Source organism: Streptomyces atratus, assembly GCF_040655115.1.
GTDB classification, from domain to species: Bacteria; Actinomycetota; Actinomycetes; order Streptomycetales; family Streptomycetaceae; genus Streptomyces; species Streptomyces atratus_D.
The window spans coordinates 1-56872 of the sequence record NZ_JBFAJH010000038.1 but is presented as its reverse complement, the minus strand read 5'-3'; the positions used below and the strand labels follow the sequence as shown (position 1 = coordinate 56872).

At 69.8% G+C, this 56872-nt stretch carries 51 protein-coding genes, 2 tRNA genes and 5 pseudogenes; 27 read left to right on the top strand and 31 right to left on the bottom strand.

From position 1 onward, the window contains the following. Positions 1-153 precede the first annotated feature (153 nt). Complete coding sequence (locus AB0I23_RS30160) at positions 154-507, top strand: SsgA family sporulation/cell division regulator (protein WP_359113994.1); 354 nt, start codon at positions 154-156, stop codon at positions 505-507. Positions 508-647: 140 nt separating this feature from the next. Here the strand turns inward: AB0I23_RS30160 and AB0I23_RS30155 are convergent, their stop codons facing one another. Further along, positions 648-2876 (bottom strand): MMPL family transporter, encoded by a 2229-nt coding sequence (locus AB0I23_RS30155; RefSeq protein WP_359113993.1) that lies wholly within the window; start codon positions 2874-2876, stop codon positions 648-650. A 114-nt stretch (positions 2877-2990) separates the two neighbouring features. Continuing rightward, the gene (locus tag AB0I23_RS30150) at positions 2991-3563 is read right to left on the bottom strand and encodes a TetR/AcrR family transcriptional regulator (protein ID WP_359113991.1); all 573 of its coding nucleotides are present in this window, start codon (positions 3561-3563) and stop codon (positions 2991-2993) included. A 176-nt stretch (positions 3564-3739) separates the two neighbouring features. On the opposite strand from AB0I23_RS30150, the gene AB0I23_RS30145 reads away from it, so the two are divergent. Beyond that, positions 3740-7039 (top strand): S41 family peptidase, encoded by a 3300-nt coding sequence (locus AB0I23_RS30145; protein ID WP_359113989.1) that lies wholly within the window; start codon positions 3740-3742, stop codon positions 7037-7039. A 188-nt stretch (positions 7040-7227) separates the two neighbouring features. Here AB0I23_RS30145 and AB0I23_RS30140 read toward each other — a convergent pair whose 3' ends face one another. The 4 genes from AB0I23_RS30140 to AB0I23_RS30125 all read right to left on the bottom strand — a co-directional run bounded on the left by AB0I23_RS30140 (position 7228) and on the right by AB0I23_RS30125 (position 10909). Continuing rightward, positions 7228-7407 carry a hypothetical protein gene (locus AB0I23_RS30140; RefSeq protein WP_359113987.1) on the bottom strand — a complete coding sequence of 60 codons (180 nt, stop codon included), beginning with the start codon at positions 7405-7407 and terminating at the stop codon, positions 7228-7230. A 96-nt stretch (positions 7408-7503) separates the two neighbouring features. Continuing rightward, positions 7504-8397: an SDR family oxidoreductase gene (locus tag AB0I23_RS30135; RefSeq protein WP_359113985.1), complete on the bottom strand. Its 894-nt coding sequence runs from the start codon at positions 8395-8397 to the stop codon at positions 7504-7506. Continuing rightward, positions 8394-9347, bottom strand: a complete 954-nt coding sequence (locus AB0I23_RS30130) for an alpha/beta fold hydrolase (RefSeq protein WP_359113984.1) — start codon at positions 9345-9347, stop codon at positions 8394-8396. The genes AB0I23_RS30135 and AB0I23_RS30130 overlap by 4 nt, the downstream gene beginning before the upstream one ends. After that, complete coding sequence (locus AB0I23_RS30125; RefSeq protein WP_359113982.1) at positions 9344-10909, bottom strand: flavin-containing monooxygenase; 1566 nt, start codon at positions 10907-10909, stop codon at positions 9344-9346. The genes AB0I23_RS30130 and AB0I23_RS30125 overlap by 4 nt, the downstream gene beginning before the upstream one ends. Positions 10910-11077: 168 nt before the next feature. On the opposite strand from AB0I23_RS30125, the gene AB0I23_RS30120 reads away from it, so the two are divergent. Both AB0I23_RS30120 and AB0I23_RS30115 read left to right on the top strand, forming a co-directional pair. Beyond that, complete coding sequence (locus AB0I23_RS30120; RefSeq protein ID WP_359114028.1) at positions 11078-11740, top strand: MerR family transcriptional regulator; 663 nt, start codon at positions 11078-11080, stop codon at positions 11738-11740. A gap of 77 nt (positions 11741-11817) precedes the next feature. Next, positions 11818-12093, top strand: a complete 276-nt coding sequence (locus AB0I23_RS30115) for a DUF2087 domain-containing protein (RefSeq protein WP_359113980.1) — start codon at positions 11818-11820, stop codon at positions 12091-12093. 6 nt (positions 12094-12099) lie between these two features. Here AB0I23_RS30115 and AB0I23_RS30110 read toward each other — a convergent pair whose 3' ends face one another. Next, positions 12100-12915, bottom strand: a complete 816-nt coding sequence (locus AB0I23_RS30110) for an exodeoxyribonuclease III (protein WP_359113979.1) — start codon at positions 12913-12915, stop codon at positions 12100-12102. Between the two features lie 50 nt (positions 12916-12965). Between AB0I23_RS30110 and AB0I23_RS30105 the strand changes: the two genes are divergently transcribed. Beyond that, entirely contained in the window at positions 12966-13451 is a 486-nt protein-coding gene (locus tag AB0I23_RS30105; RefSeq protein ID WP_359113977.1) for a GNAT family N-acetyltransferase, read from the top strand. Positions 13452-13835: 384 nt separating this feature from the next. On the opposite strand, the pseudogene AB0I23_RS30100 reads toward AB0I23_RS30105, so the two are convergent. Continuing rightward, positions 13836-14294 (bottom strand): annotated as a pseudogene (locus AB0I23_RS30100) (SAM-dependent methyltransferase); the annotation flags it as partial. Between the two features lie 134 nt (positions 14295-14428). On the opposite strand from AB0I23_RS30100, the gene AB0I23_RS30095 reads away from it, so the two are divergent. From AB0I23_RS30095 to AB0I23_RS30080, 4 genes are all read left to right on the top strand, one after another. Then, entirely contained in the window at positions 14429-15397 is a 969-nt protein-coding gene (locus AB0I23_RS30095; RefSeq protein WP_359113975.1) for a helix-turn-helix domain-containing protein, read from the top strand. A 265-nt stretch (positions 15398-15662) separates the two neighbouring features. Next, positions 15663-16178, top strand: coding sequence for a peptidoglycan-binding domain-containing protein (locus AB0I23_RS30090; RefSeq protein WP_359113973.1), 516 nt, complete (start codon positions 15663-15665; stop codon positions 16176-16178). 171 nt (positions 16179-16349) lie between these two features. Continuing rightward, a complete protein-coding gene (locus AB0I23_RS30085) occupies positions 16350-16475 on the top strand; it encodes a hypothetical protein (RefSeq protein WP_359113971.1) in 126 nt (41 codons plus the stop codon). 351 nt (positions 16476-16826) lie between these two features. Then, positions 16827-17207: a hypothetical protein gene (locus AB0I23_RS30080; protein WP_359113969.1), complete on the top strand. Its 381-nt coding sequence runs from the start codon at positions 16827-16829 to the stop codon at positions 17205-17207. 582 nt (positions 17208-17789) lie between these two features. Here the strand turns inward: AB0I23_RS30080 and AB0I23_RS30075 are convergent. Next, positions 17790-18083 carry a hypothetical protein gene (locus AB0I23_RS30075; protein ID WP_359113967.1) on the bottom strand — a complete coding sequence of 98 codons (294 nt, stop codon included), beginning with the start codon at positions 18081-18083 and terminating at the stop codon, positions 17790-17792. A gap of 231 nt (positions 18084-18314) precedes the next feature. On the opposite strand from AB0I23_RS30075, the gene AB0I23_RS30070 reads away from it, so the two are divergent. After that, the gene (locus AB0I23_RS30070) at positions 18315-18962 is read left to right on the top strand and encodes an NERD domain-containing protein (protein ID WP_359114026.1); all 648 of its coding nucleotides are present in this window, start codon (positions 18315-18317) and stop codon (positions 18960-18962) included. Positions 18963-19035: 73 nt separating this feature from the next. On the opposite strand, the gene AB0I23_RS30065 is transcribed toward AB0I23_RS30070, so the two are convergent. The 7 genes from AB0I23_RS30065 to galU all read right to left on the bottom strand — a co-directional run bounded on the left by AB0I23_RS30065 (position 19036) and on the right by galU (position 24467). Next, positions 19036-19109 (bottom strand) — tRNA-Ala (locus AB0I23_RS30065). Positions 19110-19197: 88 nt separating this feature from the next. Further along, positions 19198-20316 (bottom strand): divisome protein SepX/GlpR, encoded by a 1119-nt coding sequence (sepX, locus tag AB0I23_RS30060; RefSeq protein ID WP_359113966.1) that lies wholly within the window; start codon positions 20314-20316, stop codon positions 19198-19200. A gap of 158 nt (positions 20317-20474) precedes the next feature. Next, positions 20475-21086, bottom strand: a complete 612-nt coding sequence (locus AB0I23_RS30055; RefSeq protein WP_359113964.1) for a GNAT family N-acetyltransferase — start codon at positions 21084-21086, stop codon at positions 20475-20477. A gap of 17 nt (positions 21087-21103) precedes the next feature. Further along, entirely contained in the window at positions 21104-21628 is a 525-nt protein-coding gene (locus AB0I23_RS30050) for a MogA/MoaB family molybdenum cofactor biosynthesis protein (RefSeq protein ID WP_359113962.1), read from the bottom strand. Continuing rightward, a complete protein-coding gene (gene moaC / locus AB0I23_RS30045; protein WP_359113960.1) occupies positions 21625-22125 on the bottom strand; it encodes a cyclic pyranopterin monophosphate synthase MoaC in 501 nt (166 codons plus the stop codon). The genes AB0I23_RS30050 and moaC overlap by 4 nt, the downstream gene beginning before the upstream one ends. Positions 22126-22249: 124 nt before the next feature. Continuing rightward, positions 22250-23560: a molybdotransferase-like divisome protein Glp gene (glp, locus tag AB0I23_RS30040; RefSeq protein WP_359113958.1), complete on the bottom strand. Its 1311-nt coding sequence runs from the start codon at positions 23558-23560 to the stop codon at positions 22250-22252. Positions 23561-23564: 4 nt separating this feature from the next. Beyond that, on the bottom strand, positions 23565-24467 hold the full coding sequence (gene galU / locus AB0I23_RS30035; protein WP_359113956.1) for a UTP--glucose-1-phosphate uridylyltransferase GalU: 903 nt from the start codon (positions 24465-24467) through the stop codon (positions 23565-23567). A gap of 94 nt (positions 24468-24561) precedes the next feature. Here galU and AB0I23_RS30030 point away from each other — a divergent pair, with 94 nt between their 5' ends. Then, on the top strand, positions 24562-25155 hold the full coding sequence (locus AB0I23_RS30030) for a 5-formyltetrahydrofolate cyclo-ligase (RefSeq protein ID WP_436847019.1): 594 nt from the start codon (positions 24562-24564) through the stop codon (positions 25153-25155). Positions 25156-25214: 59 nt separating this feature from the next. Here the strand turns inward: AB0I23_RS30030 and AB0I23_RS30025 are convergent, their stop codons facing one another. Beyond that, positions 25215-27965, bottom strand: coding sequence for a penicillin acylase family protein (locus tag AB0I23_RS30025; protein ID WP_359113952.1), 2751 nt, complete (start codon positions 27963-27965; stop codon positions 25215-25217). A 178-nt stretch (positions 27966-28143) separates the two neighbouring features. Between AB0I23_RS30025 and AB0I23_RS30020 the strand changes: the two genes are divergently transcribed. The 5 genes from AB0I23_RS30020 to AB0I23_RS30000 all read left to right on the top strand — a co-directional run bounded on the left by AB0I23_RS30020 (position 28144) and on the right by AB0I23_RS30000 (position 33519). Beyond that, positions 28144-29712, top strand: a complete 1569-nt coding sequence (locus AB0I23_RS30020; RefSeq protein WP_359113951.1) for a potassium/proton antiporter — start codon at positions 28144-28146, stop codon at positions 29710-29712. A gap of 303 nt (positions 29713-30015) precedes the next feature. Beyond that, positions 30016-31302: an MFS transporter gene (locus AB0I23_RS30015; protein WP_359113949.1), complete on the top strand. Its 1287-nt coding sequence runs from the start codon at positions 30016-30018 to the stop codon at positions 31300-31302. 220 nt (positions 31303-31522) lie between these two features. Beyond that, positions 31523-31861 carry an FmdB family zinc ribbon protein gene (locus AB0I23_RS30010; RefSeq protein WP_359113947.1) on the top strand — a complete coding sequence of 113 codons (339 nt, stop codon included), beginning with the start codon at positions 31523-31525 and terminating at the stop codon, positions 31859-31861. Between the two features lie 87 nt (positions 31862-31948). Beyond that, entirely contained in the window at positions 31949-32782 is an 834-nt protein-coding gene (locus tag AB0I23_RS30005; protein WP_359113945.1) for an S-methyl-5'-thioadenosine phosphorylase, read from the top strand. A gap of 149 nt (positions 32783-32931) precedes the next feature. Continuing rightward, positions 32932-33519, top strand: coding sequence for an RcpC/CpaB family pilus assembly protein (locus AB0I23_RS30000; protein ID WP_359113944.1), 588 nt, complete (start codon positions 32932-32934; stop codon positions 33517-33519). Between the two features lie 155 nt (positions 33520-33674). Here AB0I23_RS30000 and AB0I23_RS29995 read toward each other — a convergent pair whose 3' ends face one another. Then, positions 33675-33902: a hypothetical protein gene (locus AB0I23_RS29995; protein WP_037699338.1), complete on the bottom strand. Its 228-nt coding sequence runs from the start codon at positions 33900-33902 to the stop codon at positions 33675-33677. Between the two features lie 382 nt (positions 33903-34284). Between AB0I23_RS29995 and AB0I23_RS29990 the strand changes: the two are divergent. The 3 genes and pseudogenes from AB0I23_RS29990 to AB0I23_RS29980 all read left to right on the top strand — a co-directional run. After that, positions 34285-34736, top strand: a pseudogene (locus AB0I23_RS29990) (low temperature requirement protein A); the annotation flags it as partial. A gap of 10 nt (positions 34737-34746) precedes the next feature. Continuing rightward, complete coding sequence (locus AB0I23_RS29985) at positions 34747-35826, top strand: P1 family peptidase (protein WP_359113942.1); 1080 nt, start codon at positions 34747-34749, stop codon at positions 35824-35826. A 182-nt stretch (positions 35827-36008) separates the two neighbouring features. Beyond that, positions 36009-36779: a DUF6227 family protein gene (locus AB0I23_RS29980; protein ID WP_359113940.1), complete on the top strand. Its 771-nt coding sequence runs from the start codon at positions 36009-36011 to the stop codon at positions 36777-36779. 136 nt (positions 36780-36915) lie between these two features. On the opposite strand, the gene AB0I23_RS29975 is transcribed toward AB0I23_RS29980, so the two are convergent. Beyond that, complete coding sequence (locus AB0I23_RS29975) at positions 36916-38469, bottom strand: MFS transporter (RefSeq protein ID WP_359113938.1); 1554 nt, start codon at positions 38467-38469, stop codon at positions 36916-36918. Between the two features lie 61 nt (positions 38470-38530). Here AB0I23_RS29975 and AB0I23_RS29970 point away from each other — a divergent pair, with 61 nt between their 5' ends. Continuing rightward, a complete protein-coding gene (locus AB0I23_RS29970) occupies positions 38531-39577 on the top strand; it encodes a helix-turn-helix transcriptional regulator (RefSeq protein ID WP_359113936.1) in 1047 nt (348 codons plus the stop codon). A gap of 88 nt (positions 39578-39665) precedes the next feature. Here the strand turns inward: AB0I23_RS29970 and AB0I23_RS29965 are convergent, their stop codons facing one another. Continuing rightward, positions 39666-40664, bottom strand: a complete 999-nt coding sequence (locus AB0I23_RS29965; protein WP_037699315.1) for a sigma-70 family RNA polymerase sigma factor — start codon at positions 40662-40664, stop codon at positions 39666-39668. 148 nt (positions 40665-40812) lie between these two features. On the opposite strand from AB0I23_RS29965, the gene AB0I23_RS29960 reads away from it, so the two are divergent. Continuing rightward, positions 40813-41352, top strand: coding sequence for a GNAT family N-acetyltransferase (locus AB0I23_RS29960; protein ID WP_359113934.1), 540 nt, complete (start codon positions 40813-40815; stop codon positions 41350-41352). A 72-nt stretch (positions 41353-41424) separates the two neighbouring features. Beyond that, positions 41425-42504: a questin oxidase family protein gene (locus AB0I23_RS29955; RefSeq protein ID WP_436847018.1), complete on the top strand. Its 1080-nt coding sequence runs from the start codon at positions 41425-41427 to the stop codon at positions 42502-42504. 4 nt (positions 42505-42508) lie between these two features. On the opposite strand, the gene AB0I23_RS29950 is transcribed toward AB0I23_RS29955, so the two are convergent. Further along, complete coding sequence (locus AB0I23_RS29950; protein ID WP_359113931.1) at positions 42509-43291, bottom strand: dioxygenase family protein; 783 nt, start codon at positions 43289-43291, stop codon at positions 42509-42511. Between the two features lie 130 nt (positions 43292-43421). Between AB0I23_RS29950 and AB0I23_RS29945 the strand changes: the two genes are divergently transcribed. Further along, complete coding sequence (locus tag AB0I23_RS29945; RefSeq protein ID WP_436847017.1) at positions 43422-43934, top strand: MarR family winged helix-turn-helix transcriptional regulator; 513 nt, start codon at positions 43422-43424, stop codon at positions 43932-43934. 95 nt (positions 43935-44029) lie between these two features. Here the strand turns inward: AB0I23_RS29945 and AB0I23_RS29940 are convergent, their stop codons facing one another. Both AB0I23_RS29940 and AB0I23_RS29935 read right to left on the bottom strand, forming a co-directional pair. Next, the gene (locus tag AB0I23_RS29940; RefSeq protein ID WP_359113928.1) at positions 44030-45562 is read right to left on the bottom strand and encodes an MFS transporter; all 1533 of its coding nucleotides are present in this window, start codon (positions 45560-45562) and stop codon (positions 44030-44032) included. Positions 45563-45746: 184 nt separating this feature from the next. Then, entirely contained in the window at positions 45747-46409 is a 663-nt protein-coding gene (locus tag AB0I23_RS29935) for a TetR/AcrR family transcriptional regulator (RefSeq protein WP_359113927.1), read from the bottom strand. 299 nt (positions 46410-46708) lie between these two features. Between AB0I23_RS29935 and AB0I23_RS29930 the strand changes: the two genes are divergently transcribed. Then, positions 46709-47986 (top strand): M6 family metalloprotease domain-containing protein, encoded by a 1278-nt coding sequence (locus tag AB0I23_RS29930; protein ID WP_359113925.1) that lies wholly within the window; start codon positions 46709-46711, stop codon positions 47984-47986. Between the two features lie 16 nt (positions 47987-48002). Here the strand turns inward: AB0I23_RS29930 and AB0I23_RS29925 are convergent, their stop codons facing one another. The 4 genes and pseudogenes from AB0I23_RS29925 to AB0I23_RS29910 form a co-directional block, all read right to left on the bottom strand. Beyond that, on the bottom strand, positions 48003-49781 hold the full coding sequence (locus AB0I23_RS29925; protein WP_359113923.1) for a class I adenylate-forming enzyme family protein: 1779 nt from the start codon (positions 49779-49781) through the stop codon (positions 48003-48005). Between the two features lie 114 nt (positions 49782-49895). Continuing rightward, complete coding sequence (locus AB0I23_RS29920) at positions 49896-50030, bottom strand: hypothetical protein (RefSeq protein ID WP_359113922.1); 135 nt, start codon at positions 50028-50030, stop codon at positions 49896-49898. A 24-nt stretch (positions 50031-50054) separates the two neighbouring features. Then, positions 50055-50231 (bottom strand): hypothetical protein, encoded by a 177-nt coding sequence (locus AB0I23_RS29915; RefSeq protein ID WP_359113921.1) that lies wholly within the window; start codon positions 50229-50231, stop codon positions 50055-50057. Next, a pseudogene (locus AB0I23_RS29910) lies at positions 50228-50855 on the bottom strand (RNA polymerase sigma factor). The gene AB0I23_RS29915 and the pseudogene AB0I23_RS29910 overlap by 4 nt, the downstream one beginning before the upstream one ends. A gap of 202 nt (positions 50856-51057) precedes the next feature. Between AB0I23_RS29910 and AB0I23_RS29905 the strand changes: the two are divergent. Next, a tRNA-Arg gene (locus tag AB0I23_RS29905) sits at positions 51058-51130 on the top strand. 1467 nt (positions 51131-52597) lie between these two features. Here the strand turns inward: AB0I23_RS29905 and AB0I23_RS29900 are convergent. The 3 genes from AB0I23_RS29900 to AB0I23_RS29890 all read right to left on the bottom strand — a co-directional run bounded on the left by AB0I23_RS29900 (position 52598) and on the right by AB0I23_RS29890 (position 54596). Then, complete coding sequence (locus tag AB0I23_RS29900; protein ID WP_359113919.1) at positions 52598-52786, bottom strand: hypothetical protein; 189 nt, start codon at positions 52784-52786, stop codon at positions 52598-52600. A 320-nt stretch (positions 52787-53106) separates the two neighbouring features. Next, entirely contained in the window at positions 53107-54051 is a 945-nt protein-coding gene (locus AB0I23_RS29895) for a hypothetical protein (RefSeq protein ID WP_359113917.1), read from the bottom strand. After that, positions 54048-54596 (bottom strand): SigE family RNA polymerase sigma factor, encoded by a 549-nt coding sequence (locus tag AB0I23_RS29890; protein ID WP_359113915.1) that lies wholly within the window; start codon positions 54594-54596, stop codon positions 54048-54050. Before AB0I23_RS29890 ends, AB0I23_RS29895 begins: the two co-directional genes overlap by 4 nt. Positions 54597-54974: 378 nt before the next feature. Between AB0I23_RS29890 and AB0I23_RS29885 the strand changes: the two are divergent. Both AB0I23_RS29885 and AB0I23_RS29880 read left to right on the top strand, forming a co-directional pair. Next, positions 54975-55118, top strand: a pseudogene (locus AB0I23_RS29885) (hypothetical protein); the annotation flags it as partial. Between the two features lie 49 nt (positions 55119-55167). Continuing rightward, a pseudogene (locus AB0I23_RS29880) lies at positions 55168-55344 on the top strand (IS30 family transposase); the annotation flags it as partial. Here the strand turns inward: AB0I23_RS29880 and AB0I23_RS29875 are convergent. After that, positions 55314-56261 carry an IS3 family transposase gene (locus AB0I23_RS29875; protein WP_359113914.1) on the bottom strand — a complete coding sequence of 316 codons (948 nt, stop codon included), beginning with the start codon at positions 56259-56261 and terminating at the stop codon, positions 55314-55316. The pseudogene AB0I23_RS29880 and the gene AB0I23_RS29875 overlap by 31 nt on opposite strands. Positions 56262-56872 lie beyond the last annotated feature (611 nt).

Below are 56872 nucleotides of genomic sequence, written 5' to 3'. Positions count from 1 at the left end.
CTGCGCGGGGTCATGAACCTCTCAATGATAGGGCCTTGTTGCGAATAGCTCGCAAGAGCGCATTCGCAACAACTACCCGACTTCCCCATCGTGCTCTTCGACCGAAATATGGGACATTAGATATCAAAGATTCACACATAGGAGGATTCGGCCATGCCCCCTGTGATCGAAGAACAAGCCGAAGCCCGGCTCGTCACCGAGGCGACCGACACCTTCTCCGTCCCCGTCGACCTGCGGTACGACGCGGCCGTCGACCCGCGTACGGTGCATGTCACCTTCCCCGGTGGAACCGACTGGGCCTTCGGCCGCGACCTGCTGGAGGGCGGGCTGCACTCGCCGACCGGGCGCGGCGCGATACGGATATGGCCGTGCGGACGGGCGCAGCTGGTCGTGGAGCGGCACTCGCCGGACGGCGTCGAGGTGGTGCAGTTCGACAACGCGCCGCTGATCCGCTTCCTGGCCCGCACCCACGGCGAGAGCAGGACGTCCGAGGCCGCACCGGCGTGACCCCGGCCGCGAGACGGCATGGATGAGCCCCCGCGCCGCTCGCACGGGGGCTCATGCCGCTCCGGCCCCCGTCCCCACAGGTAACCGGCGCGTTCCGGGGCCGCGCTCCGCTCGGACGCGGACCCCGGGGCTCGTACGGATCAGACGCGCGTCAGTTCGCGCTCGCCCCGGGCGTCGCCGTGCCCGTCCCCGCCGGACGTCTCGCCGAGCTGCTTGCGCAGCCCCTCGCCCTCCACGTCGACATTGGGCAGCAGCCGGTCCAGCCAGCGCGGCAGCCACCAGGCGCGCTTGCCGAGCAGGGCGAGGACCGCGGGCACGATCGCCATCCGGACGACGAACGCGTCGAAGAAGACGGCGATGGCGAGCGAGAAGCCGATCATCTTGATCATCGACTCGCTGGAGCCGATGAACCCGGCGAAGACCGCCATCATGATCACGGCCGCGGCGGTGACGACGCGGGCGCCGTGCTTGAAGCCGGTGACGATCGCCTGCGGGGGCTTCTCCCCGTGGACGTACGCCTCGCGCATCCGGGTGACGAGGAAGACCTCGTAGTCCATGGCGAGACCGAAGACCACACCCACCATGAAGATCGGCATCATGGACATGATCGGACCGGTCTGTTCGACACCGAAGAGCGAGCCCAGCCAGCCCCACTGGAAGACCGCGACGACCGCGCCCAGGGCCGCGACGACCGAGAGCAGGAAGCCGAGGGCCGCCTTCAGCGGCACCAGCACCGAGCGGAAGACCACCATCAGCAACAGGAACGCCAGGCCGACGACAAGCGCCAGATACGGCAGCAGCGCGTCGTTCATCTTCTGTGAGAAGTCGATGTTCATCGCCGTGGATCCGGTGACCAGGACCTCGGCGCCGGTGTCGGACTTGATGTCCGTGCCCGCGTCACGGATGGCGTGAACCACGTTCTCCGTCTCGGTGGAGCTCGGCCGGTCCTGCGGGATCACGGTGATCATGGCGGTGTCGCCGGCCTTGTTGAAGTGGGCCGGAGTGACCGCGACGACGTGCGGGATGCCGGAGATCTCGTCGGAGACCTGCTTGACCGCGGTCTTGCCGTCCGAGCTGTTCGCCGTGTCCACGACGACCATCAGCGGCCCGTTGAAGCCGGGGCCGAAGCCGTCGGAGAGCAGGTCGTAGGCGCGGCGCTGGGTGGTGCTGGTGGGCTGGGAGCCGTCGTCGGGCAGGCCCATCTCCAGCGAGGCGGCCGGTACGGCGACGCCCCCGAGGCCGAGGACTCCGACCAGCAGCACCCAGACCGGCTTGCGCAGGACGAACCGCGCCCACCGGCTACCCATGTTCGGCTTCGCCGCGGGCCGGCTCGAAGCCTCGGCGGCCTTGCGCGCCTTGCCTCCCATGACCCGCTTGCCCGCGAAACCCATCATCGCCGGGACGAGGGTGAGCGCGATCAGGACCGCGATCGCGACCGTACCGGCCGCGGCGAAGCCCATCTTCGACAGCATCGGGATGTTGACGACGGCCAGGCCGGCCAGGGCGATGACGACGGTGAGGCCGGCGAAGACGACCGCGGAACCCGCCGTGCCGACCGCCCGCCCCGCCGCTTCCTCGCGCTCGCGGCCCTCGGCCAGCTCGGCGCGGTAGCGGGAGACGATGAAGAGCGCGTAGTCGATGCCGACCGCGAGGCCGATCATCATCGCGAGGGTGGAGGTGGTGGAGCCCAGGTCGAGCACGTTGGCCAGGGCCGTGATCGTCGAGACGCCGATGCCGACGCCGATGAGCGCGGTGAGCAGCGGCAGACCCGCCGCGACGAGCGAGCCGAAGGTGATGACCAGCACCACCGCGGCGATCGCCACACCGATGATCTCGGTGGCCCCGGTCTCCGGCATCACCTGGAGCGCGTCACCACCGATCTCCACCGTCATCCCGCTCTTCCGGGCCGCGTGGCCCGCGTCCTCCAGGGCGCTCCGGGTCGCATCGGTCAGCTCCATCGAGTTGACCTTGTAGGACACGGAGACGTATGCCGTGGAGCCGTCCTTGCTGACGGCGTTGCCGGTGTACGGGTCGGTGACCGAGGCGATCTGGTCCGAACCGGACTTCAGCTCGTCAGCGATCTTGTTGACCTCGGCCTTGTTGGCCGGGTCAGTCATCTTCTGGCCGTCATCGGCCTTGAAGACGACCCGCGCGGTCGCGCCGTCGGCGCTGGACGCGGGGAAACGCTGTTCCAGCAGGTCGAAGGCCTTCTGCGCCTCCGTGCCCGGAATGGAGAAGGAGCTGGAGGTGGGGGTGGACGCGGAGGCGGCGCCGAATCCGGCGAGCGCCAGCAGTGCCACCCAGACAAGGGCGACATAGCGGCGGCGCCGGAAGACGAGCCGTCCGAGCTTGTAGAGGAATGTGGCCACGGAGACGTACTCCCGGTCAGGTCGTGAGTGGAAAAGGGCGTGAGGAACCAGCCCGACGACGAGAGCGGCGTGTCAGGTGGGGCTTGGGGAGAGGGTCGTACGGAAGGGACGGGGTCAGACGCCGAGAGCGGGGAGGATCACGGAGTCGACGTAGTCGGTGAGAAACGCCTGGTCGACGGGGCGGCCCTCGACCAGTTGCCGAGCGGTGAAAGCACCGACCAGCATGTGCGGTACATATGGCAGCGCCGGGTTGTCCGGACGCAGTTCACCCCGGCCCACGGCTCGGCGGAGCAGCGAGTCGAGGCCGGTTATCTCCGGCTCGATGAGCAGTTCGCGCAGTGCCCGGTACAGATCGGGATTGTCGTGGACGGCTTGCATCAGGCCCCGCATCAGCGCGGAGTTCTTCTGCATCTGACAGTCGTCGCTCCGGCCCAGCGCGGCATGGAAATCTCCGCGCAGCGAACCGGTGTCGATCTCGGCAAGGTTGCCCGGCTTGTCGTGGCGCAGCGCCTTGACGACCAGCTCCGGCTTGCTCCCCCACTGGCGGTAGAGGGTGGCCTTGCTGGAACGGGTACGGGCGGCGACGGCGTCCATGGTCAGGGCGTCGTAGCCGACCTCGCGCAGCAGGTCGAGCACCGCGGCGTAGAGCTCGCTCTCGCGCTCGGGGGTGAGGCGGGTGCGTGCCATGGGTCGACCTCCTGCTTCCCTCACTCGTACGTCAAGTCGGACGAACGAAACTGTTTCGTACACCTCGACATTACTTCCCAACTGAACGAAACTGCATCGTTTCGCTTGTGTGGTGCACCACAACTTCTTCCGCACCACGAGTTGCCGCGTCCCGCTCACGCGGAAAGCATTGGGGGGTGAGTGACGACGTCGCGTATCTCCGTTTCCCGCACCTCCACAAGGACCTGCTCTGCTTCGCCGCCGAGGACGACCTCTGGGTCGCTCCTCTCGCCCCCGCGGGACAGCAGCCCGGCCGGGCGTGGCGGGCGACCGTCGACCGGACGCGGGTCAGCCACCCGCGCTTCTCGCCCGACGGGACCCGTATCGCGTACACGACCTGGCGCACTCTGGATCCCGAGATCCATCTCGTCCCGGTCGACGGCGGACCGGCCCGCCGACTCACCTACTGGGGGTCGACGGACGCCCGGGTCTGCGGCTGGACCCCCGATCCGGGCGAAACGTCGCACATCCTCGCCGTGTCCTCGCACGCGCAGCCGTTCTCGCACGCGGCCTGGGCCTACAGCCTTCCCACGGACGGCTCCCCCGGCGGCAAGCTCCCCTGGGGTCCGGTCTCCGACATCGCGGTCGCGGACTTCGACGGCGATCGGCGCACGCTGCTGCTCACCGGCAAGCCGCCGCACGAACCGGCCGCCTGGAAGCGGTACCGGGGCGGGGCGACGGGCCGGCTGTGGCTGCACGGCGAACGGTTGCTGCCCGATATCGGCGGCCATCTGGACGCGCCGATGTTTGTCGGCGGCAGGATCGCGTTCCTCTCCGACCACGAGGGCGTCGGCAATCTGTACTCCTGCCTGCCCGACGGCTCCGACCTGCGCCGCCACACCGACCACGACGCCTTCTACGCACGGCACGCGTCCAGCGACGGACGCCGGGTGGTCTACCAGTGCGCGGGCGAGGTATGGCTGGTCGACGACCTGGAATCACCGGACGCGGTGCCGCGGAAGCTGCGGGTGCGGCTCGGCGGGCCGCGCGCCGGACGGCGTACGTACCAGGTGCCCGCCGCCAGCAACGTCGACGCGCTGTCCGTCGACGAGACGGGACGGGCGAGCGCCGTCTCGGTCCGGGGCAGCCTGTACTGGCTCACGCACCGCGACGGGCCCGCTCGCACGATCGCCGACACCCCCGGGGTCCGGGTCCGGCTGCCCGAGATGCTCGGCAGCACCGGCCAGGTGGCGTACGTCACCGACGCCGACGGGGACGACGCGATCGAGATCGCGTACCTGCCGCGCGCAACCGGCGACCGGCCGCCGCGCCGACTGGCCTCCGGGCAGGTCGGCCGGGTCCACGAACTGATCGCCGACCCGGAGGGCGAACGGCTCGCGATCGCCACGCACGACGGCCGGCTGCTCCTCCTCGACACGGCCGAGGAGTCCACCGCCGAACCGACCGAACTGATCCGCTCCATCAACGGACCCGTCCGCGACCTGGCGTTCTCACCGGACGGCGCCTGGTTGACCTGGTCGCATCCCAAGATCGGCCGTTCGCTGCGGCAGATCAAACTGGCCCGGATCATGGGACCCGGCGCCCCGGTGATCGTCGATGTCACCAACGGCCGCTTCGAGGACGAGAACCCGGTGTTCACCGGCGACGGCCGGTATCTCGCTTTCCTCTCCTGGCGCGGCTTCGACCCGGTGTACGACGTCCACACCGGCGACCTCTCCTTCCCGCTCGGCTGCCGCCCTTACCTGGTCCCGCTCTCCTCCGCCACCCCGTCCCCGTTCGCCCTCTCACCGGAGGGGCGCCCGGCGGCGGGTGGTCTCGACCCGGTCGACACATCGGAAACGGCTCCGGCCGAAGGGGCCACGGTCACGGTCGAGTTCGAGGGGCTGGAGAACCGGGTGACGCCGTTCCCGGTCACCGCGTCGAAGTACTCGGCGCTGTGCCCGGTCAGCGGCGGCGGGCTCGTCTGGCTGCGCTGGCCGATCTCGGGCGCGCTCGGCGAGACGTTCGCCAACCCCGCCGACATGTCGGGCCGCCCCACGCTCGAACACTTCAACATCACCAAGGCCAGGAAGACCGAACTCGTCGGCCATCTCGACTGGTTCGCGGTCAGCGGCGACGCGACCCGGCTGGTCGTCATGGACGACGGTGAACTGCGCGCCGTACCGTCCACCGAGGCCGGCGACAGCGACTCGACGGTCTACCTCGACCTGCGGCGGATCCTGCACGATGTCGACCCGGCGGCGGAATGGCGGCAGGCATACGGGGAAGCGGGCCGCATCATCCGCTCCTACTTCTGGGAACCCGACATGTGCGGCATCGACTGGGAGGGCGTGCTCGACCAGTACCGTCCACTGGTCGAACGGGTCGCGACCCCCGACGAGTTCGCGGACCTGCTGCGGGAGGTCCTCGGCGAACTGGGTACCTCGCACGCGTACGTGGCACCCGCCCGCCGCAACGAGGGCCCGCCGCACTACCAGCGGGCGATCGGCCTGCTCGGCGTGAATCTGGTGTGCCGGGACGGGGAGTGGGTGGTCAGGCGGATCCTGCCCGGCGACTCCTCGGACTCCAAGGCGCGTTCACCGCTGGCGGGTACGGGCATCAGGGAGGGCGCGATCCTCACCCATGTGGACGGCCGCCCGGTGGACCCGGTCGCGGGCCCCTACCCCCTCCTCTCCCAGGCGGGTGGTACCACCGTCGAACTCACCTTCTGCCCGCCCGAGAGCGAAGGCCGCTCGCGCCGCGTCGCCATCGTCCCCCTGATCGACGAACGCCCGCTCCGCTACCAGGACTGGGTCGCCAAACGCCGCGAGGTCGTACGGGAGCTGAGCGGCGGCAAGTGCGGCTACCTGCACATCCCCGACATGGGCGGCTCCGGCTGGGCCCAGTTCAACCGGGACCTGCGGATGGAGGTCTCCCGTCCGGCCCTGATCGTCGATGTACGCGGCAACGCGGGCGGCCACATCAGCGAGCTGGTCGTCGAGAAGCTGACCCGCAAGATCCTCGGCTGGGACCTGACCCGCCACGCACAGCCGGTCTCGTACGCCTCCAACGCACCGCGCGGCCCGGTGGTGGCCCTCGCCGACGAGGCGACCTCCTCCGACGGCGACATGATCACCGCCGTGTTCCGCCTGCTGGAGCTGGGCCCGGTGGTGGGCCAGCGGACCTGGGGCGGGGTCGTCGGCATGACCGGCCGGCACCGCTTGGGCGACGGCACGGTGATCACGGTGCCGATGAACGCGGCGTGGTTCACCGCCTACGGGTGGTCGGTGGAGAACCACGGTGTGGAACCGGACCTGGAGGCGCTGCGCACGCCGCTGGACTGGGCGGAGGGCCGGTACGCGGTTCTGGACGACGCGGTGCGGGTGGCGCTGGACCTCCTGAAGTCCCACCCGGCGGCGACCCCGCCGACCTACGAGGACGCCCCGAACCGCACACGGCCACCGCTGCCGCCGCGACAGACGCCAGGCAGGCCATAAGCCCGCCCGCCGGGCCCGTCGAGCCCGAACAACAGGACCCAGCAAGCCCGTCCCGCGATCGAGGACAGATGAAAGGGGCCGGGGGCGTGCCCCCGGTTTCGGGAAGGGGCGGGGTTGGGTGGGGGAACAAGCCCCGCGCACGCGAAAGGCGCGTCCGGTCTCCCGAACACGCCCCTCGCACCGGCGAGTCAGGACTCGTCGTCGTACCGGTCGCGCGCCCCCTGCGCCGCGTCCCGGGCCTTGCCCCGCGCCCGTTCCGACGCATCGGACGTACGCTCGCGCGGCTCGCCCTTCTTCTCGCCCACGTTCTTCTTCGCCTGGTCGGCGAGCTCCTGCGCCTTGTCCTTGAACTGGTCTGCGATACCCATGCTGTTCACTCCTAGTGGGGTGCTCGGGATGCGTTGGGGGTGACCCCGTTGGGGCCTCGACCAGACTTACACGACCGGACATCCCACGCATTTCGATCACTTACGCTGCGTACTCGTGCCCCGCGCTTCCTCGTCCGCCGCACCCCCGGCACCCACAAGTCCCTTGCTCACGCCTTCGAGCCGCGACCCGAACCGCTTCATCTCACGCTGCCCGACCACCCCGATGACGGTCGGCAGGTATCCCCGCACCGACTGCATGCCGCGCAGCCACCACTGCGCGTACACGTGCGCGGAACGCCGCTCGATACCGGTCACGATCCGGTCGACCGCCGGGCCCAGCGGATATGTACGGTTCGCGGGCCACGGCAGCCGCTGTCGCAGCTCCCGCATGACGTCGTCCTCGTCGGCTCCCCGGACCATGTCGGTGTCCGTCCAGGACAGGTAGCCCACACCGACCTTCACGCCCCGGTGCCCGACCTCCGCCCGAAGGCTGTGCGCGAATGCCTCCACGCCCGACTTCGACGCGCAGTACGCGCTCATCATCGGCGCCGGTGTGATCGCGGCGAGCGACGCCACCTGCAGGAAGTAGCCGCGGCTCTCCATCAGTACGGGCAGGAACGCCCGCCCCGTCACCGCGCCGCCGATCAGATTGACCTCGATGACCCGCCGCCACGCCTCCGGGTCGGAGTCGACGAACGGCCCGCCCGAGGCGACCCCCGCATTGGCGACGACCACGTCGACCTTGCCGAAGCGCTCCTTCACCTCCTGGGCGACCCGCGCCATCGCCACATGGTCGGTGACATCCGCGTACCAGTGGTCGCTCTCCGCGTGCAGCCGCTCGGAGACCTTCTTCAACTCGTCCGGCTCCAGGCCGACCAGCGCCAGCGTCGCGCCGCGCGCCGAGAGCTTGCGGGCCAGCAGCTCGCCCACGCCGCGCGCCGCGCCGGTGACGACCACGACCTGCCCTTCGAGACCGCGCCTGCCGCTCATACGACCTCCTCCTCAACAGTGCCGGTCACCGTGCCGTTCACGGTGCCGCCGACACGGGTGACATACCCGGCGAGTTCCCGGATCTTCGCGGTGACCGCCTCCGGCGCCTCCACCGGTGTCATATGACCCATACCCACCAGCTCGGTGAGCCCCAGGCATTCGGGCAGTGACGCCGCGAGGGCGCGCGCGTGGACGAGCGGCGTCAACCGGTCCTCCGTGCCCGCGATCACGGCGGTGGGCACCCGCAACTCCCGTACGCCCGCGTCGAGGTCGAGCTCCGCGAGCGCATGCCCCCAGGCGACCCGGGCCGCCCGCGGACAGGCGTGCACGATCCGGGCACAGGACTCGACCCGGTCCGGGGCCGAACCGGGGCCCATCGTCGCGTACTTGAGGATCCACTTGGAGACGGGTGTGACCGGCCCGAGCGGGGCGCGCGCCCCGAGGATCGCGCGGGTCATCCGGGTACGGACCGCACCGGCCCGCATCGGCACGACGAGCGACTCGTCGATCAGCCGGGAACTGCCGGTGCTGCACAGCATTACGGCTGCCGCGTGCTCGCGCAGCCCGGCCCGCCGCGAGGCGGCCATCAGCGTCATGCCGCCCATGGAGTGCCCGGCGAGCACCGCCTGCTCGCCGGGGTCCAGCGCGGCGGCGAGCACCGCTTCGAGGTCGTCGGCGAGCGCCTCGGTGCTGTACCCCTCGGGGCGCACGGCGGGCGTGCGGCCATGGCCGCGCTGGTCGTAGACGACGACCCGGTGGTCGACCGCCAGGTCCCGGATCTGCGCGGCCCAGAAATGGGTGTCGCAGGTCCAGCCGTGCGCGAGCACGACCGCGGGGGCGCCGTCCGGCCCGTGCAGCTCGACGTGGATGCGGGAGCCGTCGGCGGAGACTGCGGTCAGTTCACGCGCGGGCACCGGCGGGGCGCCCTCGCGCCGCAGCAGCCGGCTCATCGCGCGACCTCCTCGGCGGCGGCCGTCCCGGCGACGACGGTCTCGGCGGCATCGGTCTTCCGGGGCCGGATGACCTCGTACTCCGCGAGGTCGACCGTCCGTGTCGCCCGGCGGAACTCACTTGTCGTTCCCGGCCAGGCCGTGGTGTTGCGCCCGCCTGCGTCCAGATACCAGCTGGTGCAGCCACCGGTATTCCACACGGTCCGCTTCATCCGCTCCTGGACCCGCCGGTTCCACGCCCCGACCGCCGACGTCCGCGCGCCGAGCGCGGCCCGTCCGCCCAGGACGTTCAGCTGGCGCAGATAGTCCGCCATGTAGTTCAGCTGGGACTCGATCATCAGGATCATCGAGGAGTTCCCGAGCCCCGTGTTGGGGCCGATGACCGTCATCCAGTTGGGGAAGCCCGCCGCGGTCGCGCCCCGCAGCGACTGCATGCCGTCCTTCCACGACTCGGCGAGCGTGATGCCTTCCGCGCCGACGACCCGGTCGGCGATCGGCATGTCCGTCACATGGAAGCCGGTGCCGAAGATGATCGCGTCGACCTCGGTCTCCGTACCTCCCCCGGAGACTCCGTCCTGGGAGGTGCCCCCTCCGGCGACGAGGGTGGAACCGCGCACCTCGGTCAGTCCGGAGGCGACCACATCCACATTGGGCTCGGCGAGCGCCGGGTAGTAGGTGCTGGAGAGCAGGATCCGCTTGCAGCCGATGCGGTACGAGGGCGTCAGCTTGGCCCGCAGCGCCGGATCCTTGACGCCCCGGGCGATGTTGGACTTGGCCATCCTCTCGACGAGGCTGAGCTCGTCGGGGTGCTTGGTGAAGGCACTGACCTGCAACTCCCGTATGCCCCACAGAAGTCCGCGGCGCGCGGCGACGGTGAACGGCAGTGCGCGGTGCAGCCACCGCTCGGCGCCGCTGATGTTCCGGTCCATGCGCGGCATGACCCACGGCGGGGTGCGCTGGAACAGGGTCAGCCTGCCGGCCTTCGGCTGGATCGCCGGCACGATCTGGATGGCGGAGGCGCCGGTGCCGACCACGGCGACGCGCTTGCCGGTCAGGTCGTAGTCGTGGTCCCAGCGGGCCGAGTGGAAGACCTTGCCGGGGAAGTCGGCGAGACCGGGGATGTCCGGCATCTTCGGGTCGGAGAGCGGGCCGGTCGCGGAGACGACGACATCGGCGACGATCGTGGTCCCGTTCGCGGACTCGATCACCCAGTTCAGCTCGTCGTTGTCCCACCGCATCATCGTCACTTCGTGGCCCAGCCTGATGTGCGGACGCAGCCCGAAGGTGTCGGCGACGCGCTCCAGGTAGGCGCGGATGTGCTCCTGCCCGGAGAAGGTGCGCGGCCAGTCCGGGTTGGGGGCGAACGAGAACGAGTAGAGGTGGGACGGTACGTCACAGGCGCAGCCGGGGTAACTGTTGTCGCGCCAGGCGCCACCGACGGAGTCGGCCCGTTCCAGGACGACGAAGTCGGTGATGCCTTCGCGGCGCAGCCGGACCGCGGCCCCCAGGCCCCCGAATCCGGATCCGATCACCGCCACTCGTACATGCTCGTGCTGGGCCATGCTGCCGCCTCCCGCGGTACGTCACACGACTCTGCCAGCAATCACTGGCATTGCGGGGAGGGTAGAGCAGCTCCGTACTGATGGGTAGGGGTCCGGCAAGGGAAAGTTACCGACGGTACAACATAGGGTGCGGTGGTGGCCGAAGGACGCGAGCACCGCGAATACCGCATGGAGGAGCTGGCCAAGGAGGCCGGCATCCCCGTACGGACCCTGCGCTTCTACCGGGAGCGCGGGCTGATCGCACCACCGCGCCGCGAAGGGCGCATCGCCTGGTACGACAACCACCACCTGGCCCGGCTGCGGACCATCGCCGGGCTGCTGGAGCGGGGCCACACCCTCACCGGCATCGCCGACCTCGCCCGCACCTTCGAGAGCGGCCGCGACGTCGCCGAGGTGCTGGGCCTGGGCGAGCCGACCGAGGAGACCCCGGTCCGCCTCACGCCCGAACAGCTCGCGGACCACTTCGAGGGCGAGGTCACCCCGGAGAACCTCGCCACCGCCCTGGACCTGGGCTATCTCGCCACCGACGGCGACGAGATCGTGCACATCAGCCGCCGCCTCCTGGAGGTGTCGGCGGAGCTGGTACGGGGAGGCGTACCGCTCTCCACCGTGCTCTCGGCGGGCCGCCGGGTCCGGGAACACGCGGACGCCCTCGCCGACCTCTTCGTACAGGTACTACAGGCCCACACCACGGAGACCGAGCCACCCCGACTCCGCCCGCTCGCCCGCGCGGTGGTGGACGCGGAGCTCTCCATGGCACTGGACAGGCGGCTGCGCCGCGGCGACGGCACCCGGCCGAAGCCCTCGGAGCCGAAGACGTCGGAGCCGTAGCCCCCGGGGCCGTAGTACTCGCAGCCGCAGCCGAAATCGCGTTGCCCGCACCCCGCCCGTAGGCAAGGCTTCCACCCATGTCCGACAATCATCCGAGCAGTTCACACGGGGTCGACGCGCTGTTCTCCCGCGGTCGGCTGACCGCGATTCCCCGCAGGCCGGCCCGCCGCGAGCAGTTGCTCGTCCACCTCACGCAGACGCTGTTCGAGCCGAACCGCACGTACAGTGAACGCGAGGTCAACGAGGCTCTGCTGACGGTGCACGACGACTACTCGGCACTGCGCCGCTACCTGGTGGTGGCGGGCCTGCTGACCCGCCCCAAGGACGGCAGCAGCTACCGGCGAGCCGGGTAGCAGTCCCTACAGTTCGAAGACGGCCGTCACCGGCGCGTGGTCGCTCCACCGCTCGCCGTGCGTGGCGGCCCGCTCCACCCATGCCTTGGTCGCACGCCCGGCGAGACCGGGGGTCGCCACCTGGTAGTCGATGCGCCAGCCCGCGTCGTTGTCGAAGGCCCGCCCCCGGTAGGACCACCAGGAGTACGGCCCTTCCTCTTCGGGGTGCAGCGCCCGCACCACGTCGACGTACGCAGCCTCGTCGAAGACCCGGGTCAGCCATTCCCGCTCCTCCAGCAGGAAGCCGGAATTCTTCTTGTTGCTCCTCCAGTTCTTCAGGTCGGCCTCCTGGTGGGCGATGTTCCAGTCCCCGCACACCAGCACCTCACGGCCGCCGGCCGCGGCCCGCCCACTGAGCCCCTTCAGATACGGCAGGAACGCGGCCATGAAGCGCTCCTTCTCGTCCTGCCGCTCCGTACCGACCTCACCGGACGGCAGATACAGGCTCGCCACCGTGACTCCCGGCAGGTCGACCTCGACGTACCGGCCGCTGTCGTCGAACTCCTCGCTCCCGGCGTCCCCGAACCCGCCGAACCCGATCTGTACCCTCTCCGGCGCCCGGCGCGTGTAGAGCGAGACCCCGGCCCGCCCCTTGGCGGCGGCCGGTGCGTGCACGGTGTGCCATCCGTCGGGCTGACGCACCTCGGCGGTGAGCTGCTGCGGCTCGGCGCGCACTTCCTGCAGGCAGATCACATCGGCGTCGGTCTGCGCCAGCCACTCGGTGAAGCCCTTTTTCGCGGCGGCGCGGAGCCCGTTCACATTTACGGTGGTCACGGTGAGCATCCCGGCACAGTACCGACAACCGCAGGCCGCATACATGTACCATATTCCGCATGGATATCCGGCCTCGGTCGTTCGACCACCCTGACGCCGTCAAACTCAACGACGAGGTGCAGCTCGAGTATGCCGAGCGCTACGGGGACGAGGGCGATGTCACACCGCTCGACCCGTCGATGTTCCGGCCGCCGAACGGTCTGTATCTGCTCGCCTACGACGAGTCGGGCGCGCCGGTCGCCACCGGCGGCTGGCGTGCGCAGGACCGGAACGAGGAGGGCTACTCGGACGGCGACGCCGAGCTCAAGCGGATGTTCGTGGTACGGGAGGGCCGCGGACGGGGTCTGGCCCGCCGCATCCTCGCCGCCCTCGAAGCGGACGCACGGGCGGCGGGCCGCGTCCGGATGGTGCTGGAGACCGGCAACCAGCAGCCGGAGGCCATCGCGCTGTACACCTCCAGCGGCTACACCCTCTGCGAGAAGTTCGGCCACTACCGCACGTACGAGAGCAGCCTCTGCTTCGCCAAACCGCTCCAGGAGTCGTGATCCAGGTCCTGTCCTGGTCCAGGACGTTGCGAGGAACCCGAGCAGCGCGGGTTTGAACTGCTCCGGATTCGGCATGTGCGCGGCGCGGTCGACGACGACGTGCGCGGAGTGCGGGACCAGCCGGTGCATGGCCTCTGCGTCCGCGACCGGTGTGTACGTGTCGTCCGCGCCCACGACGATCAGCACCGGTACCTCGGCCCCGGCGAGCGACTCCCCGTAGTGTCCGGTCGAACGGATGACTGTGGATCAGGACGACCGCCGGACCGCCGGACGGCCCCCTGTCGTCGTACGCAAGGGTCGCACCGCTCTTCGTACGGAACTCCATGCCGATTCCCCCTGCGGCGGACGCCGACCCGGCCGCGGACGACGTCGTGCCCCGTTCCCTCACCGTACGCGGGCAACACCCACGTAGAACCATCTGCGTTCGTACTCCGGCGCCGGCTCCTCCCGGTACCACTCCGCGGCCGGTACGAGCCCCGGCTCGACGAGGTCCAGACCGGCGAAGAACGGCGCCACCTCACTGTGACTGCGCATCCTCAGCGTGATGGCGCCCTTCTCGTAGGCGGATTCGTTCTCGGCCCCGAGCTCCGGATGCTGGTCGGCCGCGCCGTGCGACAGCACCGGACAGCTCCCCGCCGGCAGTGCGTCGACCAGGGTGCGGGTCATGCCGTACGGGTCCTGGTCGTCGGGCAGGAAGTGCATCAGCGCGATCAGCGACAGCGCAACGGGCCTGCGGAAGTCCAGCAGCCGACGGGCGTGATCGAGGATCAGCTCCGGCTTCCGCACATCCGCGTGGATGTAGTCGGTGGCCCCTTCCGGACTGCTGACCAACAGCGCTTCCGCGCCAGGACCGCTTGTCGTTCCGTCCGTACGACGGTTGGATGAGGCTCGCCGACGGGGCTGCTGCACCGGCTGACGCCTGAGGCCGAGCGGGCGGGGCAGGGCGAGTGGGGCATCGCCCCTGCGAGGGGGATCTCATGGTGCTGGTGACGGACTTCCGGACGCAGGATCTGCCCGTGGGCGAGCGGTTCGCGTCCTGGTACGACATGACGGCCGGCGCACTGATCCCCAACGTGATCCGCAGTGACCACGAAGCGGACTTCCGGGCGAGCGCACGGGTGCTGGAGCTGGGCAGGGTACAAGTGTCCTCGCTCACCTACCCGTCGCTGGAGACACGTCGGCCGGCGAGCATGGTCCGAGGGTCCGATCCCGAGTCCTTGCAGCTGATGGTCACCCTGCGTGGGAGCCATCGGATCCTCCAGGGCGGCCGGGACACCACGAGCGGGCCCGGTGAGGTACTGCTCTACGACACCTCGCGTCCCTGGCACGGCTGGGCGAACGCCGGCCCCGACACGGTGGAAGGGGTGATGGTGCAGTTCCCCCGGGCGCTGCTGCCGCTCCCTGCCGACAAGGTCCGCCAACTCACCGGCGTGCACCTGTCCGGGAAGGAGGGGATGGGCGCCCTGCTGTCCGGCTACCTCACGCAGCTCACCGCGGGCGCCACCGCATACACCGCGGCGGACGGCGCCCGGCTGGCCACCGTCACCCTCGACCTGCTGACCGCTTTTCTCGCCCGACACCTCGAGGTGAGCGCCCGGGTGCCGCCCCACACCCACTGGAATGCCCAACTGCTGGAGATCCGCGCCTTCATCCACCGGCACCTGGGGGACCCCGCACTGTCCCCGGGGGTGATCGCGGCCGCCCACAACCTCTCCGTGCGCTCCCTGCACCGGCTCTTCCGGGACCAGGGCGTCACCGTCGCCGGATGGATCCGCGCCCGGCGACTGGAGCGCTGCCGCCGCGACCTGGCCGACCCTCTCCTGCACGTGCGCCCGGTCCGCGCCATCGCCGCCCGTTGGGGGTTCACCGACCCCGCGCACTTCAGCCGTGCCTTCCGCACGGCCTACGGACACAGCCCCCAGGAATACCGCCGGCTGCACCAGTAGCCCCGTCCGGCTCGTTGGCGTGCGTCGTCAACGAGTTGGCACCCATCTCCAACGACATGCCGCTCAGCACACACGACACTCAGGGAAGTGCGCACAGCGGCCGGGAGGCACAACGTCTGGCTCGTGTCGCGCCGGTCTTGCTCCGGGAGCGATGACCCGGCTCGTCATTCCGCCACGCCGACCGATCGTGCCGCCACGCCCGGAACCATGAGATGCGACCTCGACGGCTCGGCGACGACCGGGCCGTCACAGGAAGGGACACGAATTGAGAAACTCCAAGCGCATCACCACCGCTCTCATCACCGCGGCCATCGCCTGCGGCGGATTCCTGATGGCGCCGACGGCCGGCGCGTCGGTCTCCAGCGGCTCCATCAGCGGCGCCGACTGGGGCAACGCGGGGGTGAGGAACGACTGGGGTGACGAGGGGCCCTTGGACTACAACTCCCATGACTACAGCAGGGCCGTGGCGCTGTGGCAGTTGGTCCTGCGAGCCGAGGGCTTCTACACCGGAGCCATCGACTGCGACTTCGGCCCCGCCACCACCGAGGCCACCAAGGCGTACCAGAGGTGGTACGGGCTCACGGCCGACGGCAGCGCGGGCCCCCTCACCCTGAGCGTGGCGGACAACTCCCTGGTCGATCTGGGCAATAAGCAGGACATCAGGTACGTCGCTTGGGAGGGCATGGGGAAGGTGGAGTTCCGGCGGATCAACGGGATCTACCACTTCTACCTCAACGGCGCCTGGAGAAGCGCTTCCTACACCTCGGCCGCCGGCTGCTGACCCGGTACGCCGGTCACGGCAGGCACATCACGGGTGTGCGGCTTCCGGGAAGCCGCTGCCATGCCGGCATCGCAGGGAGCATCGGTGGATCGTCCATCCGTCGGGCCACGTGGCAAGAGACGTCGGCCCCGTGGTCGTGTCGCCCAAACCCTCCTGTCCGCCATCACCGTCATGGTCCACAACATCAAGGAACTTGGGCAGTACCTGGCAGCCGGCAAGCAGAGCGCGATCACCGGCCTCGGCCTCGAGCCGACCGATGTCCTTCTGCCCGGTGACCGTCTGACCGGGATCTCGTGAACCATTCCGGGATGAACCCGTGAACGGCCCTGCGGTGGACCTGTGGGGATTTGAACCCCGGACCCCCTCGCTGCGAACTATCGGCACGGTGGTCGCTGAGGTCTGCTGACTGGTCAGTCGGCCGCTGGGGGTCGGTGTGGGCCGAAGACAGTTGCCGTGGTTGCTGTACTTCGCTGCTGTACAGCACGACGCGTTCCCGCTTGCCCGCCCTACGGTCGTACTCGTGCACAACACGGCCCTGTGCCCAAGTTGTTCAGGGGCCCGCCGGCAAGTCGGGGGACGTCGGTTCGATCCGATCACGGACCCTACGGGATCTTCACAGGCTCACCTCCCGCGTGCGAGAGTCCGCCCATGACTGACATAGGCGGACGACGCAAGCTCGGTGCCCTCGCTGGCGTTTGCATCGCCGGGGCCCTGCTGCCCGGCATCACCCTGGGTGCGGAAGACGTGGACGTGCCGCTCTCACTCATGGTCGCGGCCCTCGTGGTCATGCTCCTCACCCAGCTCGTCTACGTCGGCCCGTCCGCCCGTGTCCCGGCCCCGGCCTTGCTGGCCTTCGGCCTGGCCGGATTCGTACAGGACTCGCTCATCTGGTGGCTGCTCTCCTGGCTGGGCGGGAAGTTCGCCGAGCTGGAGGTCGAGGGCTTCGGCACGATCCTGCTTGCGGGATTGATCACGCGCGCCTCGATCCTCGCGTTTTCCCTGATCGGGACGGAGCCGACGGCGGACTGACGACCCTGCGAGGCCACCCCGGCCGCCCCGCGTTACGGCAAGGGGGGAGGCCGCTCCCGTACCCCTCAGGCAGCAGCCCGCGCCGCCTTCGCCATCTCTTTCAGGTGGTCCTCATCCGCCTTGCTGAGCGAGGTCTGCCCGAGCTGCGGAGTGGAAGACTTACGCACTGGGCGTTGGCGTCGCTACGGGCAGTTCGCGTGTGATGAATGTCGGTGGCCAGTTAGATCTCCCCGCCCAAGGCCGCCTGACGGGGAATCACGTGGCCGTGGCTAGACTCACTGTCAGTGACGAACAGGGTCCCCCTCATCTGGGTGAGCCCCGATGTCCACGGTTCTTGGGTGGCGTCGTCGGCCAAGAGGCCGTCTTGGGTTTGGGTGCTCTGCCATGCGGCGGACGTTCTTCAGCGACCGTCGCACGGGGCGTCGTCCGCAGACACCGGCTTGGTGTCTGCCGCCAGGCAGGAGGAGTACACCCGCGGCGGCGTGGGCCGCGGCTTCGGTTCCGACGTGGCGCCCACGGCAATGATTGCCCCGGCACCGACGAAGGCTAGCCCTGTCATCGCGGCGAGCCAGGTACCGCGGCTCACTGATCGCCACGGAAGTGGTTACGGAGATCGTCACGGCAGTCGTCCTCGGTGCCGACCTGGACTCGCGAGAAGACCAACACTCCGTCTCCCTTGCCTTCCTGCTTGGCCTTGGCCAGCTGCGTCTCGATGTCCGCGATGCGCTCGGCGCACTCGGCACTGACGGACTTCTCGGGCTGCGGGTCCGGTGCCGAGGAGGCGTTCAGTTTGGCGGTGGCGGCGAGGCCAGCCGTGCACAGCACCGCCCACGCGGCAACCCACGAGCGGCGGCTCATCCGTATCGGCTTGGGCATCCAGGCATCCTACGAGCGCCGCGGCGGGCTGTCGCCGAATCGGGACTTCCTCGTCGACGAGACCAACGACGGAGCCGTCGCCAGGAACGGAGCCCGCCCCCGCATCGTGTGGCACCGCCTCTCCAGACGTAAGCGTGATCTCGGCGCCTGCAAGAGACTTGGCGGGCAACGCACCGGGGGCGGCCCTGCGACGACTGATCCAAGAAACGGAACCCAAGCCCGGTCAAGCGGCTGATCAAGCGGTGGCTCGGCAAGAGTGGTGATCTCCGCTCGTGGGAGGTCGGGCTCCGGGGAGAGCTGATCGTGGGAAGCAGCCTGAATCGGCTTCGGCGCGACGGCTGGCGGGTTCTGCACTCCATAGAGCTCCCCAGCGGGTCAGACATCGACCATGTCGTCATTGGCCCGCCCGGCGTCTTCACTGTGAACGCCAAGCATCACAAGGGCGGCAGGGGGTCTGGCTGGGCAACCACGCCGCGATGGCCAACGGCCAACCAACAAAGTACGTACGGAACAGGGGGCTTCCCCACTGCGCTACGGCTCCGCCGGGAGGCTCAGGAGATCGCGAAGAGGGCGGCTGGTGAGCTGTGGACCGACTCGGACTTCGTGTTCACGACGCGGTACGGAACCCCGATCGAGCCGCGGAACTTCAACCGAGCCTTCGCCGCGGGGTCGGCTGCTGCGACTGTTCGCAAGATCCGCTTGCACGACACCCGGCACACCTGCGGGTCGCTGCTTGCCGCCCTCGACGTGCGCCCCCGCACCGCGATACAGATCCTTCGGCACAGCAAGATCGCGGTGACGATGGAGGTCTACACCCACATCCCGTCAGAGGCCACGCGGCGGGCTCTCAAGAAGTTGGGTGCACAAGATCAGACGTAGTTGCTTTACTTCGCTGCTGTACGACGCAAAAGAGCCCCTACCGAGTTTCCCCGGTAGGGGCTCTGAGCTGCGGTGGACCTGTGGGGATTTGAACCCCAGACCCCCTCGATGCGAACGAGGTGCGCTACCAGACTGCGCCACAGGCCCTTGCAACGAGTGAAACTCTAGCACCCTCGCAGGGGTGCTTGGAAATCCGTTCCCTTGCTGGTCAGCCGGGTCGGCGTCGGAGCGGGTCTCACTCGTTGGCGGCGCGGGGCCGGTCGCCGTCCTCGTACTGGTCGAAGAGCGGGGTCCGGCCGCGGTCGCGGGAGCGGCGGGACGAGCCGGTGCGCTGGCGTGGCGCCGGTTCGACCGGGGGTGCGGCGGGGGGCGCGGTGCCCGTCTGGGTCGGCTCGGCCGTGCTGGAGCGGGCCGCGCTCCAGGTCTCCGGGTTGCCGACCTCGACGCCGCCCGTGGCGCGCGGGGCGACCGGTGCGGTGACGTACGTCGGCAGTGGGACCGGAACCGGCTCCCAGCTGTCACCCTGGACCCGGCCGCGTTCACGCTGCTGGTCGACCCATTCCGCGTGGTCCGTCTGCTCGACCAGGGCGCGGCGGCCCGCCTCCTGCGGAGAGACCGCGGGGGTGGGCTCGGGCTCCGGTTGGCGCGCCTCGGGCTCCTCGTCGGACTCGGCGGGGGCCGTCGGTGCGGGCTGGTGCCTGCGGGGACGGTTCTCGCGCAGGCGCTGCGCCGCGACCTCGGCCCTGCGCCGGTCCATGGTGAAGACGAACCGGCGCCGTTCCTGTGCGCGCAGATGCACGATGTACATGCTCAGCAGCACGGCCGGCACCGCGGGCGCCCACAGGAAGCGGAGGCCGCCGACGGCCGCGACGACCGCGCCGAGGGTGAAGGCGAGGAAGAGGACCGAGGTGGTACGCCGACGGCGCGCGAGGACCTGCGAGCGCTGAGCACGCCGGGCACGCTCGGCGTCGGTCCCACCGGGGCGTGCGCGCCGTGCGGAGGCGCGTGCGGGTCTGTCCTGGACCTGCGGCTCCGGTGCGCGCGCCGGGTCGTACACCCGGGCTTCGGTGTGCGCCGGAGGCGCGGCAAAGGCCCGGACGTCCACGGAAGCCATTCGGTCCGTGCCCACGTCCGGGTCGGCGTCGGGGTCCGCCTCCTCGGCGGTGCGTTCCCGCAGCTCCTTGGCGTACCGGCGCTCCATGGCCGCCCGTCCGGACAGCAGCCGGATGGCGGTGCTGAAGCGTTCCGTCGGACGGGCTTCATTGAGCTCGTCCTGCCTGCGGAGCCACATCGGCACAAGGTAGGCGGCCCAGGCCCCGACGATGACTGCATAGATGAGGCCGCTGCTGCTCACGTCTCACACCGTAGAGGGGTTTGCATGGAGGCATCCGCCAATTGGCCCGGTGTGTCGCACGATCCGGCTGATATCGCGGACTTTTTTTGTGATTGTTCAGATCAACCATCGGCTTTTGCACGTTCGTTAGCGGCCACGCACCGATCAATTTCGAACACTTATTTTATTTCGCGGGGCGTTCCGGGTCGTGCCTGGTGCCAGCGCCGGAGCAGTCCGTCGGGCACTTCCTCCGCCGTGAGCGCGAAGATCAGATGGTCCCGCCAGGCACCGTCGATGTGGAGATAGCGCGGACGCAGCCCTTCCTCGCGGAATCCGAGTTTCTCCACGACCCTTCGGCTGGGCCCGTTCTCCGGCCGAATGCACACCTCGACGCGGTGCAGTCCGACCGTCCGGAAACAGTGGTCGACGGCGAGCGCGACCGCTGTCGGCATCACACCGCGGCCCGCCACGTCCTGGTCCACCCAGTAGCCGATGTGGCCCGAGCACATCGACCCCCAGGTGACCCCGGCGACCGTCAACTGCCCGACCATGCGCCCCTCGTACTCGATGGCGAAGGGCAGCATCCGGCCCGCGTTGGCCTCGGAGCGCAGATGGCGGATCATCTGACGGTACGTGGGGCGCCGGGCGACCGGGCCGCCCGGGGCGGGCGGTGGAACGGTCGCCTCCCAGGGGCGCAGCCAGTCGCGGTTGCGCCGGTTGACCTCGCGCCACACGCGCTGGTCCCGCAGCTTTATCGGCCGGAGGGTGATCGCGCCGTCCGTCAGGATCACCGGCCAGGTCGGGACGTTCAGCTCGGGCTCCCGGGTCGGGGGTGGTCGCCGCCGCGGAGCTGGTCGACGGCGTGCACCAGAAGACGTTCGAGGACGGCGAGTCCGTCCCGCACCCCACCGGTGGAGCCGGGCAGGTTCACGATGAGGGTGCCGCCCGCTACACCAGCGAGGCCACGGGAGAGCGCGGCCGTGGGGACCTTCTCGCGGCCCTCGGCGCGGATCGCCTCCGGGATGCCGGGGATCTCGTGGTCGAGGACACGGCGGGTGACGTCGGGGGTGCGGTCGGTGGGTGAGATGCCCGTACCGCCGGTGGTGACGACGGCGTCGTACCCGGCGGCCACCCCGGCCCGCAGTGCCTGCTCTACGGGGTCGCCGTCGGGGACGACCTGCGGCCCGTCGACGGCGAAGCCGAGCGCGGTGAGCGCCTCGACGATCAGGGGGCCGCCCCGGTCGGCGTAGAGACCGGCCGAGGCGCGGTTCGACGCCGTGACGACAAGGGCGGTGTACGGGGCGGGCGGCGCCGCGCCGGTGGGCACCGTCATGCGTCCGCTCCCTCCGGCGCCGGGCGCCGGTAGTCGCCGGACTTGCCGCCGGACTTCGCCTCGACCCGGACATCCGTGATGACCGCGCTCTTGTCGACCGCCTTGATCATGTCGATCACGGTGAGCGCGGCGACCGAGACGGCGGTCAGCGCCTCCATCTCCACACCCGTGCGGTCCGTCGTCTTCACCGTGGCGGTGATCTCCACCGCGTCGTCGGCGACGCTCAGATCGACCTTCACGCCGGAGACGGCGAGCGGGTGGCAGAGCGGAATCAGCTCCGGGGTGCGCTTGGCACCCATGATCCCGGCGATGCGGGCGGTGGCGAGGGCGTCGCCCTTGGGGACTCCCTCGCCGCGGAGCAGTTCGACGACGCGCGGCGAGACGAGGACCCGGCCGCTGGCGCGGGCGACGCGCGCGGTGATGTCCTTCTCGGACACGTCGACCATCCGGGCCGCGCCCGCCTCGTCGAGATGCGTCAGCCTGTTCTGCGTACTCACTGAACTCCGCCTAGCGGTAGGGCGCCGGTTGCCCGCTCGGCCTGCACCGGGGTGCGGCCGGGGGTCCGGGGGGTGTCCCCCGGTAAGGCACAGCGGCAGACACCGTACCGTCACCGGTCGGCGTTCAGCGGAGCAGGATCACCTCGGTGACCGTGCCGGGCTCCGCGGAGGTGACGTCCTCGGGCAGCACGATCAGCGCGTCCGCCTGCGCGAGGGCCGCGATCAGATGCGATCCGGAGCCGCCGACGGGGGTGACGGTACCCGCCTCCGCGTCGTACGTGCCGCGCAGAAACTGGCGCTTGCCGGACGGCGAGGAGAGCGCTTTGTCGGTGTTCAGCGTGGCCCGGACGGTCGGGCGGGTCACCTCTTGCAGGCCCATCAGCGTGCGGATCGCGGGCCGCACGAACAGCTCGAACGAGACGTACGAGGAGACGGGATTGCCCGGCAGCGCCAGCAGCGGTGTGTGCTCCGGGCCGATCGAACCGAAGCCCTGCGGCTTGCCGGGCTGCATGGCGAGCTTGCGGAAGTCGATGCCACTGCCCGGCTCGTCCTCGTCGCCGACGGAGGACAGTGCTTCCTTGACCACGTCGTACGCACCGACGCTGACCCCGCCCGTGGTGACGACGATGTCCGCGCGGATCAACTGGTCCTCGATCGTGGCGCGGAGCGAATCGGCGTCGTCCGCGACGGCTCCGACCCGGTAGGCGATCGCTCCGGCGTCGCGCGCGGCGGCGGTCAGCGCGAAGCTGTTCGAGTCGTAGATCCGGCCGCCGGTCAGCTCCTCGCCGGGCTGCACGAGTTCGCTGCCGGTGGAGATGACGACGACGCGCGGCCGCGGACGCACCTTCACGGTGGAGCGGCCGATCGCGGCGAGCAGCCCGATCTGCGGCGGCCCGATCACCGAACCGGCCCGCAGCGCCAGATCGCCGGGCTGCACATCGCTGCCCCGGGCCCGGACATGGGCGCGCGCCGCGACCGGGCGGTGGACGCGGACCTCGCCGCCCGCGACCTGTGGGGCGTCGCTGTGGGCGCGCATGGTGTCCGCCGGGCCGCCGCCCGTACCGCCGTCGGTCCACTCGACCGGGACGACGGCCTCGGCACCGGCCGGCAGCGGTGCGCCGGTCATGATGCGTGCGGCCTCGCCCGGTCCCACGGTCTGGTCGCCGGAGAGTCCGTCGCTGCCCGCCGCGATGTCACCGATGACCGTGAGCACCGCCGGGAACTCCTCGCTGGCGCCCTCGACATCGGCGATCCGGACCGCGTACCCGTCCATCGAACTGTTGTCGAAGGGAGGCAGGGCGATCTCCACCATGACGTCCTCGACGAGGACGCAGCCCTGGGCCTCGGGCAGTTGCAGCTCGATGGGTTCGAGCGGCCGCACGGCGCCGAGGATGTCTTCCAGGTGCTCGTCCACCGACCAGATCGTGCTGCTCAAAGTGCTACATCTCCTCGGTGACGTATCTGCGGAGCCAGGTCCGGAACTCCGGACCCAGGTCTTCACGTTCGCACGCGAGTCGGACAATGGCACGCAGATAGTCGCTCCGGTCACCGGTGTCATAGCGGCGTCCCTTGAAGACGACACCGTGCACCGGGCCACCGGCCTTCTCGTCCGCGGCGAGCAGCTGCAGCGCGTCGGTGAGCTGGATCTCGCCCCCGCGGCCCGGCTCGGTCCTGCGCAGTATGTCGAAGACGGCGGGGTCGAGGACGTAGCGCCCGATGATGGCGAGATTGCTGGGAGCGTCAGCCGTTTCGGGCTTCTCGACCAGGCCGGTGACCCTGACGACATCGCCCTCGACGGTGGCGTCGACGGCCGCGCAGCCGTACAGATGGATCTGCTCCGGCTCGACCTCCATCAGCGCGACGACGCTGCCGCCCTCGCGCTCCTGAACCTCGACCATGCGGGCGAGCAGCGGGTCCCGCGGATCGATCAGGTCGTCGCCGAGGAGAACCGCGAACGGCTGGTCACCGACGTGCGGGGCGGCGCACAGCACGGCGTGGCCGAGGCCGCGCGGGTCGCCCTGGCGGACGTAGTGCATGGTGGCGAGGTCGCTCGACTCCTGGACCTTCTGGAGCCGTTCGGCGTCTCCCTTGCGGGTGAGCGCCGACTCCAGCTCGTAGTTGCGGTCGAAGTGGTCCTCGAGCGGACGCTTGTTGCGGCCGGTGATCATGAGTACGTCGGAGAGACCGGCCGCCACCGCCTCCTCGACGACGTACTGGATCGCGGGCTTGTCGACCACAGGCAGCATCTCTTTGGGAGTGGCTTTGGTGGCCGGAAGAAAGCGGGTACCGAGTCCCGCGGCCGGGATGACAGCCTTGCTGATCCTGGGGTGCAACTGAGTCATGCGCGCAACCATAACCGGTAGTCACGGGCGGAAGATGAGCGTCCGGTTAACTTTGTACTCATATGTGCATATACGAGAAATTCGCGGGTGCCCGATGAATACCGACATGCCCCAAAAGGCCTCTCTGCGGCGTGAACTGCTTGCCGCGCGATCCCTCCTGAGCAGGGAAGACGTGGACGACGCCGCGCTGGTTCTGTCCCGTGGTGCAGTCAGTCTTCCGGAGTTGGCCGAGGCCCGTACCGTCGCCGCCTATGTCTCGGTGGGGCGCGAGCCGGGCACCCGTGCGCTCCTGGATGCGCTGCACGCGCGGGGCGTACGGGTGCTGCTGCCGGTGCTCCTCCCGGACAACGATCTGGACTGGGCCCCGTACGAAGGTGCCGGCCGCCTTCTCCCGGCGGGCCGCGGGCTGCTGGAGCCGGACGGTCCCCGGCTCGGGACCGACGCCGTCCTCGAGGCGGACGTGGTCCTGTTGCCGGGCCTCGCGGTGGACGGACGCGGGATGCGGCTCGGCCGGGGCGGTGGTTCGTACGACCGGGTGCTGGCCCGACTCGCGGCCGCGGGGGCGCACCCCGCGCTGGTCGTCCTTCTCTACGACAACGAGGTGGTCGCGACGGTTCCCGTGGAACCGCACGACCACCCCGTGGACGCCGTGGTGACGCCGGCCGGAGCGCGGCGCTTCACCGACTGAGCCCGGCCGGCGACGCGCCGGGCCTGTCGGCCCGTGACCGCGGTGCCGGGTCCGCCGCCCTACGACGGCTTGAGCGTCAGCGTGTCCTTCGTCGACTTGGCCACGGCGTTCGTTCCGAAGGACCAGTCGAGCAGATCCCCGTCGGCCCACTTGTCGGTCTGATCGGTGTAATGCGCGCTGAACGCGTGACCGGACGCGCCGGTGAGGTTGATCCAGCGGGACTTGTCCCAGTCCCCCACGTTGACGACCATGCGCATCGACGGGACCCAGATGACCTCGTAGCCGCCCGCCGCGTTCCAGCCGCTGGCGTTGACCGCGGCCTCACCTCCGCCCAGGTTCCACGGGCCGCGGTTGAGGGCCCGCTGGAGCAGATCGGGGCCTTCGGTACCGAGGGTCTGGTTCTTCAGGGTCAGCTGGTGCAGCCGGCCCCAGCTCCAGGTGGAGATGTCCTTGCCGAGCTTGGCGGTCAGCTCCCAGCGGGCGTCCTTCATGGCGCGGGCGAACAGCTGATCACGGTTCTCGGTCGCCTCGTCCTTGCGGTTTCCCGGCGCCTTCCACCAGTCGTTGTTCTCGTCGTCCATGAGGTTGGCGACCACCTGGTACCAACGGTCGCCGCCGTCCGGCTGCGCCGAGTCCGCGTCGCGCTGACCGCACTCGCGAACCGGCTTGTCCTGCTCGTCGACCGGGCCCGTGCTGTCGGCCGGGAGCACGGTGAGGCATTCGCCCTTGACCCGCATCTCCTTGGGCAGCTTGTCGCCGAAGGCCAGCTTCAGGATGTTGCGCCAGACCGCGTTGAAGTACGCGGCGGCCGCCGAGTCGGGCTCCTGGGTGGAGCCCCAGCCCTCCAGGAGCTTCTGCGCCTCGCGCACGCTCTTGTCGGAGACCTTGATCTTCAGCAGTTCGGGCACCAGCAGCGCGGCGATCTCACTGTTGTTGTCCATCTGCATCTTCTGCATGTCTTCGGTCGAGATCTTCTCGCCGCCCTTGATCTTCTTCGCGATGAGGTCGTTGATCCGCTGACTGCGGGTGCCGTAGCCCCAGTCCTTGGTGAGCAGGTGGGGGTACTTCTCGTCGATGACGGCCTGGTTGGCGGTGACGATGTAGCCGCGCTTCGGGTTGTACTCGTACGGCAACTCGTCGAACGGGATCGGGTCCTTCTTCCAGCCGTACTCCGAGGTCCAGCCGGGGCTCGGCATCGTGCCGTCGCCCGTCTTGCGGACCGGGATCCTGCCGGGTGCCTGGTAGCCGATGTTGTTCTTGTCGTCCGCGTAGATGAGGTTCTGCGAAGGCACCTCGAAGTGCTCGGCCGCCTTGCGGAAGGACGGGAAGTCCTTGGCGCGGTTGAGCTCGAAGACTGCGTCCATGGACTTGCCGGGTTCCAGCGCGGTCCACTTCAGGGCGACCGCGTAACCGTCGGCGCGGTCCGGCGCGGCGCTGGCGACGGGGGCCTTCTGGCCGACCTTCTCCAGTTCGCTGCTGCGGTCGGAGATCAGCGGGCCGTTGTTGGTCTCGCGCACGGTGATGTGCCGGCTCGCGCCCCCCGCGACCTTGATGGTCTCCTCACGGGTGACGAACGGCTTCACCTTGCCGTCGTACTGGTAGCCGTCGCCGGAGACCTTCTCCAGGAAGAGGTCGGTGACGTCGGCGCCGAGGTTGGTGAAGCCCCAGGCGATGTCCCGGTTGTGACCGATTATCACACCCGGCATGCCGGAGAAGGTGTAGCCGGCGGTGTCGTACTGGCACTTCGCCGTGATCTCGCGGCAGTGCAGCCCCATCTGGTACCAGAGCGAGGGCAGCTGCGGCGCCAGGTGCGGGTCGTTGGCGAGCAGCGGCTTGTTCGTCGTCGTGTACCGGCCCGAGACGACCCAGGAGTTGGACCCGATGCCGTTGCCGTTCGGACCGAGCAGCGCGGGGATCCGGTCGAGAGTGTCGGAGAGCGAGGCGAGCTGGGTGCTCACCCCTTCGGTGGCCCCCTGCACGGTGCTCGCGCCGGTGCCGGAGGACGGCGTCGCCTTCGGGTCGAACGTGCCGGTGGCCTGCGAAATCGCGCCCTGGCTGACGATCGGCTTGTGCGTGCCGTACGGGTACGCCGGGTACAGGTCCTCGATCTGCTTCCCGCTGAGCCTGCTGGTCATCAGCGAGCGGTCGATCTCGTCCTGCATGTTGCCGCGCAGGTCCCAGGCCATCGCCTTGAGCCAGGCGACCGAGTCGACCGGGGTCCACCTGGTCGGCTTGTAGTCGTTGGTGAGGCCGAGCGCGGCGTACTCGACGGAGATGTCCTTGCCGTCGCGCCCCTTGAGGTAGGCGTTCACCCCGTCCGCGTACGCCTGGAGGTTCTTCTTGGTGTCCGCGGACAGCCGGGTGTCGTACTCCTCCTGCGCGACCTTGCGCCAGCCCAGCGTGCGCAGGAAGGCGTCCGTGTCGACCTGCCCGGAGCCGAACATCTCGGAGAGCCGGCCGGCCGTCATGTGACGGCGGACGTCCATCTCCCAGAAGCGGTCCTGCGCCTGCACGAATCCCTGGGCGCGGAACAGGTCGGCGTCGGAGTCCGCGTAGAGCTGCGGGATCCCGTAGCTGTCGCGCCTGACGTCGACACTGCCGGCAAGACCGTCGATCTTGATGGAGCCGTTCGTCTGCGGGTACGAGGCCCGCACGGTGGTTACGGACCAGAACGCGCCGTAGCCGATACCCGCGACAAGCGCCAGCACCAGGACGATCACGATCAGGCGGGCGCGTCGCCCCTTCTTCTTGCCGGTCTTCTCACCGGCGGAACCGGAAGAGCCGGAAGAGGCGGTTGTGTTGGCGGGCATCGCTGTCCTTCGAGGGGCAGGGTGGTCCTGGGAGTGCAGGAGCAACCATAGGCGCAGCACCGAAGCGGGTCCGACGCGGTATCGGGATACATCGAATCGAAGAGCGATCGCACGAACGCTCGAACCCGTCAAGAAAGCGTTAAAGATTAGGTAAGGTAACGAAGTACTGGCCGCCGGAATGACGATTCGGCAGGCGTACGCAGGGAAGGAACGGCCACTGACTGTCCACGCGCTCAACGAACTCCTGCTCGTCTGCTCGCTCGTGCTGCTCGTCGCCGTCGTGGCGGTACGCATCTCGTCCCGCAGCGGGCTCCCCAGCCTGCTCCTGTATCTCGGCATCGGGATCGCCATAGGGCAGGACGGGCTCTTCGACGTCAAGTTCAACAACGCCGAACTGACCCAAGTGTTCGGCTACGCCGCTCTTGTCGTGATCCTGGCCGAGGGCGGCCTCGGCACGAAGTGGAAAGAGATCAAGCCGGCGCTGCCCGCCGCCGCGATGCTGTCGATCGTCGGCGTCGCGGTGAGCGTGGGCGTCACCGCGGCAGGGGCGCACTATCTGGTCGGCCTGGACTGGCGGCAGGCGCTGATCATCGGCGCGGTCGTCTCGTCGACGGACGCCGCAGCCGTCTTCTCCGTGCTGCGCAAGGTGCCGCTGCCGGCCCGCGTGACCGGCGTGCTGGAGGCCGAATCCGGCTTCAACGACGCCCCCGTGGTGATCCTGGTGGTGGCCTTCTCGACCAAGGGGCCGATCGACAGCTGGTACCTCCTGATCGGCGAGATCGCCCTGGAACTGGCGATCGGCGCGGCTGTCGGCATCGCCGTCGGCTGGATCGGCTCGTTCGGACTGCGTCATGTGGCCCTGCCCGCGTCCGGTCTCTACCCGATCGCGGTGATGGCGATCGCCGTGTCCGCGTACGCGGCCGGCGCCATGGCCCACGGCAGTGGCTTCCTCTCCGTCTATCTGGCCGCGATGATCCTCGGTAACGCCAAGCTGCCGCACTGGCCCGCCACCCGCGGCTTCGCCGACGGACTCGGCTGGCTGGCCCAGATCGGCATGTTCGTCCTGCTCGGGCTGCTGGTCACCCCGCACGATCTGCTCGACGACTTCTGGCCCGCGGTCATCGTGGGTCTGGTGCTGACGGTGGTGGCGCGCCCGCTGGAGGTCTTCATCTCCCTGATCCCGTTCCGGATGCCGTGGCAGGAGAAGGCCTTCATGTCATGGGCGGGGCTGCGTGGCGCCGTACCCATCATCCTGGCGACCATTCCCATGGTGTCCGGGATCGAGGGCTCCACTCGCGTCTTCAACATCGTCTTCGTGCTCGTCGTCGTATACACACTGATCCAGGGACCGACGCTGCCCTGGGTGGCGAAGGCCCTGAAGATCGCCGAGGACCCGTCCGAGGCCGCCGACCTGGGCATCGAGTCGGCGCCGCTGGAACGGCTGCGCGGGCATCTGCTGTCGGTGGCGATCCCCGCGAAGTCGAAGATGCACGGCGTGGAGGTCGCCGAGCTGCGACTGCCCGCAGGGGCCGCGGTCACCCTGGTCGTACGGGACGACAAGAGCTTCGTACCGGCGCCGGCGACGGTGCTGCGGCGCGGGGACGAACTGCTGGTCGTCACGACCGATCCGGTACGCGACGCGGCGGAGGCGCGGCTGCACGCGGTCGGCGAGGGCGGCAAGCTGGCCGGCTGGCTGGGGACCGACGGGGACAGCAGAGGGACCAGCGGCACGAGGGCCCATCACTGACCATCCGAAACAGATGACCAGGATTCTGCGCACAATCGCAGGCAAGCAGGCACTTCTGCCTGTAGCATGAAGGAAACCTGATCGATACATCTGGTCACTACACCTGATCGACCAACTCTGCCTGACGCAGAGCTGGCGCGACCGTATGGCGGTCGTGGCGTCCTCCGCCCCTGCAGCGAGCGCCCGGCATCTACCGCAGTTCCGCGCGAAGAGGACAGCTCTCGGCAGCCCCCGTACGGGACCGGCACCCACAGGTGCGGACCGGCGGGGGCACCGCTACCAGGCGGCAGAAAGGCATGGACCGTGGCGTCCACGGTCTCCGACCGCCCCGGTTACCGGCAGCTGCTGCGCACCCCGGGTGCGTGGACCTTCCTCCTGCCGGGCTTCGCGGCACGGCAACCCTTCGCCATGCTGACCATCGGCATCGTGCTGCTGATCCAGCACACCACCGGTTCGTACGGCAGCGCGGGCGCCGTCGCCGCTGTCACCGGCGTCTCGATGGCCCTGTTCGCACCCCAGAGCGGCAAGCTCGCCGACCGCATCGGCCAGCGCGCCGTACTGCTGCCGGGCGTCCTCGTGCACGCGGCGTCCGTATCGGCACTGACCGTACTCGCCCTGGCGGACGCGCCGCTGTGGCTGCTCTTCCTGGCCGCCGTTCCGACGGGTGCGTCCGTCCCCCAGATCGGGCCCATGGTGCGGGCCCGCTGGGCGGCCCTGCTGGGCGCGGCGCCGGGCCGGAAGACCTCGCCGCTGATGTCGACCGCCGCCGCCTTCGAGTCGGTGACGGACGAGTTCACCTTCGTCATCGGGCCGGTCCTCGCCACCGCGCTGTGCACCGGCGTGCACCCGGCGGCCGGGCTGATCACGGAAGCCGCGCTGACGCTGGTGGGTGGGCTCTTCTTCGCGGCGCAGCACCGCACCCAGCCCGAGGTCCGCGCCACCGCGGCCACCGCCTCCGAAGGGCGCGTCTCCGCCCTGTCCGTACCGGGCGTACGAGTGCTCGCCGTGGCCTTCCTCGGGATCGGCGCGGTCTTCGGCAGCATGCAGGTCTCGCTGACCGCGTTCGCCGAGGAGATCGGCCGGCCCGGCGCGAACGGCCTGCTGTACGGGATCTTCGCGGCCGGCAACATGCTGGCCGGGATCGCCTGCGGCGCCATCGCCTGGAAGAGCGGGCCGCGGCGCAGACTTATCGCCGGGTACGCCGCGCTGACGCTGACCGCTTCGGGGCTGTGGGCGGTGCACTCCATGCCACTGCTGGCCGGGCTCGGGCTGCTCGTCGGGCTCTCCATCGCACCCGCGCTGATCAGCGGATACACACTGGTCGAGACGCTGGTTCCGGCGTCCGCGCGGACCGAGGCGTTCACCTGGCTGACGGGTTCGGTCGCGCTCGGCCAGGCAGCCGCGGTGACGGTCGCCGGACGGCTCGCGGACGCCCACGGCGCGAGCACCGGCTTCGTGGTGCCGCTGGTGGGGACCGTGCTTGCGCTGGTCACCCTGGTGGCACTGCATTCGAGGCTGACACCGGCCCGCGCGACCATCACGGCCGCACGCGGCGCGGTTCACCGCGATCCTGTCGCGGCCGGAAAGTGACGATTCATGCGCTCGCATCACGCTCAGCGGAATACGTCGGTGTGACTCCTCCGCCACATGATGTGGCAGCTTCTCACTCAGGCAGACGGCCCTCATGACGGCCAAGCCCTGACCGCTGCCCTGCCGGCAGGTGACAGACATTACTGCAAACAGCGGCCTGTAGCAGTTACCATTGACGACTGTTAGCACTCATCGAGTGAGAGTGCCAGGAGGAAGACAAGTGCCGACCTATCAGTACCAGTGCACCGAATGCGGCGAGGGCCTCGAGGCGGTGCAGAAGTTCACCGATGACGCCCTGACCGTGTGCCCGAGCTGCGAGGGACGCCTGAAGAAGGTGTTCTCGGCGGTCGGCATCGTCTTCAAGGGTTCCGGTTTCTATCGGAACGACAGCCGCGGATCGTCGTCGAGCAGCACGCCGTCGACTTCGTCCGCGAAGGCATCCGGTTCCGCTTCGTCTTCTTCGACGGGGTCGGACTCGAAGTCGTCCGCTTCGTCCGCCTCCGCTTCGTCCTCGTCGTCGTCTTCCGCGTCGCCGTCGAGTGGTACGTCGGCCGCCTGAGCCGAGGTACCCAGCCTCTCTTCACCGGGACCCCGTCGATCCACTCGGCGGGGTCCCCGGCGTTTTGCGCCCCGCTACTGTGATCGCATGGTGAACGCAGAGATCGGTGTCATCGGCGGCTCGGGCCTGTACTCCTTCCTGGAGGACGTCACCGAGGTTCGCGTGGACACCCCGTACGGACAGCCGAGCGACTCCCTCTTCCTCGGCGAGATCGGCGGCCGCCGGGTCGCCTTCCTCCCCCGCCACGGCCGCGGCCACCATGTGCCGCCGCACCGCATCAACTACCGCGCCAACCTGTGGGCCCTGCGCTCCGTGGGCGTACGTCAGGTGCTCGGCCCGTGCGCGGTCGGCGGGCTGCGACCGGAGTACGGTCCGGGGACGCTGCTCGTCCCGGACCAGCTGGTGGACCGCACCAAGGCCCGTACGCAGACGTACTACGACGGAGAGACCCGGCCGGACGGGGTGGCGCCGGACGTGGTGCATCTGGGCTTCGCCGATCCGTACTGTCCCGAGGGGCGCAAGGTCGCGCTGGCATCTGCCCGCGGCAGGGACTGGGACCCGGTGGACGGCGGCACGCTGGTCGTCGTCGAAGGGCCGCGCTTCTCGACCCGGGCCGAATCGCGCTGGCACGCGGCGATGGGCTGGTCCGTGGTCGGGATGACCGGACATCCGGAGGCCGTACTCGCCCGCGAACTCGGACTCTGCTACACGACGATGACGCTGGTGACGGACCTGGACGCGGGTGCCGAGGCCGGCGAGGGCGTCTCCCACGGGGAGGTGCTCAAGGTGTTCGCCGCCAATGTGGACCGGCTGCGGTCGGTGCTCTTCGACGCGGTGACCGCGCTGCCCGCGGAGGGGGATCGGCACTGTCCCTGTGCGCATGCGCTGGACGGGATCGAGACGGGGCTCGAACTGCCGTAGGGGGGCGCCCCGGGGGCAGGTGGGTGACGGAGTTGTCCACATCGCGCGGGCTGTCCACAGGGCTCAGCGGGAATCTCGCGGAAGGCGGAGGGTGAGGGGCATCGGCGTTCGTCCGGACTCCGCGCTCCTCACGACTGGTGGTGTTGGCCATGTTCCCGCCCGCTTCTGCGACCTCTTCCTCGCCCCATGTACGCCCGCCTGTCCCGAGTCCGCCGGTGTCGGCGCCCGCGCCCTGCGGGGTGCCCGCGTTCGCGCCGTTGCGGGTGCGCGGGGGCGGGGGGCATCGGCTGCGGCGTGCGGTGTGGCGGCAGCGTCGCGCGATGGCGGCCGGCCTGGCGCTGACGGCTGCGGCGCTGGGCGCCGCGGGACTGGGCGGCGGTGAGGCACCGGGCGATACCGGGGGCGCGGCAGGTGCCGGACCGGGAGTGAAGCGACGGCCGGTTCCGCTGGTGTCGGCGCCGGTCCGGATCGCGGATGCGGCAACCGTCCGGCTGCTGCGCCCCGGCGACCGCGTCGATGTGATCGCGGCCGAGGGTGCCGGAGCCGATGCCAGGGTGGTGGCGAAGGGGGCCCGAGTGGCGGCGGTGCCGCGGGCACCGGCCGACGGCTGGGCCGAGGATCCCGCGGAAGATCCTGCGGCGGGGGGCGCGCTGGTCGTCCTTTCCGTGCCACGGAGCACGGCAGCGTCGCTGGCCGGCGCGGGCATCTCGGCTCGGCTGGCGGTGACCCTGTGCTGACCCGGACCCACCGCCCTCCGCGCGCTCATGTGCCGCCACGCCACCGCCCCGAAGGCGCGGGTCGGGGGAGATTCGCGGCGCGGCCGCATCGAAGCTCAGCGGACCGACGGGCGAGGGCTGCGGCCAGGAGCCGGGGCCTGGGCACGTCGAGTAGCTCAGACGTGGTGGGGCGGCTTCTCGTCGAGGAAGCGCGCGAGGTCGGCGGCGCTGTCGCCGACCGGGGCCCGCTCACCCCACCCTCGGTCCGTATCGTCCGCGGACTGCTGGTCCAGCGGATCGTCGAAGATCAGAGCCGGCTTGGGCTTCCTCTGTTCCGGTTGTGCGGGGTGTGCCGACTGTGTCGGTTTCGAATCGCGCGGTCCGGAGGCGGGGGCGGTGCTCATGTCTCCAGGGTACGGCGGCTCTCCCGGGTACGGCAGCGGTCAGCGGTCCTTCGGTTCGAGCATCCAGAGCCCGAGGACGACGGCGAAGGACAGGCAGAGAAGCCCGCACCCCACCAGGCCGTTCCGTCGCTGCCCTCCATCCACGCGTCGACGATGACCGTCAGGCCCCCAGCGACGGGGCGAGCCCGTCGCCCGGACGGCGCGCAGCCGGGGTTTCGGACGGCGCGCAGGCCGTGCGACGCGAAGAGACGGAGCGGACGGTGTACCTCTTTGGCCCGCGCCTTCCGGCGCCGCCCGTACGTCCTTTCATCCGCTGCCCTCACTGCGCTGCCGATGCCCGCTGAGCCCGGCCCGAACCGACCCTCGTCGCAGGACCTGACAGCTGCTGGTCTTCACCGCCTGGTGGATCTACTTCGCCGTGCCGATCCACAGCTGTCTCCACGGCAGCGGACAGGCATTCGTGTGGGGATACGGCCACTACGTGATCTTCGGCTCCGCCGCCACGATCGGCTCGGGCATCGAGGTCGCGGTGGAGGAGGTCTCGGCAAGGCGCATGTGTCGACGACGGCCGCCTCGGCCGTCGTGACGGTCCCCGCCGCGGTCTGTCCGCTGACGGTGCGGCTGGTTCACGCCCGCCACTTCAAGCATGACCTCGCGGAGCAACTGTCCCTCCCCCTGGCGGCGGTGGCCATCCTTGGCTGTACGTTCGCCGGGGAGTGGGTGGTCTTCGCCGCGGGTCCGGTGGCGGCGACGGTGGCCGTCGGGGTGTCGCTGTCACGGCGCCCGGCACCGGGCGCACGGGCCGCCACCGCGGTTCCGCAGAACCGGATGTGAGGAGCAGGTGATGACCGGACAGGACGCACAGATTCCGCTTTCGCCGGCGGCAGGGGCGGTGGACGCGGTGACCGATGTCGCCGGGTTGCGCGTCGGTCATGCGCAGGTGCCGGGCGACGGTGCACTGAGCGGCACCACCGTCGTCCTCACCTCCGAGGGCGGCGCCGTCGCGGCAGTCGACGTACGCGGCGGTGGACCGGGCACCCGGGAGACGGACGCACTCGACCCGCGCAATCTGGTGCAGCGGATCGACGCCGTCGTCCTGACCGGTGGCAGCGCATACGGTCTGGACTCGGCGTCCGGCGTGATGGCCTGGCTGGAGGAGCAGCGGCGGGGCGTGCGGGTCGGCCCCGATCCGTCGCAGGTGGTGCCGGTGGTCCCGGCCGCGTGCATCTTCGACCTGGGGCGGGGCGGTGACTGGCGGGCCCGCCCGGACGCCTCCACCGGCCGCGCCGCCGTGGAGGCCGCAGCCGGTACGGAGTCGGGGGCTCCGGTCGCCGAGGGCGGGGTCGGTGCGGGTACGGGCGCGGTCGCCGGTCAGCTCAAGGGCGGCGTGGGCACGGCAAGCGTGCGGCTGCCGTCCGGGATCACGGTCGGCGTGCTGGTCGTGGTGAATGCGGCGGGCTCCGTGGTCGATCCGGTGACCGGGGTGCTGTACGGGGAGTACGGAGCCGCCGAGCCGCCCGTGTACCCCGCGGCGGGGGTCCACGAAACAGCCGTGCGCCGTCTGGCCGAAGCACGGGAGGCGAACGCGCTCCCCACGCTCAACACCACGCTCGCCGTCGTCGCCACCGACGCGGATCTCACCCGGGCGCAGGCGCAGAAGCTCGCGGGCACGGCGCACGACGGGCTGGCGCGCGCCGTGCGGCCCGTACATCTGCTGACCGACGGGGACACGGTCTTCGCGCTGGCCACGGGCGAGCACCCGCTGCCGCAGGAGAACCCGGTCGCTCTGAACGAGCTCCTCGCAGCGGGCGCGGACACCCTGACCCGCGCCATCGTGAAGGCCGTACGGGCGGCGGAGGGCGTCGACCTCCGCCCGGGCGCGGGCGTCCACCCCTCGTACAAAGATCTCTACGGTCCCCGCTGACCCACCGGCCGCATCCGGCCGCCCCACCGCCGACTCGCCGTCCGCAGAAGGAAGTTCGGACGAATCGCCAGGAACCTTCCGCGTGCGTCATACGTTTTCAGGAACCCGGTCACGATGTCGGACCCAGGGGCTACGTTAAGCACGCAACAAGTAACACGCGGCAACGGCCTGGAGACAGCACCTTGAGCGATCCGTACGAGACAACCGAGCAGCATCTCGACCGACTCCTACGACGGGCACTCAACTCTTTCGACCTGCCCGACTGCACGGTCGAGCAACTCGGGACCGCGCTGGCCCACAGCAGCTCCCTGCACTCCTCGCACCACAGTTCCGTACTGCACCGCGAGACCTATCGGCACACATACCTGCTGTCCGACGGTTCCGCGCTCACCTTGTGGGAGCTGGTCCACAGCACCGCCAGGGACGCGGCGTACCCCCGGTCACCGAGGCGACCCGCCCCCCGGCACCACGAGTTGTACGACGACGAGGCGGACGTCCTTGTCGCCACCGCCCGGCTGTCCGGCGGCTTCTCCGGCGTACCCGCGTTCGACGAGGACGGCCCGCAGGCGGACCTGGAGATGCTGACGGTCCTGATGACCACTCCACCGGCCCCGCTGCCCCGGATGTACGCGCCGGACAACTCCGCAGACCACGCCCGCCGGGTCCTGCGCCGTGCGGAGAACAGCGACGGTCCGGGCGAGGAGACCGCGCACCTCCTGCGAGCCGCCTTCGCCCACCACATCACCCAGATCTTCGGCAGGCAGTGCCGGATCGACGGGCGGGACGCCGGATTCACGCTGTACGAGCACGCGTTCCTGCTCCTCGACGGCAGTGAGACCAGCCTCTGGGAGGTCGAGCACACGGCGACGCCGGACGGTCGCCACATGTGCGAGGTGTACGCGGACGAGGAAGCGGCGCGCGAGGCAATGGAGAGCCGTACACGCATCTGCTGACCGCAGCGCTGCCTGCCGTCGCCCCGTTCACCGAGGGGGCCGCCGCCGCGCGGCACGCAGCCACCGCGCGGCACACAAGGGTGCCCGCGCCCCCGAGGAAGGGGGTGCGGGCACCCTTGCGTGCGGACAGACACCCTCAGGGCGTCAGTGCGGGCTCCTTGGCCACCTCGGCCGGAGCATCGCCGACGTCCTGGACGTCCTCGCCGCCCTCCACCTGCCGGCGCGGCGGGGCGGGCAGCGCGAACATCACCAGGAAGATCACCACGAGCACTCCGGCCACCCACCAGAGCGAGTGCTGGAACGCCTCGACGAACGCCGGACCCACCGCCTCCGGCGCCAGCCGGTCGCTGATCGACCCGAAGAAGACGACCGAGACCAGGCCGAGCCCCAGCGCGTTGCCCATCTGCTGCACGGTGTTGATCAGCCCGGACGCCGACCCCGAGTGCTTCTTCGGCACCTCGGACAGCACCGCGTCCGTCAGCGGGGCCACGATCAGCCCCATCCCGATCCCCATGACCACCAGCGGCAGAGCCATCTGCCAGGACTCGATGGACATGCCGTACCGGTCGGACTCCCAGATGTAGAGCAGCAGCCCGGCGACCATCAGCAGCGCACCCGCCTGCAGCACCTTGCGGCCGAACCGGGGCACGAGCTTCTGTACGGAGATCCCGGCCGCGAACGAGACGGCGATCGAGAACGGGATGCCGGTCGTGCCGGCCCGCAACTCGCTCCAGCCGAGGCCGATCTGCATGTACAGCGTCCAGACCAGGAAGAAGATGCCGAGCCCGATGCCGAAGGTCAGCTGGACGGCGATACCCGCCGCGAAGCTCTTGACCCGGAACAGCGAGAGCTCGACGAGCGGCGAACCGTCCTTGCGCGCCTTCCCCCGCTCGAACAGCACCAGGACCAGGAACACCAGCACGCTGCCGATCATCGACGCGTACCCCCACAGCGGCCAGCCCAGCTCGCGCCCCCGGGTCAGCGGGTAGAGGAGCATCAGCAGCCCCAGTGTCACCAGCGCGACACCGACCAGGTCGAGCCGGAGGGCCTTCGGAGCCTTGGACTCCGTGATGAACTTCCGGCCCAGGACCAGTCCCGCGATGCCGACCGGCAGGTTGATCAGGAAGATCGGCCGCCACTCCAGACCGGCGATGTTCCACTCGGTGAGCAGTGCGCCCAGCAGCGGTCCCATGACCGCGCCGAGGCCGACGACCGCACCGAAGAGGCCGAAGACCTTGCCGCGCTCGTGCGCCGGGAAAGTGGCGTGCACGATCGACAACACCTGCGGGACCATCAGCGCGGCGGTGCCGCCCTGCAGGATGCGCGAGGCGACCAGCATCTCCGGGTTCGCGGCGAAGCCGCAGAGCGCCGAGGCCAGGGTGAAGCCGCCGATGCCGATGAGGAAGAGCCGCTTGCGGCCGTAGATGTCGCCGAGCCGGCCGCCGGTGATCAGACCGGCCGCGAAGGCCAGGGCGTATCCGGCGGTGATCCACTGGATCGAGCTGAACGTGGCACCGGTGTCGCGCTTGATGCTCGGGATGGCGATGTTGACGATCGTGACGTCGACCAGGTCCATGAAAGCCGCGGTCATCACGATGGCGAGCGCGAACCACCGGCGCCGGTCCGACGGTTCCGAGGACACCGCGGGAGCGGCCGCCGCGGACGGCAGAGGGGATTCGGAAGAATTCATACGACGAGGCTAGAGAGCCATTAGGTCAGATCGCGACCCAATAGACGGGCATCCTGGATCCATGACCGATACCCCGGCACGACTGCTGAATCTGCTGTCGCTGCTCCAGACACCGCGTGAGTGGCCGGGCAGCGAGCTCGCCGAGCGGCTCCGGGTCAGCCCGCGCACCATCCGGCGCGACATCGACCGGCTCCGCGACCTCGGCTATCCCGTCGAGGCCTCGCGCGGCTCGGTCGGCGGCTACCGCCTGGTCGCGGGCGCCGCCATGCCGCCGCTGCTCCTCGACGACGAGGAGGCGGTGGCCATCGCGGTGGGGCTGCGGGCTGGGGCCGGGCATGCCATCGAGGGGGTCGACGAGGCGTCCGTGCGGGCGCTGGCGAAGCTGGAACAGGTGCTGCCGTCCCGGCTGCGGCACCGGGTCTCGGTCCTGCAGAACGCGACAGTGCCACTGGCCCGCGGCGACGGCGCGACCATCGACCCGCAGACACTGACGGTGATGGCCGCGGCGGTCACCGGGCGGGAGCGCCTGCGGTTCGTCTACCGGGCGGGGGACGGCGCCGAGACGAAGCGCCAGGTCGAGCCGTACCGGCTGGTGAGCACGGGGTGGCGGTGGTACCTCGTGGCGTACGACCCGGGGCGCGAGGCGTGGCGTACGTTCCGCGTCGACCGGGTGAGCGAGCCGTTCGCCACGGGGGCCCGTTTCACCCCGCGCGAGCTGCCCACGGGCGACGCCGCGGAGTTCCTCACCGGCTCCCTCCAGCGCCGGCAGCCGGAGCTGGCGGTCGAGGTGAGCTTCGCGGCCCCGGCGGAGTTCGTCACCGCCCGGCTGCCCTCGGCGTTCGGCCCACTGGAGGCGACCGGCGAGCACAGCTGCCGGCTGCAAACGGCCATAACGGACTCGCTGGAGTGGGTGGCGCTCCGGCTGGCGCTGGTCGACTGCGAGTTCACCGCTCACGAGCCGCCGCAGCTGGTGACGTACCTGAGTGAGCTGGGTGCCCGTCTGACCCGCGCGGCCGTGCCACCGGAAGCAGCACCGACAGTGCCACCGGAAGCCCCGTCGGAGTCACCACCGACGAAACGGCCTGCACAGCCCGACGCAAAAGAATGAGCCCCGGCGCCAGGGGGGGGTGGGCGCCGGGACTCAGCTCAGGGGGTCCGTACGAAGCGACCCGTATCGGAGGTTACTGGACGCGGGGTCACGCCGCAGCGTCAAAACCCGTGTCGTGGGCCATTCGCTTCAGTTCGAGCAGCGCGTGCTTCTCGATCTGACGGATCCGCTCCCGGGTCAGCCCATGCTGCTTGCCCACCTCGGTGAGGGTCCGCTCACGGCCGTCCTCGATGCCGTACCGCATTCGGATGATCGATGCGGTGCGGTGGTCGAGCTTGCCGATCAGGTCCTCCAGCTCCTCACTGCGCAGCAGCGTCATGACGGACTGCTCGGGCGACACCGCGGAAGTGTCCTCCAGCAGATCGCCGAACTGGGTCTCGCCCTCGTCGTCCACGGACATGTTGAGGCTGACCGGATCGCGGGCCCAGTCGAGGACGTCACCGACACGCGTGGACGTGGAGTCCAGCTCGGCGGCTATCTCCTCGTGCTCAGGCTCGCGCCCGTGCTCACGGTTGAACTCGCGCTGCACACGGCGGATCCGGCCGAGCTCCTCCACCAGGTGGACGGGGAGCCGGATCGTACGGGACTGGTCGGCTATGGAGCGGGTGATGGCCTGACGGATCCACCACGTCGCATACGTGGAGAACTTGAAGCCCTTGGCGTAGTCGAACTTCTCGACCGCGCGCACCAGGCCCGCATTCCCCTCCTGAATCAGGTCCAGCAGGGGCAGACCTGCCCGCGGATAGCGGCGAGCGACAGCAACCACGAGTCGGAGGTTGGAACGGATGAAGATGTCCTTGGCGCGCTCGCCCTCGGCGACCAGCGCCTCCAGCTCCTCACGCGTCGCTCCACCGGCTTCGCTCTCGACCGCACCGTCGAGGATCTGCCGCGCGTAGACGCCCGCCTCGACGGTCTGCGACAGCTCGACTTCCTTGGCGGCATCGAGCAGCGGCGTGCGCGCGATCTCGTCCAGGTACATGCCGACCAGGTCGCGATCGGCGATCTCTCCGCCCACGGCGCGAACACTGCTTGCCCGGTTGGTCCCGCCACTGGCGGACGAACGACGGGCGACGGCACGGGTTGCCATGCGTGCTCCCTTGCTGAGTAGGTCGCGACACCCTCTCGGGTGCCCTGCATCCGATGGAATCAACGACTGGAATCCGGACAGAATTCCCACGGCACACATTGATTTTCGCGATCATGCAGTACCCTGTCCGGCCGCAAGGGGAGTACACATGCCGGAGTTCCGTACAGAAGTGCAGGTCAGGCCTGGCATCGAGGGCGATCTGGCGGCTATCACGGACATCTACAACCATTACGTACGTGAGACCGCGCTCACATTCGATACCGCCCCTTTCACACCCGAACAGCGGCTGCCCTGGCTGCGCTCCCACCCTGAAGACGGCCCGCACCGCCTTCTGGTTGCTCAGGATGTCCGCATGGTCGGCCCCGCCTCACTGGTGGGCTACGCCACCAGCAGCCCCTTCCGCCCCAAGGCGGCGTACGACACGTCGGTGGAGGTGAGCGTGTACTGCGCCCCGTGGGCCACCGCACGCGGGATCGGCAGCCTCCTCTACACGTCACTCTTCGAGGCGCTCGCCGACGAGGACCTGCACCGCGCGTACGCGGGCATCACCCAGCCCAATGACGCCTCGGTCGCACTGCACAAACGTTTCGGCTTCCACCATGTCGGTACGTACGCCGAGGTGGGCCGGAAGTTCGATACGTACTGGGACGTGGCCTGGTACGAGAAGCGGCTGGGACCGGAGGCCTAGGACCCGGTGGGGTCGCGGCGTAGGTCCGCAGCCCGTTACCAGCGGCGGGCCCCGCGCCTAGCGTGTTCCGGCATGACCGACACGACAGGCAGGACAGACTCCATGAGCGCACCGGACCCGGTACCGGTCGACCCCACCGGCACGCTCGACGAGGCGCTGGACCGGCTCCACGCCGCGGGCCCCGAGCGCAACGGCTGGCTGAGCAACCACGGCCCGATGGCCGTCGAGGCGCTCGTACGGCACGGCCAGGCACCCGTCGTCCACCGTTGGCTCGACCACTACAGCCACAAGCTGGAGGAGATGCCGGCCCCCGCGACCCGGATCACCGCGGAGAACTGGCACGAAGCCCTGGGCGACCCGCGGAGGATCGCCGACTGGACGTTGTACTTCGCGCAGGAGACGGCCGGGCGCCCCTGGCAGGACGTCCTCACCGAATGGTGGCCGCGGCTGTTGCCGGGCATCGCCGCAGGCGCCACCCACCCCGTGATCCGGGTCGGCCACGCCGTGCGCACCCTGCTCGGCGGTGGAGCGAACGCGCCCCGGGTCGCCGAGCTCGCACACGGCCTCGGCTACTGGGCCGCCCGTCACCAGCCACTGCCCGCACTGGACCCACCGGGCTCGCTCGTGCCCGCGCCGAGTGCCGCGGCCGCGCTGGACGCCGTACCGCCGGTGGCCGACCAGAGCGGCCGCATCCGCGACCGGCTGGCGCAGCTCACCGCGTTCCCGCTGTGGCCGCAGCAGTTCGCGGACGACCCGGACGTGGCACGCACCCGGCTGGCGGAACTGGTCAGGGCCGCGACCCACCGCTACGCCAGCCACGGCCATGGCGCACCGATCATGCTGGTGCACGCCGCGACCGCCCCCAACGCCGTACTGCGTACGCTGCCCGCCCTTCCCCGTGAACTGTGGCCGCAGAGCCTGGCCGCCGCCTGGGCCGCGAGCGCCGCGGTCACCGCCGCGTACAGCCCGGCCGACCCCGTCCCGTGCACCGCATCGCCGTCGGCATCCTCCGCGGACGAGATCTTCGCGCGGGCGGCGGTGCACGGCGACGACCACACCATCAAGTTCACCGACACCGCACTGGACGTCGGCGACACGACGGCCCTGGCCGCCGCGCTCCGCTCGATCGAACTGAACCCACCGGCCCTCTGACCACTCAGCCGAACTGCACCGACCGCTTCGCGAGCCCCATCCAGAACCCGTCGATGACGCTGCGCCCGTGATCCAGCTCACCCTCCGAGGCGCCCAGCGTCACGAAGAGCGGCGCGAAGTGCTCGGTGCGGGGGTGGGCCAGCCGGCCGGCCGGGGACTTGTGCTCGAAGTCCAGCAGCGCGTCGATGTCCTGCGCCTGCAGTGCCCGGTGACCCCAGTCGTCGAACTCCACCGACCATGCGGGGTCGCCGCCGCCCGCGTGCCGCAGGGCTGCCAGGTTGTGGGTGAAGAAGCCGCTGCCGACGATCAGGACGCCCTCGTCACGCAGGGGTGCGAGCTTGCGCCCGATGTCCATCAGCTTCTGCGGGTCCAGCGTCGGCATGGAGATCTGGAGTACGGGGATGTCGGCGCCCGGGAACATCTCCACCAGCGGGACGTACGCCCCGTGGTCGAGCCCGCGGTCCGGAATGTCCTGGACCGGTGTACCGGCACCGCGCAGCAGCTTGCGCACGTTCTCCGCCAGCCGCGGGGCACCCGGGGCCGCGTACTGCACGCGGTAGTAGTGCTCGGGGAAGCCCCAGAAGTCGTAGACGAGCGGGACGGTCTCGGTCGCACCGAGGGCGAGGGGAGCCTCCTCCCAGTGGGCGGAGACCATGAGGATCGCGGTGGGGCGCGGCAGCTCGGCGGACCAGGCGGCCAGCTGGCCGGGCCAGACCGGGTCGTCGGCCAGCGGCGGCGCACCGTGGGAGAGATAGAGGGCGGGCATGCGCTCCGCGGTGACAGTCATGACACTCCCCATCCACTACTGCTCAAGGCAATTCTTCTGCGGCGGCGGGATCCTGCTCATTGAAGCTTCAAGTTCCCATCCACAGAGACCCTAACTCCATCTAGTTCAACTTTCAAGAAAAGGTCGTACAGTGGGGTACATGACCACGGCATCCACCGGCGGGACCCACTGGCTCTCCGACGAAGAACAGTGCGTCTGGCGCGCCTACCTCCACGCAACCACGCTCCTGGAGGACCACCTCGACCGCCAGTTGCAACGCGATGCCGGCATGCCGCACATCTATTACGGACTGCTCGTCCAGCTCTCCCAGGCGCCCGGCCACCAGATGCGGATGACCGAGCTGGCCAAGGACGCCAAGATCACCCGCTCCCGTCTCTCGCACGCCGTCGCCCGGCTGGAGCGGAACGGCTGGGTGCGCCGCGAGGACTGCCCGTCCGACAAGCGTGGACAGAACGCGGTCCTCACCGACGAGGGGTACGAGATGCTCCGCCGATCCGCGCCGGGTCATGTCCGCGCCGTACGCCAGGCGATGTTCGACCGGCTCACAGCGGAGCAGGTGCGCTCGTTCGGCGAGATCATGCAGGTCATCGCCACCGGCCTGGAGCCGGAGGGTACGGACGCCGACCTGCCCTGGCTCCGCTGAGCCGCCCTCGCCCACCGACACGGGTCTGCCCCGGTTCCGCCGAGCGGAACCGGGGCAGACCCGTGTTCACATCACTTCGCCTCGCGCGTCCCGCGTCAGTGCGCGACGACCGGCACCTTGAACTCGTCCTCGACGCCATCGGCGTCACCGGAGCCCGAGGCCGAGCCGGCCGGGGCGGTCGACGGACGCCCGGCGTTGATGAACGTCACCGCGATCGCGGCGGCCACCACCAGGATGCCGACCGCCCACCAGATGGCGCCGGTGAAACCGTGCACCATCGACTGCAGCTTCAGCAGCTGCGGGTCGGTTGCGCCGAGCGCGGCGTGCGAGGTGGCGTACGCCGTCGCGGCCGAGGCGGCGACGGTGTTCAGCAGCGCGGTACCGATCGCGCCGCCGACCTGCTGCGAGGTGTTGACCATCGCGGACGCGACACCGGAGTCCCGCGGCTCGACCCCGTGCGTGGCCAGCGACATGGCCGGCATGAACGCCGTGCCCATGCCCAGACCCAGCAGGACCTGCGCCGGGAGAATGAGCGCCGGGTACGAGGAGTCGATCTCCAGCTGCGTCAGCAGCAGCATGCCCACGGCGGCGGTCAGGAAGCCCGGCCCCATCAGCTTGCGGGCCGGGACCCGCGTCATCAGCCGTGCGCCGATCTGCGTCGAACCCGTGATCATGCCCGCGATCATCGGCAGGAAGGCGAAGCCCGTCCTGATCGGCGAGTAGCCCTTCACAACCTGCAGGTAGTACGTCAGGAAGAGGAACAGCCCGAACATCGCGATGATGGCCAGACCCAGCGAGAGGTAGACACCACCACGGTTGCGGTCCATCACCACGCGGAGCGGCAGCAGCGGCGACGTGACCTTGGCCTCGGTCAGGACGAACGACAGGAGCAGCACACCGGAGGCGATGAACATGCCGATGGTCAGCGGGTCCGACCAGCCGGAGGACTCGGCACGGGTGAATCCGTACACCAGCGAGACCAGCCCCAGCGCGGAGAGGACCACGCCCGGGATGTCGAGCGACGAGCGGTTGCGGCTGCCGGCCGGCTCACGGATCACGAAGTACGCGCCCGCGGCGGCGATGACGGCGAACGGAATGTTGACGAGGAAGGTCCAGCGCCAGTTCAGCGTCTGGGTGAGGAAACCGCCGAGGATCAGGCCGACGGCGCCACCGCCACCGGCGATCGCCCCGTAGATACCGAATGCCTTGGCACGCTCCTTGGCGTCGGTGAACATCACGGCGAGCAGCGAGAGTGCGGCCGGGGCGAGCAGGGCGCCGAAGACACCCTGGAGCGCACGCGAGCCGAACAGCATGCCCTGGTTCTGCGCGGCGCCACCCAGCGCGGAGGCCAGCGCGAAGCCGATCAGACCGACGACGAAGGTGCGCTTACGGCCCCAGAGGTCGGCGATCCGGCCGCCGAAGAGCAGCAGTCCGCCGAAGGCGAGGGCGTAGGCCGTGATGACCCATTGCTTGTTGGCGTCGGTGATGCCGAGGGCCGTCTGGGCGTGCGGCAGCGCGATGTTCACGATCGTGGCATCGAGCACGACCATCAGCTGCGCGAGCGCGATGAAGGCCAGCGCTTTCCAGCGACTGGGGTCGGGGAGTCGGATATCAGCTGGTTTTGACATGGGAGTAGCCACCTAAGGACGCGCGTGGACGCGAGGAGTCGTGAACCGTTTTCCGTGACCGTGAGGACGTGCACCAGGTCAGCGGTGAAAGTGAGAGAGGTGAGGGTGGATGTGAGGTGAGTCGGGTGGTGAGGGCATGGCGGACACGCGACCCGGCGCCTGACTCAGGAGCCGGGCACGGGCGTCATGGGCGATGCCGCAGATCCTCCAAGGTCGCCGCCGTCCCGGGCAGTTCGGACCGGGCCGGAGCCTCCAGACCGTCCAGGAACAGCTGGAGATGACGGTGGGCGAACCGGTCGATGCCCAGGCAGGCGATGCCGGGCAGCGGCCGGGTGAGCTGGGAGAGGCCGACCAGTACGTCACCGACGGCGATGTCGGTACGCAGGCGCCCCGCGGACATGGCGCGCGCCACGAGCCCCTCGACGGCCTCTTCGAGGCGGCGACGCTCGGCGAGCAGTTCGGGATGGTCCTTGTCGAAGCCGCCGGACAGCATCGGACAGAGCGCGCCGATGCGTTCGTCGGCCGCCGCGTGCACGAAGCGGCTGAGCGCGACGAAGGGGTCGGCCTCCTCGGCCGCCGCGTCCTCCGCGCGGTCGGTGATGCGGGAGGTGACCGAGAGAACGACCTCATGGGTCAGCGCTGCCCGGTCGGGGAAGTTCCGGTAGAGCGTGGCGTTGCCGACGCCCGCACGGCGGGCCACCTCGTCGAGCGGCACATCGGGCCCGAACTCGACGAACATCTCGCGCGCGGCCGCGACGATCCGCTCCCGGTTGCGCAGCGCGTCGGCCCGCGGGCGGGGCGTACGGCGCGGCACGGTTCCGGCGGCGGCAGGGGCGGCGGTGTTCACGAGACAGTCCTTCTCTTCCTCTTCCGGGTCTTCCTGGTCGTGCAGGTCTTGCGGCGACCCCGGCGCGTACAACTTCGTACAACCGGGGACCTCCTCCCCGTTTGGCAGGGGACACCAGGTTCAAACGGGGAATCCATCCCCGGTTATTTCCCGCACCACTGTGACCTGAGTCACATCACGTGAACGGGAAATTCCACCGAACGGCGCACCCAACGCGCGACGCCGTGCCGCCCGCCAGAGGGTGATCAGGAGAGCGCAGTCAGGGTCGGCCGACTGCCGCGGACCCCGAAGGCGCCTCTATGCAGCAGCCCCGCCGGCGGATACGCAACCAGCGCCACCCGGTCGCACGGGCTGGGGCAACAGCTCTGGTCATAGGGGCACTGGCCTCGGCCAGCAGTACGCTCTCCCTGCCCAGCCACGCCACCGGGGGGCCGGTGGCCGAGGCCGAGGCGGCAGGGCTCGGACCGTGCCGGATATCCGCGACGATGGGCGTGCAGATGTCGGAGGGCATGCCGACACCCACGGGGTACGCCCATTCCACGGGCGAGGTCCGCGCACTGAACCTGATGATCGACTTCCCGGACGCGCCGGGAACGGAGCCGGCGATGGACCGGCTCGCCGAATTCTTCCCGCAGACCACCCGCTGGTTCCGGACCAGCTCGTACGGCCGGCTCACCTACCGGCCCGACGCCCCCGTCAAGAGCTGGCTTCGGATGCCTCTGCCGTTCTCGGCGTACGGGATAGGGCGCGGCTCACCGTACGAGCCGGGCTACCGGCACCTGGTCCAGGACATCGTGGCCATCGCCGACCCGAAGGTGGACTTCAGCGCGTACGACCTGGTCAACATCCTGGTCACACCGAACGCCGGTCCCTCCGCCCTGGACACCGTCCTGTCCGTGACCTTCTCCGGCAACGACGACGCACCGCTCGCGGACGGTGTTCCGCTCTCCAACACGTCCTTCATCTACAGCCGCCAGGACGACGGCTCGGGCTCGTACACACAGACCGGCTACCGCGTCCTGCCGCACGAGAACGGCCATGTCTTCGGCCTGCCCGACCTCTACACCATGGAGGGCGGCGGTTCGGTCGGGCACTGGGACATCATGTCCGAGGACTGGGGGGCCAACAACGACTTCCTCGGCTGGCACAAGTGGAAGCTCGGCTGGCTCGACAAGAGGCAGGTCAGCTGCGCGTCCAAGCCCGGCACCACCGACCACCTCCTCACGCCCCTGTCCACCCGGGGCGGCCCGAAGCTGGCCTTCGTGCCGCTGACCGGGGAGTCCGGTTACGCGGTGGAGGTACGGACCCAGGCGGGCAACGACGAGGCAGTCTGCCGGCCCGGCGTCCTGATCTACAAGGTCAGCTCCGACGTCGACACGGGGCAGGGTCCGATATCCGTCGAGGACAGCACCGAGGGCAGCGGCGGCTGCACGCGGATGCCCAATGTGCATGCCGAGCTCTCCGACGCCCCGTTCCAGCCCGGCCAGAGCTTCACCGACCGAACCAACGGAATACACATATCCGTCGTCGACAAGGACTCCAAGGGGAACTACCGGGTCCGCATCACTCGCCCCTGATTCACGGTCCCTCCGATCACACCCCCTCCTCGCTGCGCCTGAGGGTGCGGACCGCCTCGTCGACCGCCCCGCGCAGCTCACGCTTGAGGATCTTCCCGGTCGGATTCCGGGGCAGTTCCTCGTCCCGCACGAGGACATGGGCCGGGACCTTGAACGCGGCCAGGCTCCGCCCGACGTGCGCCCGCAGCTCGTCGGCCGTAACGGTGGCACCGGGCCGCAGCCGGACGACCGCGGCAACCTCCTCGCCCAGGACCGGATGCGCCACCCCCAGCACCGCCGCGTCCTCGACGTCCGGGTGGTCGTGGAGCACGGCCTCGACCTCCACGCAGTACACGTTCTCGCCGCCACGGATCACCATGTCCTTGATCCGGTCGACGACGCTGACCCGCCCGTCGCGCACGAGCGCGAGATCGCCGGTCCGGAACCAGCCGTCCATGAACGCCTCGGCCGTCGCCGCCTCGTTTCGCCAGTAGCCACGGACCAGCGACTGGCCGCGCAGCCGGAGCTCGCCGATCTCACCCTCGGGCAGCGCCTCGCCCGCCGGACCGGTGATCCGCACCTCTGTGACGGGTGTCGGCCGGCCGACACTGCCCGGATGGAGCCGGTAGTCGGCGCCGAAGTTGGCCAGGACACCGCCGCTGGTCTCGGTCAGGCCGTAGCCGTTTCGCGGTTCGATCCGCTCGCCGTAGCGGGCGGTGAGCTGTGCGACCAGATCGGGCGGGACGGCGGCGCCACCGGTGTTCAGCATCTGGAGGCTCTCCAGCCGGTCGTCCGCCCGCTCGGCGGCGGCGAGCAGCTGGAGGGCGGTGGCCGGGACGCCGGCATAGTGCGTGACACCGTGTTCCCGGATCAGCCGGAGGGCCTCCTCGGCGTTCCACTTCCGCATGAGCACGAGCGCGCCACCCGCCGCCATCGCCGCGTAGAAACCGGTGAACGCGGCGACATGGAAGAACGGAAAGGTCATCAGGGTGACCGGGGCGGGCCCCTGTCCCGGGATGATCCCGCGGCCCAGCGCGGAAGCGGCCGCGTAGAACCGCGGGTTGAGTGCGGCCCCCACCTGGGCGAGCTGCGTGGCGACAGCACCCTTGGCCCGCCCGGTGGTGCCCGAGGTGTACATGATCGTCGCGTCGTCCTCGGGCCGGATCTCGGCCTCGGGCGGTGCAGCGAGCGGGTCGGGCGCGGGCAGGTCCTCGTACCGCTCGACCCCCTCCGGCAGCGCGCCGTCCCGGTGGTGGAAGACGACGACACGCGCCCCGGCCCTGTCCGCCCAGGCGGCAACCCGCGGCATCCGCTCCCCGTCCACCAGCAGCACCCGAGGCTCGCAGTCGTCGAGCGCGTACGCGAACTCGTCCTCCGTCCACCAGGCGTTGAGCGGTACGGCGACCACACCGGCCAGCTGCGCGGCCCAGAAGGCGATCTGCCACTCGGGGTGATTGCACATCGCGACAACGGCCCGGTCACCGGGGCGGAGCCCGTACGCCTCGGCCATCCGGCACGCCAACGCGGATGCGGCGGCGAAGAACTCCCCGTACGAGTAGCTGCGCTCGGCGCCGATCAGGAACGGCCGGCCCCCAAAAGCCCAGGTGGTCTCGACGAACTCACGGAGGGTCCTGGGCCCGCTCGCGTAGACGAGCGAGCCCGCCTGCTCGCCGTCCTGCGCCCGCACGACAGCGAACGGCGCGCCGGGCCCGGTGAGCGCGGCCTCGATTCGGGCGGCGGCGGACGCTGCGGCAGTGGGGGACGAATCGGCGGAGGACGGCGAAGCGGCGGCAGGGGTCGGGTCGGTGTGCGGCACGAACGACCTTTCCAAGCGCCTGCTCAGGACTCCGCGACGCTATGCCCGCCCCCATCCCCCGTCAAGGCACCGCCCCACGCTCCCCCTCCGCCTTCCCCCTCCGCACGTCTCCCTCTACACCTTGCCGGTCCCGGGCAACAGCTTCATCTCGTCGACCACCGCCCGCTCGGTGATGGCGGTACACGCGGTGACCGTGGCCGCCTTGATGCCCTCGGCATCGCGTATCCGGACGGTGCGCTGGAGCGGCACGGACTGCGACGGAACACCGGACTGCTACCCATCCGGCGGCTCGGCGCGCCGCTCGGCATGCTGCTGGATCTCGCTCACCAAGTGCTCCTCAAGCTTGGTCAGGCGGCCGCGGGACGGCTCCGGATCGCCGGGGACCGGCAGAAGCCGCGCCAACTCCACGTGGTCGAGCGGCTCTTGCCGCCGCCAGGGGGTGCGATTCATCGGGCCCTCGTCTCGTTCGACCGGACCGCAGCAACGCGGTCACTCTGTTACTTGTCCGCTCCTCGTATGCGGTTCCGATTTTTTTCGCCCGCGCCGCAACTCGCCCTCGGTGAGATTGCGCAACCGGGCCCTGGCCCGCGACAGCCGCGACCGGACCGTACCGACGGGCACCCCCAGCGCCTCGGCCGCCTCCACGTATCCGAGTCCTGACCACACGCACAGCGCGAACACCTCACGCTCGGACCGCCGCAGCTACTCCAACGCGGCCTTGGCCGCAGCCAGTTCCTCGGAGTCCGCTATCCGCCCGACCAGATCGTCGGCGAAATCGGGCAGCGCATCACGCACCGGCACCCGGGCCAGCGCCCGCTCGTGACGCCGGGCCGCCCTCCCCGTATTGCGCAACACATTGACAGCGATCCCCATCAGCCAGGGCCGCGGACTGTCACCTTCGTCCCGCAGCTTCTCCCGCAGCCGCCACGCCTCCAGAAAGGTCAGCGATACGACGTCCTCGGCCGCAGCCCAGTCCCCGGTACTGCGCACGGCATGCCGGTAGACGAGCTGGGCGTAGTCACTGAAGAGCTCCCTGAAGGCTTCCGGATCCCCCGCACGAATGCGGGCATGCATGGAGTAGTTCACTTCCTGTCTTGTCCGCCCGAACATCGCCGTTCCAGTGGCCTGCATCACACTCGCGGATGCTCATCCACGCCCCGGACCTCAGGACGGAGCCGCCCCCGAGCAGGATCCAGGAACGTCGACCGCCTGCCTCCCTCGCCCCTCCCGTGCATCCGCTACCCTGTCCTGGACTGCACTCAGCGGCAGCACCCTCGCCTTCGTAGCTCAGGGGATAGAGCACCGCTCTCCTAAAGCGGGTGTCGCAGGTTCGAATCCTGCCGGGGGCACAACGCATTACCACTCTGACCTGGGGTTTCTCCCCCAGGGAGGGGCTCTACTCGGCCTCGGACTTCTCGTCCGGGGCCGTTTGCGTGAGCGGACGAGGAGTTCGGCCGTTCCTCGTCGCGAAGATGTATCCGCCCTCGGACCACGCGACGCCCGAGGCCGCGAACGTCTCCCGTTGCCGCAACCGGTGCCGGCGCAGCGGCGCGATACACAGAGCTGGCATCGGGGCGACCCGGCGCCAGGCAGAGCCGAGCGGTCGAGGACGGACGGGATGGGAGCCGGGGTGAGTAGTGGGTTGAGGGTACGGAGCGGCAAACTGAAAGGCGGCGACCGCCTAGGGGTAACCCGGCTACACTCGTTGGGACGGTGTTGCGTTTCGCTGGCCTCTCGGAGTAATCCGATGTCGGGGCGATGCAAAGGCGGAATCGCAGGCCGCAGTTGGGAACCTTGGATCCGAGAAGTTGCGTCTAGTCTCTTCACACCTGCTTGCCTGTTCATTCTGGCTGTATGGATCGAAGGGGAGGTGGTCCCCGTGATCGCTATCGTGATTGCTCATCTGTTCGTGGCGCTCGCTGCGGCCCTCGCTCTTCATCTCCGAGTTGCGGTCCAGACGCAACACCGTCGCCTCGTCAAGGCCACCTGTGTCGGCTGACATCAACGCCTGACACCAACAGGCCCGGACAGCGGCGGTCGGTGCCGACTCCCAGCGGACAAGCGGCCGAAGAATACGGCCGGTTCACCAATGCCGAGGACGGCACCTGATCGACCTGATAAGGATGAGGCCACAGGTTCAAATCCTGCGCTCCTCGCCACTGTGCGCCTGATATGCGCTCGCATCTGGTGGAGGACGCAAGCGCCTGTAAGGATCAAGCTGTGAATGAGCCTTCGATTCCCGCGAGATTGAACAGGGCCCTCGACTGGGCAGGGCTGCCCCTGTCCGCCCTCCTTCTTGCGATCGGCATCAGGGACTACCGCGGTGGAGGGTCCGTGGGCTGGCCAATCGGCGGAGCGGTGCTTGTTCTGGTCAGCCTCTGGGTGATCTACCGCGGGATGTCTCATCGGAGCGACAAGGCCACCGAGTCACCGTAGGAGTACAGCAGCGCTGTACCGCAACCCCGGCAACCGCCCCGTCCGGTAGCGTCCCTCCGGGGCCGAGAACCGACCGCAATGACCACCGCTGACTGATCTGGCTGGAGCTACGGATCCGAAGGCCGCGGCTCGGGGGACTGGCTCCTGGGCCGCCCGAGGCCGCTCGGTAGCGGCCGACAACGACCAATGACGACCACTCAGGCGGTCGTGGCCAGCGCTCCGAGCTGCAAGAACGCAGGTCACCGAGATCCCCGCCAAGACCCAGGGCAAGAAGAAGTAGGGCGCCCCGCCCCGGTCTCACGAGAACCTGGGATCCGCGGTTCGCCATGGACCCGGCGCTCTCGAAGTGCTTCGACCTCTCAGCGCAACTATCGGCGCGTTCAGAGAGTCGTACCCGCCGTGACCGAAGCCCGTACACAGCACAGCGTGAGGTTGTCGCCCGCCGTCTCCACGGCAGCAGGCGTCGGGAGTCTGGCCCTCGCCGCCGTGGCGAGCTGGAGCAGCCTCTTGCTGGTCGTACAGGGGCGGGTGGTGCCCGGCTGGGGGGTGAGTGCAGCTCTCCTTGTCATGGCGCTCGTTCTCCGATGGGCCCCGACGTCGGAGGCCGTGAAGGCGAGCAGCTGACATCCGCGGCTGACATCAACGACGCCGGACAGCAGTAACCCTGGGTATGCCCGAGCGACATCGGTGCCCCGGCCGAGCCCGCGGAGCCATCCGCACAACGTTCCGCCGCGTCGCCGAGGCCCTGAACCCCAGCGGCTCGCAGCGGGGGCCTTCCGGCTCGGTGTGGATCGCCACATCTGCACCGGCGACCAGAAGGGCCCTCGTGCCGCACCGCTGACCGAAATCCGGGGCGCCGTCCCCTGTGCGGCGCCCCGGCCGGGTGGCCCTACGGCAGCCGCTTCTCGTAGGTCTTGTCCTCGTCGGAGTCGTAGACCAGCTTGCTGTCGGCGTCATAACCCTTGATGCGCGGGGCCACGGTGACCTGCTGGTTCAGGACACCAGAGACGACGAACCAGCCGTGGTCCAGGGCGGCCTGGCTGGTGGCGCCGCCGTAGGAAACGGTCACCCGGGCCACTGACGGCTCGACGGTGCCGATGGCACCCCACCGGAACGGCAGCTTCCAGTTGCCGCGGTCGAGGACCGACTGCTGGTAGAGCTTGCCGCCGTTGATGTCGGCCATCACGGGGCCGGCGCCCGGCACATCGTCGGAGCCTACGCCCGCGTTGAGGCCGTTTGCCTCGCCGTCCTTCACCTTGCAGATCAGCCGGGTCTGCTTCGGTTGCTCCTTCACCGCGACGACGTACATGCCGTCGCCGGGCGCGTTGGAGTCGCCGGCGCTGTTCATCGCCAGGATGATCCGGTACTCCTCGGCCGCGCCCAAGTCCGTGCGGAAGCCGGACGGGCCGCGTGTGTGCGACTGGTCGTATGCGAGACACTTCTTCAGCCCGTCGGCGGCCTGCCCGAAGGTGATCCCGTCGAGGAGCTGGTCCTCCGTGGCCGGCCGCGCGGGCCTCGCCGGCGACGCGGACGGTGTCGGCGTCGCTGACGTCCGCGGTGTGGCACGGACCGGCGGTGTCGATGCCACCGCATTCCCGCCTGTATCCCCGTCGGCCAGCGCGTACGCCCCCACCGGCATCGCCGCCAGCGTCACCAGGGCCGCCCCGGTCGCCGCCACCCGGCGTCGCCGCTCGACCGTGCCCCGGCGGCGGATCGCCGGATACGGCACCGGCGCGGGCCGGATCGTGTTCGCGTCCTCGGCGAGCAGCTCGCGCAGCTGCTCCTCGAAGTCCCCGCTGGTTCCCGTCCCCTGCTGCTTCTGTTCCTCGTTCACTTGCTGCCTTCCTGCCCGGACGACACTCGGCTGCGGACAGGTTCGTCCACGACCTGCGCGAGCCCCGGATACGTACGCAACTTCGCCAGCGCCTTGGACGCCTGGCTCTTGACCGTGCCGCGCGAGCAGCCGAGCACCTCGGCGACCTCGGCCTCGGACAGGTCCTCCCAGTAGCGCATGACGATCACCGCCCGCTGCTTTGGCGGCAGTCCGGCCAGCGCCGCGAGCAGGGCACTGCGCTCGTCGGCCCACGAGGCGGTCTCGTCGCGCCCGGCCACCTCCGGCGGCGCCGCGGTCAGAGCCTCCGTAACCCGCCGCTTGCGGAACCGGTCGCTGTTGCAGTTGACCAGTATCCGACGGACGTACGCATCCGGTCTGTCGCTGCGCGAGACGCGCCGCCATGAGCGGTACGCCTTGGCCAGCGCCGTCTGAGTCAGGTCTTCGGCGTAGTGCACGTCGCCCGTGAGCAGATACGCGGTCCGTACGAGATGGGACCACCGCGCTCTGACGAATTCTTGGAACTCGGCCTCTTGTTTGGCCTGCATCAAGCACCCTCCCTCGCCCTCCAGACCACAGTTTCGGCGGATTCGGTTGCCCGGGATCCGGTGCCTCGTCGGTCAGGTGAGTGGGGCCACTGACAACCATCGGCCGGGACCGAAATGTCGAGCATCTCCCGGACCGGACACAAGGCCCTCAGCCGGTGAGTGACAACCTTCTTCGCGGGTTCAAGGCACCCGGCTGGGCTCCGCTCCGCCGGGCGCGCTTCCCGGCTCTGGCTGCGCCCGCGCTCCTGCCTTCGGCCCGCTCGGCGCTGCCGCCGCCGACGCGCGCCCACGTGGATAGGCCCGGCCGCGCTCCATGTCGCGGGGATCCTCCCCGACCCGCGTACAGCCTGGGGCTCGTAGTACCTGCTCGGCGACGGCATGGGCCGTACCCATGTCACCGCCGGGCGCGAGCGCTACTACGGCGCCGAGGGCAAGCTGAACATGGAGCGGCTGCCGAGCTATGGCGCGGTGGCGACGTCCGCCGTCGAGAAGGGCAGCGACCAGCCGGCGCTGGTCACCGACTCCGCCAGCGCGGCCACCGCGTGGTCCTCCGGTGTGAAGACGTACAACGCGGCCATCGTTTCCGAAGGGCACGGACCTGTCCCGATGGCAGACAGACGACCTCGCAGCCGTTGCACTCGCCCTCAACAGCCGCCACCGCAAAACCCTCGGATGGAAGACACCCGCTGAAGCCCTCAACGAACACCTACTCTTGACTCAAGAAGCCGGTGTTGCGACAACCGATTGAGTCCGGGCTGACAGCCGTGATCCGCATGATGCACGAGCTGCCCGGGGGGCGACCTCGCGGCTGGCCAACGCGTACTCCAGCGATGTCAGGACCGGGTCGGCGTCCGCGTGGGCGGATGTCTCCCAGGCCACGACCCGGCGGGAGAAGGCGTCCCGGATCGCCGACAGCCACAGCGGTCCCTCCAGGGTTGGGACCATGGTGAGGTCGGTCACCCACAATCGGTTCGGCCCGTCGGCGGTGAAGTCACGTTGCACGAGGTCCGGGGCGAGGTCGGCGTCCGGGTCGCGGCGGGTGAAGCCCTTGCCCGCCCGGCGTGGACTGATGCCGGCGAGACCGGCCTCGCGCATGAGCCGCTCGACCCGTTTGCGGCCGATGCGGACACCTTCGCGTTTGAGGACGGCGTGCACGCGGGGCGAGCCGTAGATCCCGCCGGACTCGTCGTGGACCTGCCGGATCTTCCCGGTCAGCTCGGCGTCCTGGCGGTGCCGTTCGCACGGCTCTTTCTCCGCTTGCCGCCAGCGGTAGTAGGTGGAGGAGGGGATGTGGAGTTCCCGGAGTACGGGCTCGACCCCCAGGTGCGGGTGCTCGTCGATGAGCGCGGTCACCTGGGTCGGGTCGGGTCGGGTCGGGTCGAGCTGTGCGAAAAAAGCCGAGGCCGTCCGCAGGACCTCGTTCGCCCGGCGTAGTTCCCGCACCTCGCGCCGTAGCTGGGCGAGCTCGTCCTTCTCCTCGGTGGTGAGCAGGTCGTCCCGCTCGCCGGCGTCGGCTTCGGCCTGGCGGATCCAGTTGCGCAGGGCCTCGTGATGCACGCCGAGTTCCTCGGCCATGCGGCGGATGACGGGCTTCGGCTCAGCATCGCGATACATCCGCACCGCACGCTCACGCAACTCCAGCGGGTACTTCCTCGGGGCAGGCATCGTCTGGGCTCCTCTCATGAGACCCATCTGACCTGCTGTCACCTCTCCCCGCATCTCGGGGGAACCTCAAAGAAGCCCCTGCTCATCGAACAGGGACTCCCTTTGCCACAACGCACTGAGCTAGTCGGCAATGAGCTGCCATGACGTCGCGAGGAACCCCCACAGGCCTCCCAGCGCCATCCAAGCGCCGATGTGCCGCTGAAAACCGAAGGAGGCAAGGCGGCCTTGCTGACCTCCGCGCCAGTGTTCGTGCAGCCGTTCTGGCACGCCCCGGAAGTTCACCAACACGGCCAGCCCCACAACAGCGATGACCGCGCTAAGTGGCAACACGACCCAAGGCGGGGCAGGGTCACGACTTGCCCCAGCGAGTTTGAACAAGTGCTGCTCCACCCCAGGCTGCATGACCCGATCATCGCAGCTGCGTGCCCCTTGCGTGCCCGATCGGTCGGTAGCGAGGGGGGAAGCAGCGGCGAACTACAGGGAACTGGCAACTCCCTCGCAGGTCGGAGTCCTCGTAGGTCAGCGATCCAGCGCACCTTCGGTGCGCGCCGGGGGCGTGGTAAATCCCGTGGCGCGCGCCGGGGGTGCTTCTGTCTGCCCTGACGTGGGCT

Coding starts and splice junctions, on each gene's coding strand:
- AB0I23_RS29875 (WP_359113914.1), bottom strand. CDS start 56,261: ATGCCTGCCCCGAGGAAGTACCCGCTGGAGTTGCGTGAGCGTGCGGTG.
- AB0I23_RS29970 (WP_359113936.1), top strand. CDS start 38,531: ATGACCGATACCCCGGCACGACTGCTGAATCTGCTGTCGCTGCTCCAG.
- AB0I23_RS30130 (WP_359113984.1), bottom strand. CDS start 9,347: ATGAGCCGGCTGCTGCGGCGCGAGGGCGCCCCGCCGGTGCCCGCGCGT.
- AB0I23_RS30110 (WP_359113979.1), bottom strand. CDS start 12,915: ATGCTCACCGTGACCACCGTAAATGTGAACGGGCTCCGCGCCGCCGCG.
- AB0I23_RS30025 (WP_359113952.1), bottom strand. CDS start 27,965: ATGCCCGCCAACACAACCGCCTCTTCCGGCTCTTCCGGTTCCGCCGGT.
- AB0I23_RS30075 (WP_359113967.1), bottom strand. CDS start 18,083: ATGCCCAAGCCGATACGGATGAGCCGCCGCTCGTGGGTTGCCGCGTGG.
- AB0I23_RS29965 (WP_037699315.1), bottom strand. CDS start 40,664: ATGGCAACCCGTGCCGTCGCCCGTCGTTCGTCCGCCAGTGGCGGGACC.
- AB0I23_RS30085 (WP_359113971.1), top strand. CDS start 16,350: ATGGTCCACAACATCAAGGAACTTGGGCAGTACCTGGCAGCCGGCAAG.
- AB0I23_RS30020 (WP_359113951.1), top strand. CDS start 28,144: ATGACGATTCGGCAGGCGTACGCAGGGAAGGAACGGCCACTGACTGTC.
- AB0I23_RS29975 (WP_359113938.1), bottom strand. CDS start 38,469: ATGAATTCTTCCGAATCCCCTCTGCCGTCCGCGGCGGCCGCTCCCGCG.
- AB0I23_RS30080 (WP_359113969.1), top strand. CDS start 16,827: ATGACTGACATAGGCGGACGACGCAAGCTCGGTGCCCTCGCTGGCGTT.
- AB0I23_RS30120 (WP_359114028.1), top strand. CDS start 11,078: ATGGAGGAGCTGGCCAAGGAGGCCGGCATCCCCGTACGGACCCTGCGC.
- AB0I23_RS30135 (WP_359113985.1), bottom strand. CDS start 8,397: ATGAGCGGCAGGCGCGGTCTCGAAGGGCAGGTCGTGGTCGTCACCGGC.
- AB0I23_RS29940 (WP_359113928.1), bottom strand. CDS start 45,562: ATGTCAAAACCAGCTGATATCCGACTCCCCGACCCCAGTCGCTGGAAA.
- galU (WP_359113956.1), bottom strand. CDS start 24,467: ATGACTCAGTTGCACCCCAGGATCAGCAAGGCTGTCATCCCGGCCGCG.
- AB0I23_RS29995 (WP_037699338.1), bottom strand. CDS start 33,902: ATGAGCACCGCCCCCGCCTCCGGACCGCGCGATTCGAAACCGACACAG.
- AB0I23_RS29890 (WP_359113915.1), bottom strand. CDS start 54,596: ATGCAGGCCAAACAAGAGGCCGAGTTCCAAGAATTCGTCAGAGCGCGG.
- AB0I23_RS29915 (WP_359113921.1), bottom strand. CDS start 50,231: ATGAATCGCACCCCCTGGCGGCGGCAAGAGCCGCTCGACCACGTGGAG.
- AB0I23_RS30105 (WP_359113977.1), top strand. CDS start 12,966: ATGGATATCCGGCCTCGGTCGTTCGACCACCCTGACGCCGTCAAACTC.
- AB0I23_RS30160 (WP_359113994.1), top strand. CDS start 154: ATGCCCCCTGTGATCGAAGAACAAGCCGAAGCCCGGCTCGTCACCGAG.
- AB0I23_RS29930 (WP_359113925.1), top strand. CDS start 46,709: ATGCAGCAGCCCCGCCGGCGGATACGCAACCAGCGCCACCCGGTCGCA.
- AB0I23_RS30030 (WP_436847019.1), top strand. CDS start 24,562: ATGAATACCGACATGCCCCAAAAGGCCTCTCTGCGGCGTGAACTGCTT.
- AB0I23_RS30125 (WP_359113982.1), bottom strand. CDS start 10,909: ATGGCCCAGCACGAGCATGTACGAGTGGCGGTGATCGGATCCGGATTC.
- AB0I23_RS29960 (WP_359113934.1), top strand. CDS start 40,813: ATGCCGGAGTTCCGTACAGAAGTGCAGGTCAGGCCTGGCATCGAGGGC.
- AB0I23_RS29955 (WP_436847018.1), top strand. CDS start 41,425: ATGACCGACACGACAGGCAGGACAGACTCCATGAGCGCACCGGACCCG.
- AB0I23_RS29900 (WP_359113919.1), bottom strand. CDS start 52,786: ATGACAAGGAGAGCTGCACTCACCCCCCAGCCGGGCACCACCCGCCCC.
- AB0I23_RS30000 (WP_359113944.1), top strand. CDS start 32,932: ATGTTCCCGCCCGCTTCTGCGACCTCTTCCTCGCCCCATGTACGCCCG.
- AB0I23_RS30005 (WP_359113945.1), top strand. CDS start 31,949: ATGGTGAACGCAGAGATCGGTGTCATCGGCGGCTCGGGCCTGTACTCC.
- AB0I23_RS29950 (WP_359113931.1), bottom strand. CDS start 43,291: ATGACTGTCACCGCGGAGCGCATGCCCGCCCTCTATCTCTCCCACGGT.
- AB0I23_RS29985 (WP_359113942.1), top strand. CDS start 34,747: ATGACCGGACAGGACGCACAGATTCCGCTTTCGCCGGCGGCAGGGGCG.
- AB0I23_RS30140 (WP_359113987.1), bottom strand. CDS start 7,407: ATGGGTATCGCAGACCAGTTCAAGGACAAGGCGCAGGAGCTCGCCGAC.
- AB0I23_RS30115 (WP_359113980.1), top strand. CDS start 11,818: ATGTCCGACAATCATCCGAGCAGTTCACACGGGGTCGACGCGCTGTTC.
- AB0I23_RS30150 (WP_359113991.1), bottom strand. CDS start 3,563: ATGGCACGCACCCGCCTCACCCCCGAGCGCGAGAGCGAGCTCTACGCC.
- AB0I23_RS30095 (WP_359113975.1), top strand. CDS start 14,429: ATGGTGCTGGTGACGGACTTCCGGACGCAGGATCTGCCCGTGGGCGAG.
- AB0I23_RS30050 (WP_359113962.1), bottom strand. CDS start 21,628: ATGACGGTGCCCACCGGCGCGGCGCCGCCCGCCCCGTACACCGCCCTT.